The 56729-nt window shown below is 66.3% G+C and carries 58 protein-coding genes (2 of these 58 running past the window's edge); 42 read left to right on the plus strand and 16 right to left on the minus strand.

Annotated elements, in window-relative coordinates; translation table 11 throughout:
* The 3 genes from BVC93_RS25590 to BVC93_RS25600 form a co-directional block, all read left to right on the plus strand.
* On the plus strand, nt 1–900 hold the 3' portion of the coding sequence (locus tag BVC93_RS25590) for an AMP-binding protein (RefSeq protein ID WP_083739887.1). Its footprint begins 852 nt before the window's first position; 900 of the gene's 1752 nt are visible here — the last part of the coding sequence; the start codon falls outside the window, past its left edge; its stop codon occupies nt 898–900.
* Between the two features lie 285 nt (nt 901–1185).
* Complete coding sequence (locus tag BVC93_RS25595) at nt 1186–2553, plus strand: NtaA/DmoA family FMN-dependent monooxygenase (protein ID WP_192860104.1); 1368 nt, start codon at nt 1186–1188, stop codon at nt 2551–2553.
* Nucleotides 2550–3368 carry a GntR family transcriptional regulator gene (locus BVC93_RS25600; protein ID WP_083739889.1) on the plus strand — a complete coding sequence of 273 codons (819 nt, stop codon included), beginning with the start codon at nt 2550–2552 and terminating at the stop codon, nt 3366–3368. The genes BVC93_RS25595 and BVC93_RS25600 overlap by 4 nt, the downstream gene beginning before the upstream one ends.
* Here the strand turns inward: BVC93_RS25600 and BVC93_RS25605 are convergent.
* Nucleotides 3343–3972 carry an FKBP-type peptidyl-prolyl cis-trans isomerase gene (locus BVC93_RS25605; protein ID WP_442928976.1) on the minus strand — a complete coding sequence of 210 codons (630 nt, stop codon included), beginning with the start codon at nt 3970–3972 and terminating at the stop codon, nt 3343–3345. The genes BVC93_RS25600 and BVC93_RS25605 overlap by 26 nt on opposite strands.
* 106 nt (nt 3973–4078) lie before the next feature.
* On the opposite strand from BVC93_RS25605, the gene BVC93_RS25610 reads away from it, so the two are divergent.
* From BVC93_RS25610 to BVC93_RS25630, 5 genes are all read left to right on the plus strand, one after another.
* Entirely contained in the window at nt 4079–5044 is a 966-nt protein-coding gene (locus tag BVC93_RS25610) for a tripartite tricarboxylate transporter substrate-binding protein (RefSeq protein ID WP_083739890.1), read from the plus strand.
* Complete coding sequence (locus tag BVC93_RS25615; RefSeq protein WP_083739891.1) at nt 5041–6525, plus strand: aldehyde dehydrogenase family protein; 1485 nt, start codon at nt 5041–5043, stop codon at nt 6523–6525. Before BVC93_RS25610 ends, BVC93_RS25615 begins: the two co-directional genes overlap by 4 nt.
* 18 nt (nt 6526–6543) lie before the next feature.
* Nucleotides 6544–8073 (plus strand): APC family permease, encoded by a 1530-nt coding sequence (locus tag BVC93_RS25620; protein WP_083739892.1) that lies wholly within the window; start codon nt 6544–6546, stop codon nt 8071–8073.
* The gene (locus tag BVC93_RS25625) at nt 8073–9617 is read left to right on the plus strand and encodes a GMC family oxidoreductase (protein WP_083739893.1); all 1545 of its coding nucleotides are present in this window, start codon (nt 8073–8075) and stop codon (nt 9615–9617) included. The genes BVC93_RS25620 and BVC93_RS25625 overlap by 1 nt, the downstream gene beginning before the upstream one ends.
* A 109-nt stretch (nt 9618–9726) precedes the next feature.
* A complete protein-coding gene (locus BVC93_RS25630) occupies nt 9727–11196 on the plus strand; it encodes a flavin-containing monooxygenase (protein WP_083739894.1) in 1470 nt (489 codons plus the stop codon).
* Here BVC93_RS25630 and BVC93_RS25635 read toward each other — a convergent pair whose 3' ends face one another.
* From BVC93_RS25635 to BVC93_RS25640, 3 genes are all read right to left on the minus strand, one after another.
* A complete protein-coding gene (locus BVC93_RS25635) occupies nt 11197–12156 on the minus strand; it encodes a sulfite exporter TauE/SafE family protein (RefSeq protein ID WP_083739895.1) in 960 nt (319 codons plus the stop codon).
* 90 nt (nt 12157–12246) lie between these two features.
* Nucleotides 12247–12318 (minus strand): putative leader peptide, encoded by a 72-nt coding sequence (locus BVC93_RS34840; protein ID WP_442929104.1) that lies wholly within the window; start codon nt 12316–12318, stop codon nt 12247–12249.
* Between the two features lie 173 nt (nt 12319–12491).
* Complete coding sequence (locus BVC93_RS25640) at nt 12492–13289, minus strand: endo alpha-1,4 polygalactosaminidase (protein WP_236950119.1); 798 nt, start codon at nt 13287–13289, stop codon at nt 12492–12494.
* A 134-nt stretch (nt 13290–13423) separates the two neighbouring features.
* On the opposite strand from BVC93_RS25640, the gene BVC93_RS25645 reads away from it, so the two are divergent.
* The 4 genes from BVC93_RS25645 (at nt 13424) to BVC93_RS25660 (ending at nt 20388) form a co-directional block, all read left to right on the plus strand.
* Nucleotides 13424–15661, plus strand: a complete 2238-nt coding sequence (locus tag BVC93_RS25645) for an NADP-dependent isocitrate dehydrogenase (RefSeq protein ID WP_083739896.1) — start codon at nt 13424–13426, stop codon at nt 15659–15661.
* Between the two features lie 131 nt (nt 15662–15792).
* Nucleotides 15793–17562 carry a putative bifunctional diguanylate cyclase/phosphodiesterase gene (locus BVC93_RS25650; RefSeq protein ID WP_083739897.1) on the plus strand — a complete coding sequence of 590 codons (1770 nt, stop codon included), beginning with the start codon at nt 15793–15795 and terminating at the stop codon, nt 17560–17562.
* 55 nt (nt 17563–17617) lie between these two features.
* Entirely contained in the window at nt 17618–18892 is a 1275-nt protein-coding gene (locus BVC93_RS25655; RefSeq protein ID WP_083739898.1) for an acyltransferase family protein, read from the plus strand.
* Nucleotides 18893–18957: 65 nt separating this feature from the next.
* Entirely contained in the window at nt 18958–20388 is a 1431-nt protein-coding gene (locus tag BVC93_RS25660; RefSeq protein ID WP_083739899.1) for an SDR family oxidoreductase, read from the plus strand.
* Nucleotides 20389–20446: 58 nt separating this feature from the next.
* Here BVC93_RS25660 and BVC93_RS25665 read toward each other — a convergent pair whose 3' ends face one another.
* Nucleotides 20447–20740 (minus strand): DUF4193 domain-containing protein, encoded by a 294-nt coding sequence (locus tag BVC93_RS25665; protein WP_083739900.1) that lies wholly within the window; start codon nt 20738–20740, stop codon nt 20447–20449.
* Between the two features lie 112 nt (nt 20741–20852).
* On the opposite strand from BVC93_RS25665, the gene BVC93_RS25670 reads away from it, so the two are divergent.
* The 6 genes from BVC93_RS25670 to BVC93_RS25695 all read left to right on the plus strand — a co-directional run bounded on the left by BVC93_RS25670 (nt 20853) and on the right by BVC93_RS25695 (nt 26992).
* Complete coding sequence (locus BVC93_RS25670) at nt 20853–23228, plus strand: Tex family protein (RefSeq protein ID WP_083739901.1); 2376 nt, start codon at nt 20853–20855, stop codon at nt 23226–23228.
* 148 nt (nt 23229–23376) lie between these two features.
* A complete protein-coding gene (locus BVC93_RS25675) occupies nt 23377–24198 on the plus strand; it encodes a putative hydro-lyase (RefSeq protein WP_083739902.1) in 822 nt (273 codons plus the stop codon).
* Between the two features lie 41 nt (nt 24199–24239).
* Entirely contained in the window at nt 24240–24632 is a 393-nt protein-coding gene (locus tag BVC93_RS25680) for a DUF4267 domain-containing protein (protein ID WP_083739903.1), read from the plus strand.
* A gap of 42 nt (nt 24633–24674) precedes the next feature.
* Nucleotides 24675–25202: a hypothetical protein gene (locus tag BVC93_RS25685; RefSeq protein WP_157517083.1), complete on the plus strand. Its 528-nt coding sequence runs from the start codon at nt 24675–24677 to the stop codon at nt 25200–25202.
* Nucleotides 25203–25338: 136 nt separating this feature from the next.
* Entirely contained in the window at nt 25339–25803 is a 465-nt protein-coding gene (locus BVC93_RS25690) for a copper chaperone PCu(A)C (RefSeq protein WP_157517084.1), read from the plus strand.
* Nucleotides 25796–26992, plus strand: a complete 1197-nt coding sequence (locus BVC93_RS25695; protein WP_083739905.1) for a Dyp-type peroxidase — start codon at nt 25796–25798, stop codon at nt 26990–26992. Before BVC93_RS25690 ends, BVC93_RS25695 begins: the two co-directional genes overlap by 8 nt.
* Before the next feature lie 194 nt (nt 26993–27186).
* Here BVC93_RS25695 and BVC93_RS25700 read toward each other — a convergent pair whose 3' ends face one another.
* From BVC93_RS25700 to map, 4 genes are read right to left on the minus strand one after another with little or no spacing between them, the layout of a single operon-like run.
* Nucleotides 27187–27390 (minus strand): hypothetical protein, encoded by a 204-nt coding sequence (locus BVC93_RS25700; protein WP_083739906.1) that lies wholly within the window; start codon nt 27388–27390, stop codon nt 27187–27189.
* A 7-nt stretch (nt 27391–27397) separates the two neighbouring features.
* A complete protein-coding gene (locus BVC93_RS25705; protein ID WP_083739907.1) occupies nt 27398–27721 on the minus strand; it encodes a hypothetical protein in 324 nt (107 codons plus the stop codon).
* Nucleotides 27722–27730: 9 nt separating this feature from the next.
* Entirely contained in the window at nt 27731–28153 is a 423-nt protein-coding gene (locus BVC93_RS25710) for an FHA domain-containing protein (RefSeq protein ID WP_083739908.1), read from the minus strand.
* A complete protein-coding gene (gene map, locus BVC93_RS25715; protein ID WP_083739909.1) occupies nt 28150–28998 on the minus strand; it encodes a type I methionyl aminopeptidase in 849 nt (282 codons plus the stop codon). Before map ends, BVC93_RS25710 begins: the two co-directional genes overlap by 4 nt.
* A gap of 83 nt (nt 28999–29081) precedes the next feature.
* On the opposite strand from map, the gene BVC93_RS25720 reads away from it, so the two are divergent.
* Complete coding sequence (locus tag BVC93_RS25720; protein WP_083741336.1) at nt 29082–29363, plus strand: helix-turn-helix domain-containing protein; 282 nt, start codon at nt 29082–29084, stop codon at nt 29361–29363.
* Between the two features lie 64 nt (nt 29364–29427).
* Here BVC93_RS25720 and BVC93_RS25725 read toward each other — a convergent pair whose 3' ends face one another.
* Entirely contained in the window at nt 29428–29988 is a 561-nt protein-coding gene (locus BVC93_RS25725) for a TetR/AcrR family transcriptional regulator (RefSeq protein WP_442928977.1), read from the minus strand.
* A 326-nt stretch (nt 29989–30314) separates the two neighbouring features.
* On the opposite strand from BVC93_RS25725, the gene BVC93_RS25730 reads away from it, so the two are divergent.
* From BVC93_RS25730 to BVC93_RS25745, 4 genes are all read left to right on the plus strand, one after another.
* The gene (locus tag BVC93_RS25730; protein WP_083739910.1) at nt 30315–30698 is read left to right on the plus strand and encodes an STAS domain-containing protein; all 384 of its coding nucleotides are present in this window, start codon (nt 30315–30317) and stop codon (nt 30696–30698) included.
* A 32-nt stretch (nt 30699–30730) separates the two neighbouring features.
* The gene (locus BVC93_RS25735; RefSeq protein WP_083739911.1) at nt 30731–31207 is read left to right on the plus strand and encodes an ATP-binding protein; all 477 of its coding nucleotides are present in this window, start codon (nt 30731–30733) and stop codon (nt 31205–31207) included.
* A gap of 129 nt (nt 31208–31336) precedes the next feature.
* Complete coding sequence (locus tag BVC93_RS25740) at nt 31337–32044, plus strand: dienelactone hydrolase family protein (protein WP_083741338.1); 708 nt, start codon at nt 31337–31339, stop codon at nt 32042–32044.
* A 132-nt stretch (nt 32045–32176) separates the two neighbouring features.
* Complete coding sequence (locus BVC93_RS25745; protein ID WP_083739912.1) at nt 32177–33025, plus strand: aldo/keto reductase; 849 nt, start codon at nt 32177–32179, stop codon at nt 33023–33025.
* Nucleotides 33026–33130: 105 nt separating this feature from the next.
* Here the strand turns inward: BVC93_RS25745 and BVC93_RS25750 are convergent, their stop codons facing one another.
* The 4 genes from BVC93_RS25750 to rpe are packed head-to-tail and all read right to left on the minus strand — an operon-like array spanning nt 33131 to nt 37527.
* Entirely contained in the window at nt 33131–33847 is a 717-nt protein-coding gene (locus tag BVC93_RS25750) for an HAD-IA family hydrolase (protein ID WP_083741339.1), read from the minus strand.
* Nucleotides 33848–33852: 5 nt separating this feature from the next.
* Nucleotides 33853–34797: a phosphoribulokinase gene (locus BVC93_RS25755; protein ID WP_083739913.1), complete on the minus strand. Its 945-nt coding sequence runs from the start codon at nt 34795–34797 to the stop codon at nt 33853–33855.
* Nucleotides 34798–34816: 19 nt separating this feature from the next.
* On the minus strand, nt 34817–36844 hold the full coding sequence (gene tkt, locus BVC93_RS25760; RefSeq protein WP_083739914.1) for a transketolase: 2028 nt from the start codon (nt 36842–36844) through the stop codon (nt 34817–34819).
* Complete coding sequence (gene rpe / locus BVC93_RS25765; protein WP_083739915.1) at nt 36841–37527, minus strand: ribulose-phosphate 3-epimerase; 687 nt, start codon at nt 37525–37527, stop codon at nt 36841–36843. Before rpe ends, tkt begins: the two co-directional genes overlap by 4 nt.
* A 124-nt stretch (nt 37528–37651) precedes the next feature.
* Here rpe and BVC93_RS25770 point away from each other — a divergent pair, with 124 nt between their 5' ends.
* On the plus strand, nt 37652–38323 hold the full coding sequence (locus BVC93_RS25770; RefSeq protein WP_083739916.1) for a response regulator: 672 nt from the start codon (nt 37652–37654) through the stop codon (nt 38321–38323).
* Nucleotides 38320–39522: a GAF domain-containing sensor histidine kinase gene (locus tag BVC93_RS25775; RefSeq protein ID WP_236950120.1), complete on the plus strand. Its 1203-nt coding sequence runs from the start codon at nt 38320–38322 to the stop codon at nt 39520–39522. Before BVC93_RS25770 ends, BVC93_RS25775 begins: the two co-directional genes overlap by 4 nt.
* Before the next feature lie 49 nt (nt 39523–39571).
* Here BVC93_RS25775 and BVC93_RS25780 read toward each other — a convergent pair whose 3' ends face one another.
* On the minus strand, nt 39572–40582 hold the full coding sequence (locus BVC93_RS25780; protein ID WP_083739917.1) for a class I fructose-bisphosphate aldolase: 1011 nt from the start codon (nt 40580–40582) through the stop codon (nt 39572–39574).
* A gap of 149 nt (nt 40583–40731) precedes the next feature.
* Here BVC93_RS25780 and BVC93_RS25785 point away from each other — a divergent pair, with 149 nt between their 5' ends.
* The 4 genes from BVC93_RS25785 to BVC93_RS25800 are packed head-to-tail and all read left to right on the plus strand — an operon-like array spanning nt 40732 to nt 44430.
* A complete protein-coding gene (locus BVC93_RS25785) occupies nt 40732–42162 on the plus strand; it encodes a form I ribulose bisphosphate carboxylase large subunit (protein ID WP_083739918.1) in 1431 nt (476 codons plus the stop codon).
* Nucleotides 42163–42164: 2 nt separating this feature from the next.
* Nucleotides 42165–42590, plus strand: coding sequence for a ribulose bisphosphate carboxylase small subunit (locus BVC93_RS25790; RefSeq protein WP_083739919.1), 426 nt, complete (start codon nt 42165–42167; stop codon nt 42588–42590).
* Nucleotides 42587–43528 carry a CbbX protein gene (gene cbbX / locus BVC93_RS25795; RefSeq protein ID WP_236950121.1) on the plus strand — a complete coding sequence of 314 codons (942 nt, stop codon included), beginning with the start codon at nt 42587–42589 and terminating at the stop codon, nt 43526–43528. Before BVC93_RS25790 ends, cbbX begins: the two co-directional genes overlap by 4 nt.
* Nucleotides 43525–44430, plus strand: coding sequence for a LysR family transcriptional regulator (locus BVC93_RS25800; protein ID WP_083739920.1), 906 nt, complete (start codon nt 43525–43527; stop codon nt 44428–44430). Before cbbX ends, BVC93_RS25800 begins: the two co-directional genes overlap by 4 nt.
* A 2-nt stretch (nt 44431–44432) precedes the next feature.
* Here BVC93_RS25800 and BVC93_RS25805 read toward each other — a convergent pair whose 3' ends face one another.
* Nucleotides 44433–45494 carry an AraC family transcriptional regulator gene (locus BVC93_RS25805; protein WP_083739921.1) on the minus strand — a complete coding sequence of 354 codons (1062 nt, stop codon included), beginning with the start codon at nt 45492–45494 and terminating at the stop codon, nt 44433–44435.
* 267 nt (nt 45495–45761) lie between these two features.
* Here BVC93_RS25805 and BVC93_RS25810 point away from each other — a divergent pair, with 267 nt between their 5' ends.
* The 13 genes from BVC93_RS25810 to nuoD all read left to right on the plus strand — a co-directional run.
* Nucleotides 45762–46325, plus strand: coding sequence for a DUF1641 domain-containing protein (locus BVC93_RS25810; protein ID WP_083739922.1), 564 nt, complete (start codon nt 45762–45764; stop codon nt 46323–46325).
* Nucleotides 46326–46409: 84 nt separating this feature from the next.
* Nucleotides 46410–47381, plus strand: a complete 972-nt coding sequence (locus BVC93_RS25815; RefSeq protein WP_083739923.1) for a hydrogenase — start codon at nt 46410–46412, stop codon at nt 47379–47381.
* Nucleotides 47382–47427: 46 nt separating this feature from the next.
* On the plus strand, nt 47428–49035 hold the full coding sequence (locus BVC93_RS25820) for a nickel-dependent hydrogenase large subunit (RefSeq protein ID WP_083739924.1): 1608 nt from the start codon (nt 47428–47430) through the stop codon (nt 49033–49035).
* A 62-nt stretch (nt 49036–49097) separates the two neighbouring features.
* Nucleotides 49098–49871, plus strand: a complete 774-nt coding sequence (locus tag BVC93_RS25825; RefSeq protein ID WP_083741342.1) for a hydrogenase maturation protease — start codon at nt 49098–49100, stop codon at nt 49869–49871.
* 5 nt (nt 49872–49876) lie between these two features.
* Nucleotides 49877–50122 (plus strand): hypothetical protein, encoded by a 246-nt coding sequence (locus tag BVC93_RS25830; RefSeq protein WP_083741343.1) that lies wholly within the window; start codon nt 49877–49879, stop codon nt 50120–50122.
* 5 nt (nt 50123–50127) lie between these two features.
* A complete protein-coding gene (locus BVC93_RS25835; protein ID WP_442929105.1) occupies nt 50128–51384 on the plus strand; it encodes a hypothetical protein in 1257 nt (418 codons plus the stop codon).
* The gene (locus tag BVC93_RS25840; protein WP_083739926.1) at nt 51381–52250 is read left to right on the plus strand and encodes a NifU family protein; all 870 of its coding nucleotides are present in this window, start codon (nt 51381–51383) and stop codon (nt 52248–52250) included. The genes BVC93_RS25835 and BVC93_RS25840 overlap by 4 nt, the downstream gene beginning before the upstream one ends.
* A complete protein-coding gene (locus BVC93_RS25845) occupies nt 52247–53434 on the plus strand; it encodes an NHL repeat-containing protein (protein ID WP_083739927.1) in 1188 nt (395 codons plus the stop codon). The genes BVC93_RS25840 and BVC93_RS25845 overlap by 4 nt, the downstream gene beginning before the upstream one ends.
* Nucleotides 53431–54270 carry a hypothetical protein gene (locus tag BVC93_RS25850; protein ID WP_083741344.1) on the plus strand — a complete coding sequence of 280 codons (840 nt, stop codon included), beginning with the start codon at nt 53431–53433 and terminating at the stop codon, nt 54268–54270. Before BVC93_RS25845 ends, BVC93_RS25850 begins: the two co-directional genes overlap by 4 nt.
* A 136-nt stretch (nt 54271–54406) precedes the next feature.
* Nucleotides 54407–54766 (plus strand): NADH-quinone oxidoreductase subunit A, encoded by a 360-nt coding sequence (locus tag BVC93_RS25855; protein ID WP_083739928.1) that lies wholly within the window; start codon nt 54407–54409, stop codon nt 54764–54766.
* Nucleotides 54757–55311: a NuoB/complex I 20 kDa subunit family protein gene (locus BVC93_RS25860; RefSeq protein WP_068916040.1), complete on the plus strand. Its 555-nt coding sequence runs from the start codon at nt 54757–54759 to the stop codon at nt 55309–55311. The genes BVC93_RS25855 and BVC93_RS25860 overlap by 10 nt, the downstream gene beginning before the upstream one ends.
* Entirely contained in the window at nt 55308–55934 is a 627-nt protein-coding gene (locus tag BVC93_RS25865; RefSeq protein ID WP_236950122.1) for an NADH-quinone oxidoreductase subunit C, read from the plus strand. Before BVC93_RS25860 ends, BVC93_RS25865 begins: the two co-directional genes overlap by 4 nt.
* Nucleotides 55931–56729, plus strand: the 5' portion of a protein-coding gene (nuoD, locus tag BVC93_RS25870) for an NADH dehydrogenase (quinone) subunit D (protein WP_083739929.1). Its footprint extends 572 nt past the window's final position; the window shows 799 of its 1371 coding nt (coding positions 1–799); the start codon lies at nt 55931–55933; the stop codon falls past the right edge of the window. The genes BVC93_RS25865 and nuoD overlap by 4 nt, the downstream gene beginning before the upstream one ends.

A 56729-nucleotide genomic window follows, 5' to 3' on the forward strand; every position in this document is an offset into this window, starting at 1 on the left:
GACATGGCGGGTCTGGACCTACGAGACGTGTTGCTGATCCAGAGCGGCGGCGAGCGGGTGCACCCCGCCACCATCACCCGTTTCACCGAGCGCTTCTCGCGGTTCAACCTCCGCGACAACGTGATTCAGCCCTCCTATGGTCTGGCAGAAGCCACGCTGTACCTGGCTGCACGGACGCCCAGCGAGCCGCCGAGAACCGTCTACTTCGACCCCGAGAGTCTGACCACCGGAGCGCCGACGCCGGCTGCGGGCGGTACGCCGCTGATCAGTTACGGCGCACAGCTGTCGCCGATCTCGCCGCTGCTGCGGATTGTCGACCCCGAGACCCGTCGTGAGTGCGCCCATGGCAGCACCGGTGAGATCTGGGCACACGGCGACAACGTCAGCACCGGCTACTGGCAGAAACCCGACGAGACCGCACGAACCTTCGGCGCCACCATCGTCGATCCGTCGGTGGGTACTCCAGAAGGGCCGTGGCTGCGCACCGGTGATCTCGGGTTCATCTGCGATGGTGAGCTTTTCATCGTCGGCCGTATCAAGGACCTGCTGATTGTGCGTGGCCGTAACCACGCTCCGGACGACATCGAGGCGACCGTGACGGAGCTGACCCGCGGTCGGGTTGCCGCCGTCGCTGTCGCGCAGGACGGCGAGGAGCAATTGGTGGTGATCATGGAGGTCAAAGAGCGCGGCGACACCCCCGAAGAGGTCGCCGAGCAGCTGGCGGTCCTCAAGCGCAATGTCACCTCGGCCATCTCCAACGCGCACGGACTGGTGGCAGCTGATCTGGTTCTGGTGGGCCCGGGTTCGATTCCGATCACCACCAGCGGCAAGGTCCGCAGGCAGTCCTGTGTGACCGAGTACCAGGCGGGCCGCTTCGCTCGCCTGGACGTTCGGAGTTGATCGGTGACATCATTCTGGGCCGCGGTCCGGTGTGTGGAAAGCAAGCCGGCATCCCACACCGGACAGGTCGAGCAGCGGTAGGCCGAGGCCGCAGAGACTGCTGAGGTAGCCCAGGCGGCGCATTCCTCGTCGGCCGGCGGCAAAACTCCTGCGTTCGGGCGCTGTGCGGATGGGATCGACGGCGCTGGAGACGGCGCAAATCAGATTTTTCCCGAGCGTTGCGGCGTTGACACCACCGGTTGGTGAACTCTGGCGGTCACTCGCCCGTCGTCGAAGGATCGGTTCTTGGCTCCCACGCTCAAACTCGCGCTCGACCTGTCGTTCACGCACACCGAAGGTGCCTGGCGTAACCCAGGGTCGTGGGTGAACTATCCCTATTACACCCAGCCGGACATCTGGGAGGACGTCGCCCGGGTCGCAGAGCGTGGCTGCATCGACATGGTGTTCTTCGGTGACGGCGTCGGGATTCCCGACACCTGGGAGGACAGCATCGATGCCGCGGTGAAATGGGGGCTGCAATGGCCGCGCCACGACATGAGCCCGACGATTGCGCTGATGTCGCGGGTCACCAAGCACCTGGGGTTCGGGCTCACCTTCTCGCCCACGTACATGCACCCGTATTACGTTGCCCGCCATGTCGCGTCACTGGACCACGTGACAGGCGGCCGGATGGCGCTGAATTTGGTGACCTCGGCACGTAGGTCCGACGCGGCCAACTTCGGGTTCGACGAACTGATGGAGCACGACAAGCGTTACGAGCGCGCCGACGAGTTCATCGACGTGCTCAAGGGGCTTTGGAGCAGCATCGAGCCGGACGCGATCATGCTGGACCGCGAGACCGGGGAGTTTGCCGACCCTGCGAAGGTGCACTACCTGAACCACGAAGGCGACTTCTTCAACGTCAAGGGTCCGCTGAACATGCTGCCGTCGCCGCAGTACTACCCGCCGTTGATTCAGGCGGGCGCGTCGCCGCGGGGGTTGAAGTCGTTCGCCCGCAACGCCGACATCGTGTTCGTCTCTCGCCCCTCGGCCTCGGGCATGGTGAAGTTCCGCGCCCAGCTCGACGAGCATCTGGCCGAGGTGGGCCGCACCCCCGAGGAAATCCAGGTGTTGTGGCCGGTGCACCCCATGATGGGCGAATCTACCCAACATGCAAAGGAATTGGAGGCCCAGCTGATCGAGTCGGTGCCGCTGGAAGCCGGCGGTGTGTTCATGGCGCACAAGAGCGGATTCGACTTCTCGACGCTGCCGCAGACCTTCACCATCGAAGAGGCCACCGCGGCCATCCAGGCGGCCAACGGGTCGACGGCCTATCTGCCGAAGATGGCGGAGATGGTGGGACCGGGTGAGTTGTTGACCAAGAAGATGTTCCAACAGCTGGGCCGCGAGACGATGATCGCCGGCGGGCCGACGCTCTACGGCACCGCCACCGACATCGCCGATCAGATCTGCGATCTGCACGCCCAGACCGGAGCAGGCGTCGGGTTCATGATCTCCATCATCAACTTCATGCCCCGCAACGCCGTGGACTTCGTGGAGAAGGTGGTGCCGATTCTGCAGAAGCGCGGGGTGTTCAAGACCGGCTACGGCGCCGGCACGACTCTGCGCGACAACCTCGGCATTCCGCTGAAGCGCTGGAAATCACCGGCATGAGTGCCGCCCTGCAGTCCTGGGCCTGCCGTGACAGGCTGCCTGGTGTGAACGCCATGCCGGGATTGCACCGGGCACCATCGCCTCTGCAGACCTCGTCGCGGCGGGTCTACGAATTGCTGCGTTCGGCCATCCGGACGGGCTACCTGCCCGCAGGCACCCAGCTGGTCGAGTTCGAGCTGGTCAAAACTCTGTCCACCAGCCGCAACGCACTGCGAGTGGCGCTGCAACTGCTGGCTGACGAGGGTGTGGTGGAGCGCAATCCCCGCAGCGGCACCTTCATCACCTCGGCCATGGTGCAGATCACCCTCAATGAGCTGGATCCCGATGCCCGGGTGCGGACGTCGGGTCGGATCGCCGATCTTCCGCCGACCGAGCTGTTCGACGAACAGCTGCTCGACGAACGGGTGATCCCCGCGTCGCCCTACATCCGACGACGGATGTGCACCGACGACGAGTTCGTGCTGATGCACGAACGACTGATCAGCGTGCGGGGCGAGCCGCACCACGTGTGGCTGGGATATGTCAGTGCCGACGTCGACTACGCGACGGTGCGGCCCAACGGTGATCGCGAGTCCATTTTCCTGGAACGGTTCGGGGTCGAGTACAGCCATGCCGAAGAGAGCGTGGAAGCAGTGCCGTGCGACCCACGCACCAGCAGCCTGCTCAGGGTTGCGCCGGGGTCACCGATCCTGTTGTGCGAGACCCTGATGTACGACGTGGACGGACGTATCCGCGAGTTGCGCTTCCGCTACAACCGCGGTGACCGCACCTCGTACAAGGTCGACCGCGCTAGCCCGTCGCGTCGAGGATCTTGATGGCGAACACCAGTGAGTCGCCGGGCTGGATGCCGGCGGCGGGCTGACCTTCGGGGTAGCCGTCGGCCGGAGTCATCGCCACAGCCACGGTGGAGCCGACGGTCTGCCCGGCGATGGCCTTCTGGAATCCGGTCACCACGCCGGTCAACGGGAAGTCCACCGGGGCGCCGCGCTGGTAGCTGCTGTCGAACACTGTGCCGTCACGGCCGTTGACACCCATGTAGCAGACCAGCACGGTGGCGGTGTCGGAGACCACCGGGCCCGCACCGGCCTGCAGCGTGTGGACCTGCGTCTCGGCCACGCTGAACGGTCCCTGCACGGAAACCAGGGGAGCCGCCGTGTCCGTGGATCCGGTGACCGCGACGCTGCCGGTGGTTCCCGGCAGCGTCCATTCCGGTGCCGTGCCTTCGGCGGGTGCGCCGGTGGGGCAACCGCTGGCCTGGGGCGCCGGTGCCGCCTCGGTGGTGTTCATGTCGACCACGGACGACGCAGCAGGTGAGGCCGGTGCCTCGTTTCCTGTGTCGGAGCCGCAGGCGGAGAGGGTCACGGCCAGCGCCGCCACGGCGGCGGAAGTGCACACGCGGGAGAAGTTCACCCAGGCCACGCTACTAGCCGTGGCGGGCTCACCGGATTCCGGGACAGCAGCACCGGTACCGGTGTAGAGCTTCTGGGGAACTCAGTTCACCGGGTGACAGAGGAGCCGTGCTTCGATGACGATCAAGGCCGTGGTGGGAGCTTTGCTTGCCGGCGTACTGATGCTGGTGAGCCAGTCAGCCCCGGCGGTCGCGGCAGAATATCCGGCCGGCCCGGTGACCATGACGGCAGGAGCCAACCCCGGCAGCGGGTTCGACCTCACCATCCAAGCCGTGGTCGACACACTGACGCAGGAGCATCTTGTCGATGTGCCGCTGCCGGTGGAGTACCGTCCCGGCAACGTCGGAGCGGACTTCCTGGCCACCATGGTGCAGCAGTACGCGGGCCGCGACGACCAGGTGTCAGTGACCTCACTGTCGATGATGATGAACCAGCTCCGAGGGATTTCCCAGTACGGCTACAACGACGTCACCATGATCGCGAACCTCATGACGGAGTACTACGTCGTGTTCGTCGAACCCGGTTCTGAGTTCACCGATCTGGCCGGGCTGCTCACTGCGGTGTCGACCGACCCGGGCCGAGTAGTGGTGGGTGCCGCCACCGACGACGAGGCCCCGTTCGACCTCCTGGTGCGCGCGGCCGGAGGCGATCCGTCGGCGACGAGGTACCTCAGTCTGCAAGGTGGCGGCGATCAGAGTGCTGCACTGCGCAGCGGTGAGATCGGCGTTGCGGTCGCCGGGGTCAGCGAGGTCGTCGACCTGCTGAGCACCCGACAGCTGATCCCGTTGGCGGTGTTGGCCGAACAGCGGTTACCGGGCCTGGACGCACCCACCGCCCGCGAACTCGGATTCGACGTCACCCTGTCGAACTGGCGTGGGCTGTACGGGCCGCCGGGCATGCCGCAGTTCGCCGTCGACTACTGGCGCCAGGTACTGGCGAGGATGGTGGCAACGCCCACCTGGTCTCACATCGCCGAACAACGGCAGTTCACGACCAGGTTCATGACCGGTGACGAGTACGAAACGTTCCTGGCGGAGACTCAAGCCGATGTCACGACTGCCCTGGGGGAGGCGGGCCGATGAAAGACCGGGTATCGACCGACGTACAGCCTGCGCTGTTCATCGACGGTACCTGGCGCCTGGCGGCCGAGGGGGCAGCACGTGAGGTGATCAACCCCGCCGACGGTAGCGTCGTCGCTGTGGTGGCCGAGGCCGGCGCCGCCGACGCCCGCTCCGCCGTGGCGGCAGCTCGGGCCGCCTTCCCCGCGTGGTCGGCCACTGCGGTGTCCGAGCGGGTGCTGATCCTGGAGCGCATCGCCGAGCTGCTGCTGCGCGACCGTGACGAGATCGCCAGAATCGAGACTCTGGATACCGGAAAAACGTTGCGCGAAAGCCACATCGATATCGACGACGTGGTATCTGTGTTTCGGTACTACGCCCGGCTGGCCGCGGTCCAGTCCGATCGGGTGGTCGACGTGGGCAACCCGGCGATTGTGAGCCGGGTGGTGCGCGAGCCGGTCGGTGTGTGCGTCCTGATCGCCCCGTGGAACTACCCGCTGCTGCAGATCGTGTGGAAGATCGCCCCGGCTCTGGCGGCCGGGTGCACCATGGTGGCCAAACCCAGTGAGGTGACGCCATTGAGCACCATCGCGCTGGTGCGCCTGGCCGACGAAGCCGGGGTGCCTGCCGGCGTGCTCAACCTCATCCAGGCCAGCGGTGCCGCCGTGGGCGGCGCCCTGATCGACAACGCCGACGTCGACATGGTCTCCTTCACCGGCGGCGCCGCCACCGGAGCGCTGATCGCCGCCACTGCCGCACCACATGTCAGCCGGGTGGCACTCGAACTGGGCGGCAAGAACCCGCATCTGGTGTTTGCGGATGCGGAGTGGGACAGTGCGGTCGACGCCGTGGTCACCGGAGTGTTCCTGCATTCGGGACAGGTGTGCTCCTCGGGCACCAGGCTGATCGTCGAGGAGTCGATCGCCGACGACCTGGTGGCGGCCGTGGTGGCGCGGGCGGAGAAGATCCGCTACGGCGACGGTCTGGACCCCGCCAGTCAGACCGGTCCATTGGTGTCGATGGCACATCGTGACAAGGTGGAAGCCTATGTGGCGCTGGGAATCTCCGAAGGGGCTGTACTGAGGACCGGCGGTCGAAGGCCGGCCGATCCTGCGCTGGCTGCAGGCAGCTTCTACCCGCCGACCGTCTTCGACCGCTGTGATCGCAGTATGCGCATCGTCACCGAAGAGACCTTTGGGCCCATCCTGACCGTCGAACGTTTCACCACCGAGGAGCAGGCCATCGAACTGGGCAACGACACAACCTACGGACTGGCAGCAGCAGTACGCACCGGCGACACCGCCCGCGCCGAACGAGTGGCGCGGGCGCTGCGGCACGGCACGGTGTGGGTCAACGACTTCGGGGTCTACACAGCGGGCGCCGAATGGGGTGGCTTTGGACGGTCGGGCAACGGCCGCGAGTTGGGCCCGACCGGCCTGGCCGAATACCAGGAACTGAAACACATCTGGACCAACACTGCTCCCAGTGAGGTGGGCTGGTTCTAGCGAAGGGGAACGCGTGACATGACCACATCGGCGGAGAAGTCGTCTGACGACCACGGAATGGCGGACTTCGGCTATCGGGAGTCGCTGGACCGCAGCATCGGGAAGTTCGCCAGCTTCGCGGCCGGCGTCAGCTACATCTCGATACTCACCGGCACATTCCAGCTCTTCTACTTCGGCTACGGAACAGCCGGCCCCGCTTACCTGTGGTCATGGCCGCTGGTGTTTGTCGGGCAGATGGCCGTGGCGTTGTGTTTCATGGAACTGGCCGCCAAGTACCCGATCGCCGGATCGGTGTACAACTGGTCGAAGAAGTTGGCCAGCAAGCTGATCGGATGGTCGGCGGGGTGGTTGATGCTCACCGCGTCCATTGTCACCATCTCAGCGGTTGCTCTTGCCTATCAGCTGAACCTGCCCCGGATCTGGAGCGGATTCCAGATCATCGGTGACGGCACCGGCCAATATGACTATGCGGCGAACGCGGTGCTTCTTGGCACCGTTCTGATCGCTTTCACCACCATCGTCAATGCCGTGGGCGTGAAACTGATGGCCAGGATCAACAGCACGGGGGTTTTCATCGAACTGATCGCCGCCGTGCTCATCGCGTTCCTCTTGGGGATCAACATCAAACGTGGACCCGATATCTTCTTCTCGGCCGACGGTTATGGCACCGAGGAGAGTATGGGTTTCCTGGGGGCATTCCTGATCGCGTCGTTGGCCTCCGGTTACGTGATGTACGGCTTCGACACCGCCGCCTCGCTGGGGGAGGAGACGGTGGAACCGCGGCGCACTGCACCCAAGGCCATCGCCAGAGCCATTCTCGCCTCCTTTGTGATCGGCGGCGCCATTCTGGTTTTCGCGGTGATGGCTGCGCCGAACCTGCAAGATCCCGCACTCGGTGAGAGCAGCGGCGGCCTGCAGTACATCGTGGAGCAGGTGATGTGGGGCCCGCTGGGCACCATCTTCTTGATCTGCATCGTGATCGCGGTGACGGTCTGCACCTTGGCCGTGCACACCGCCGCGATCCGACTGTCGTTCGCAATGGCACGGGACAACGCGCTGCCGTTCGGTGAACGGTTGGCGACGGTGAACCCCAAGTCGCAGACACCGATCGTGCCTGCGGTCGTCATCGGCGTTGTCGCGGTGATCATCCTGGTGATCAACATCGGTCAGCCCAAGATCTTCACGGTGCTGACCTCCATCGCCATCATCATGATCTATCTGGCTTACCTGATGGTGACCGGGCCGATGCTCAAGAAGCGGCTGCAAGGTCAGTGGCCGCCACAGGATCTCAAAGAGGGTGGCTACTTCACGATGGGTCGATGGGGTCTGCCGGTCAACATCGTGGCCGTGGCGTGGGGCGTCGGGATGGCGCTGAACCTGGCGTGGCCGCGGTCAGCGGTGTACGGCGAGCCCTGGTACAACACCTGGGGCGCATTCGTCTACATCGGGGTGATCTTTGGAGCCGGACTGGTGTGGTACGCGGTCAAGGGGCGCCACCACATCGGCTGCCTGCAATCGCACCGCAGCGAACAGATCGATCACAGTTGATGTCGGACAACACCTTTGACTACGTGATCGCCGGTGGTGGAACCGCAGGATGTGTGCTTGCCGCCCGATTGTCGGAGGATCCGTCGGTGAGGGTCTGTCTGGTGGAGGCCGGCCCCAGCGATGTAGGTGACCCGAACATCCTGGTGCTCGAAGACTGGATGCACTTGCTGGACTCGGGCTACGACTGGGACTACCCGGTGGAGCCGCAGGAGAAGGGCAACAGTTTTCTGCGCCACGCCCGCGCGAAGGTGCTCGGTGGGTGCTCGTCGCACAACTCGTGTATCGCCTTCTGGCCGCCTGCGGAGGGCTTGGCCGAGTGGGAGGCCATGGGAGCGGCCGGCTGGACGGACCTGCACCACTACGTGAAGCGCGTGGAGCGCAACGACGCCGACGGTGATCACGGCAGGGACGGCCCTGTCCGGCTGCGTGACGTCCCCCCAGAGGATCCCTGTGGTGTCGCGGTGCTGGAGGCCGCCGCGAAGGTCGGTCTGCCCACGGTGCAGTTCAACAGGGGCTCGACGGTGCTCAACGGCGCCGGCTGGTTCCAGATCAACGCCGCCGAGGACGGCACCAGGATGTCGACGTCCCACGCCTACCTGCACCCCATTCTCGACACCAGGGCCAATCTCGAGGTGCGTACCGGTTCGTGGGTCAGCGAAGTGCTGTTCGACAGCGACAACGCTGCCACAGGTGTGCGGTACCAGCGACCTGATCTGACTGGGCACGACGTGGTGCAGGCCCGCCGCGAGGTGGTGCTCACCGCCGGCGCGATCGACACCCCCAAACTTCTGATGCTGTCGGGAATCGGCCCGGCGCAACATCTTCGCGACTTCGGTATTTCCGTGCGTGTCGATTCGCCCGGTGTCGGATCCAACCTCGACGATCACGTCGAGGGTCTGGTGTTCTGGGAGGCGTCTCGGCCCATGGTGACGACATCGACGCAGTGGTGGGAGATCGGGCTGTTCGCCACCACGGTGGACGGGTTGGGTCAACCTGATCTGATGATGCACTATGGCAGTGTGCCTTTCGACATGAACACCTTGCGTTGGGGCTATCCGACGACGGACAACGGCTTCTGTCTGACTCCCAACGTCACTCAAGGCAAGTCCCGGGGCACGGTGCGGTTGCGCTCGCGGGACTTTCGCGATCGAGCCAGAGTGGATCCCCGGTATTTCACCGACCCAGAAGGGCACGACGAAACGGTGATGCTGGCAGGAATCAAACTGGCCCGCCGGATCGCCGCGCAGGATCCGCTGCGCCCGTGGATCAGCCGCGAGCTGGCGCCGGGCCCGGATGCGGTGACCGACGACGAGTTGATCGACTACATGCACAAGACCCACAACACCGTCTACCACCCGGCGGCCACCGCGCGGATGGGGGCGACCAACGATCCGATGGCGGTGCTGGACTCGCAGCTGCGCGTCAAAGGGGTGCAGCGGCTGCGGGTGGTCGACGCCTCGGCGATGCCGAAACTGCCCGCCGTCAACCCGAACATCACCGTGATGGCGATGGCCGAGAAATGCGCCGACCTGATGCGTGGTTGACTGGGCTGCCACGTCCGCGTGCCGAGCCTCCAGCGTTGGGCTCGCCGGGTGCCCCGGGCCACGAGTCCATTCGGGCCGATCAGCGCGGCGGCGCTGTCACACTACGGGGATGAGTGCGCGGGTGGCCGTGATCGGAGCGGGACCGGGAGGCCTCGTCACGGCACGCTGGCTGCTGTCGCAGGGTTTCGAACCGGTGATCTTCGAGCAGGGCACGACGCTGGGCGGGCAGTGGACCGGGGAGGCCGGCCGCAGCGGGGTGTGGCCGCAGATGCATACCAACACCAGCCGCATCCTGACCTCGTTCAGTGACCTCGCCCCGGGCGACGGCGCGGTGTTCCCGCGAAATCAGGATGTTCTGGACTACCTGCGGCGCTACGCCCGCGCGTGGGATCTGCAGCGTCGCATCCGGTTCGGCACTTCGGTGGTGAGCCTGCGTCGCGACGCAGGCTCATGGTTGGTGGCCTACGCCGGGGGAGTCGAACCGTTTGAACGAGTTGTGGTGGCAACCGGTCGCTTTCGCGCCCCGGTGATTCCCGCGATCAACGGACTCGGCACCTTCGCGGGCCAGGTGTCCTCGGCCTTCGAGTTCCGCGGGGCGGATGCCCATGAGGATCGACGAGTACTGGTGGCGGGCTGCGCGGTGAGTGCGTTGGAGATCGCTGCCGAGCTGGCCCAGCGCGGAGCGGCCCAGGTGGTCCTGACCCAGCGTCGCCAGCGCTACGTCCTGCCCAAATTCGCCGCGGGCGTACCGTCGGACCATCGGATCTTCACCCGCTACGGCGCGCTGGCCGCAGAGCTGTTGGAGCCGGCGGAAGTGGACCGGCAACTCAGGGAGATCGTCGTCGAGGCGAACGGCAGCCCCGAACAGTACGGTGCGCCGGCACCGGACCCTTCGCTGTTCGCCGCCGGGGTGACATTGAGCCAGCACTATCTGCCGCTGGTGGCCGAAGGCCGAATCAATGTACGGCCGTGGATTGATCACATCTCCGGAAACGCGGTGACATTCACCGACGGAGCCACGGAGCAGTTCGACACCATGGTCTTCGGGACCGGCTTCCGGCTGGACCTGCCGTTCCTGAGCGACGAGGTGCGACGCATCCTCGGACTCGACGACGTCCACCTCGACGCCGACAGGTACACCTTCCATCCTGATCTGCCTGGTCTGGCGTTCTGCGGGTTCTGGGACCAATCCGGCGGTTACTTCGTGCCGCTCGAGTTGCAGGCGCGTTGGATCGCCTACACCTGGGGCGGCACTGTGGCAGCCGTCACTGAGGCTGAACAGCGGGCGGCGATCGCCACGTACCGGGCTCGTCGCGGTTTGTCTCAGAAGACCCGGATGAACGTGGCGGCCGTGACCTTCGCCCGAGCCGCTGGTGTGGAACCCACACTGGCGAACTGGCCCCAGCTGCGTCGGGCCCTGCTGTTCGGGCCGCTGGCTCCGAGCGCCTTCCGCTTGGAGGGCCCCGATGCTCTGCCGGACGCCGTGACTCGATTCAAGGCCGACGCCGCCGCATTCGGTGCCATCGTGTCCGCCGAGCTCACCGCGCGCGAGCTGACATACAGCGCGCTGCTGGGCTGATCAGGCCGAGGTGGTCGCCTTGTCGTCATCGACATCGACGTCGGGAGCTTTCGATCTCTCGGCGATGGACGACACGTAATCGGCGGACTCGTGCTCGCGATCCTTGAGGTACTGCCGCAGCGAGTACACAAACGCGGCGATCCAGACCACGACGATCACCACATAGAAACCCCAACGCACGCCATCGCCGGCGTCGATGAAGTCACTGCGCAGCAGGCTGCGGGTGTTGGTCAGCACGATCAGACCACCCACGGAGGCGCCGAGCAGGCGCGGCGGAATGTGCCGGACGAGCCAGGCCGCCACGGGCGCCGCGATGACGCCACCGGCCAGGATGGCCAGTACCCATCCGACGTTGATGCCCTGAGTGCCCAGGCTCAAGATGAAGCCCAGGCTGGCGGCGATCGCGATGACGAACTCGCTGGTGTCGATGGAGCCGATGACCTTGCGCGGCTCGATACGTCCACTGGCCAGGATCGCCGGCGTACCGACCGGGCCCCATCCGCCGCCGCCTGTGGCGTCGACGAAACCGGCGAAGAAACCCAACGGGGTCAGGAAACGCTTGCGCAGCGGCTTGCCGAGGTTGTGACGCGAAATGCCTTGGAACGTGAACCGCACCAGGATGTAGACGCCGAGTACCAGCAGGATGATGGCCATGACCGGCGCAGCTGCCTGGGTGGACAGGCTGGACAGCACTGTCGCCCCGAGGAATGCGCCGACGGCGCCGGGCAGCGCGATACGCCGGACCACCTGCCAGTCGACGTTGCCGAACTTCCAGTGCGACACCCCGGAGATCAAGGTGGTCCCGATCTCGGCGAGGTGGACCGTGGCCGAGGCGGCAGCCGGGTTGGTGCCGATGGCCAACAGCAACGTGGTGGTGGTGACGCCGTAAGCCATGCCGAGGCTGCCGTCGACGAGTTGGGCGGCCAGGCCCACCAGGCCGATCAGGACGAGGGTCTTCACTGAGTAACTCCGTTGGTCTATCTGGAACTACGGAACGCGGGCAGCAGGACAATCAAGCAGCGTTCGGGCGGCGCCGGCCGGCCCAGGAGTTCAGCGACAACAGAGACAAGACGCCACACGCAGCAGATCGACAGCACGACGGCTGATCAGGTGCGCGGACATTCCATAATTCCTACCAGGAAACGCTTGGCTTCGCCAAAGCGACCCCACAGGCCGCCGCGGCAAACCGGCGTCACTGCTCGTGTATCCGCCGAAACCCTGTTGGGCAGCCAGGGTTTCGACGCCGACGGGAACAGCCTTGCGCAGATATGCGTCGAATGGCGCGAACGCGGCACTCAGCGGCAGAGTTCGAAGTGATATCCGGGTGCCGACGCCGCCACCAGATCACGGTCGCGCAGCACCACCGACGCCGGAGTATCGGGGTCGTCGCACATCTGCGCGAACGACCGCGGCAGGTTGTCGGTGTACTCGATGTCGATCACATGCGCGCCGTACACCGAGGTGAAGCTGTCGCATTCGAGGTAGGCGGCGCATTCCTCGGTGACGGCGAAGTCGAAGCCCGCCGCGCGGAACGTTGCTGCGTCCTCGGCGGCGTTCTTCTGCGCTGCCGCCAACCCGGCGCTGTGGGCGGCGGCCACCAGTTCGGCGGCCAGGGCCACCGCATCCTCGCGGCGCAGGGCTCCCCCTGAGCGGGTGTAGGTGTCCAGATTGTCGAATTCGACTGCTTGATAGCCCTTTTCGGCGCAGCCGGTGATCCACCGGCTCACCACTGCGGCGATGAGGGACCGCTGCTGCGCTGTCCTGGTGTCCAGCAGCACCTCGTCCGGCCAGTCCGGATCGTGGACCGGCTTGCCGTCGGACCCCCGCAGCAGCGCTTGGTCCGGCCAGGTGTCGAGTTCCCCCGGCTGGGTCTGAAAGCCGTTGACGTAGCAGATCGAGTAAGCCCCGGCGGGGGAGGCGCTGCGGTCACGGGCCACGATCGTCACCGGGGCAGGAGGTGGATAGGGCGCGCCCAGCTGGTAGTCGGGTGCCGCGGCGGGCGGGGGCAACATCACGTCGGCCGCGGCAGCGGGATGTGCGCCCAGGCTGGTCGCCGCGATGACGACCGCCGCGGTGACAGCCTGCAGTTTCACCCGGCACAGAGTAGTCGCGGTCAGGGACCTCCTGCTCCTCCACGAACAAACCCGCTGCGATAGGTTGTAAACATCCGTCACAAGCGGGAGCTTCGCCGAAATCTGACCAAGACTGACGCCGGGAGAACAACAACATGAGCGCCGAGCAGCCGACCATCATCTACACGCTGACCGACGAGGCGCCGTTGCTTGCGACCTATTCGTTCCTGCCGATCATCCAGGCTTTCTCGGATCCCGCCGGCATCAAAGTCACCACCAGCGACATCTCCCTGGCGGCGCGCGTCCTCGCCGAGTTCCCGGACTACCTGACCGACGAGCAGAAGGTGCCCGACAACCTCGCTGAACTGGGTCGGCTGACCGCGCTGCCCGAGACCAACATCATCAAACTGCCCAACATCAGCGCCTCGGTGCCTCAGCTTCTGGCCACCATCAAGGAACTGAGGGACAAGGGCTACGAGCTGCCCGACTACCCGTCGGAGCCCAAGAACGACGAGGAGAAGGAGCTCAAGCTCCGTTACGCCAAGTGCCTCGGCAGTTCGGTGAATCCTGTTCTGCGTGAAGGTAACTCGGACCGTCGCGCGCCCAAGGCGGTCAAAGAGTACGCCAGGAAGCACCCGCACAGCATGGGCGAGTGGTCGCAGGCGTCGCGCACCCACGTGGCCACCATGAAGGACGGCGACTTCTACCACGGTGAGAAGTCGATGACGCTGGACCGCGACCGTGACGTCCGGATGGAACTGGTCACCAAGAGCGGCGAGACCATCGTGCTCAAGGCTGAGACCAAGCTGGGCGACGGCGACGTCATCGAGAGCATGTACATGAGCAAGAACGCCCTGTGCGAGTTCTACGAGGCGCAGATCGAGGACGCCTACAAGACCGGCGTCATGTTCTCCCTGCACGTCAAGGCGACCATGATGAAGGTCAGCCATCCCATCGTGTTCGGCCACGCGGTGAAGATCTTCTACAAGGATGCCTTTGCCAAGCACCAGAAGGTGCTCGATGACCTCGGCGTCAACGTCAACAACGGCATGGTGGACCTCTACACCAAGATCGAGGCCCTGCCCGCCTCGCAGCGTGAAGAGATCATCAACGACATCCACGCCGTCCACGATCACCGGCCGGAGCTGGCCATGGTGGACTCGGCCCGCGGCATCACCAACTTCCATTCGCCCAGTGATGTCATCGTCGATGCGTCCATGCCCGCGATGATCCGCCTCGGCGGCAAGATGTACGGCGCTGACGGCCGCACCAAGGACACCAAGGCCGTCAACCCCGAGTCCACGTTCTCGCGGATCTACCAGGAAGTCATCAACTTCTGTAAGACCAACGGCCAGTTCGACCCGTCGACCATGGGCACCGTGCCCAACGTCGGTCTGATGGCGCAGAAGGCCGAGGAATACGGCAGCCACGACAAGACCTTCGAGATCTCCGAGCCCGGCACCGCCCAGATCGTCGACATCGCCACCGGCGAGGTGCTGATGAGCCAGGACGTCGAGACCGGCGACATCTACCGGATGTGCGTCACCAAGGATGCTCCTATCCAGGACTGGGTGAAGCTGGCCGTCACGCGTGCCCGCAACTCAGGGATGCCGGTGGTGTTCTGGTTGGACGTCGAGCGTCCGCACGAAAACGAACTGCGCAAGAAGGTCCGCAAGTACCTGGCCGATCACGACACCGAGGGACTCGACATCGAGATCATGTCGCAGGTGCGCGCCATGCGGCACACCCTCGAGCGGCTGATTCGTGGCCAAGACACCATCGCCGCCACCGGCAACATCCTGCGTGACTACCTCACCGACCTGTTCCCGATCCTGGAACTGGGTACCAGCGCCAAGATGCTGTCGATCGTGCCGCTGATGGCGGGCGGTGGCATGTATGAGACAGGTGCCGGCGGCTCCGCACCCAAGCACGTCAAGCAGTTGGTCGAAGAGAACCACCTGCGCTGGGATTCGCTCGGTGAGTTCCTGGCTCTCGGCGCCAGCTTCGACGATCTGGGCACCAAGACCGGAAACAAGCGCGCGACCTTGCTCGCCAAGACACTCGACGCCGCCACCGGCAAACTGCTGGACAACGACAAGAACCCGTCACGCAAGACCGGCGAGCTGGACAACCGGGGCAGCCAGTTCTACCTCGCGCTGTACTGGGCGCAGGAACTGGCCGCGCAGACCGAGGACGAGGCACTGGCCAAGCACTTCGGACAGCTTGCCGACACGCTGGCCGAGAACCAGGAAGCGATTCTCTCCGAGCTGGCCGACGTGCAGGGCAAGCCGGCCGAGATCGGTGGGTACTACCTCCCGGATCCGGAGAAGCTGCGTGAGGTGATGCGTCCGAGCAAGACGTTCAACGCCGCGCTGGAGGCGGCGCAAGCGTAGTTTCTTGCGCCGACGGGTGGCGCGTGTGGTTGGGGCGCTGGAGGCCGGACCGCGGACAACGGCTTTCAGCGCCTCCCTGAATTCACTGGTAGTGCCGCCGTCCGGCATGTTTGCCGAGCTAGGATCGCTGCGTGGGCCGGGTGGAGGCGTTGTGGCGCCAGGTCAAGGGTGCTCGGCGGTGGCCGGGCATCGCCATTCCCACGCTGATGGCTCGGGTCTCGGGTTGCTGTCTGGTCTTCGGTGGCGCCCTGATGGCATCACTGGCCACGTACACACCTTCTGAGTTCCGCCACGTCGGCGCGGTGTATGCCATCGCGGGTACGGCGCTGGTAGCCGGCATTGCGGCGCTGGTGACGGGGCGTCGGATCCGGTCGTGGCAGTTCCAGATCTTGGTGGCACTGGCCATCGTCTCGATCACCGCGACGATCAAGCTGGCCGATTCAGCGGTGATGGCCGTTGGTATCGCCACGTTGTACGCGGTGGTGGCCTTCGCCGCTTTCTTCCTGTCGTGGCCGCAGACCGTTGCCTACCTCGGTTTCTCGGTGCTGTGTTGTGCACTTGTTCTGCGCAGCACCGCGGGCGTGTCCCTGGCTGCGGCACTGATCGCGGCGAGCACCACCGCCATGATGGGCGCGGTCATCGCCAGCCTGGGTCAGCTGATGTCCAATTCCGAACGCGATCTGCTGACCGAATTGCCCAACCGGCACGGATTCGACCGGATCTTCGCCCACGCCGTAGACAGGGCACTGCTGGGCGGGCCCCGACCTGTGGTGGTGCTGCTGGCACTGGAAGGTCTCGACGACATCGGCGACAAGTACGGCCTGCATGCCGGTGACCAGTTGATCCGCAGCACCGTCGAGGGCTGGCGCTCGCTGTTGCGCCCCGAACACGTTCTGGCGCGCCTCGGAGACAGCGAATTCGCTGTCCTGCTGCCCAGTGGCACCGAACACGAGGGAGTGGCCATGAGCCACCGGATCCGCATGCAGACGGCCACCGGTTGTGGGGCCGGGGTCACCGCGTGGCAACCTGGCGAAGGGGCATCGGTGGTGCTCAGCCGTGCCGATGTCGCGCTGCGCCGAGCCAAGCGCGGCGGCCGCAACCGCACCGTGCTGGAGTCCGCGGGGACGCCAACGCTGGCGGCGGAGCTGGCAGAGGCCATCGAGTCGGAGCAGGTGGGCGTGCTGTACCAGCCGATCGTCAGTCTCGCCGAGGGCAATCCTGTCGTCGGCGTCGAGGCTCTGGCCCGTTGGAAGTCGCCGACACGGCCGGACCTGCAGATCTCGGAAGTCATCACCGTCGCCGAGAACAGCAACTTGATCTCCACGCTGGATCGCTACGTGCTGCGCCGCGCCTGCACCGATGTGCAACTGTTGCAACGCCAGCGAATCGACCAACCGCTCACCCTCACGGTCAACGTGTCCGGTCTTGAACTCATCGAAAAAGGTTATCCCGCAACGGTTTCCCAGATTCTGGCCGAGACCAACTGGCCGGCAGTGCAATTGGTGCTCGAGGTCACCGAGAGCGTTGTGGACGTCGACGCCCCGGCCTCGGTGGCGGCGCTGCGTGAGCTGCGCGGATACGGAGTCCGGGTCGCGATGGATGATTTCGGCACCGGCTACTCGACGCTGAGCCGCCTGCAGAACCTGCCCATCGACATCCTCAAACTCGACGCCTCGTTCACCGCGCGCACCGAGTTGGACCCCGAGTGCCCACCGCCGCCGCTACTGCAGGCCATCGCGGCGTTGGCGCGAGCTCTCGACCTGCCCGTTGTGGTCGAAGGGGTGGAGACCGAGCGGCAGGCACTGGCGTTGCGGCAGACTGGTTTCGCGATGGCACAGGGCTACTTCTTCGGCAAGCCCCAGGCGATCGAGAGCCTGGCGGATCTCCTCGCGGTGTCCTGAGATGTCAGGTAGTCCTACTCAATCGCACGGGCCAACGGATCGGCATGCTGATTCCATGCCGACCACCGAACTGACTCCCACCGCCGGACCTGTTGCCCGCACGCGCGACCGTGCCGTCGATGTTGCCCGGATCGCCGCGCTGCTGGTGGTGATGTTCGGCCACTGTGCGCTGCTGCTGGCCACCATCGATGACACCGGCGTGCGGATCGGGAACCTGCTGGGCGCATTGCCCGGTATCACCCCGATCACCTGGGTGGTGCAGGTGATGCCGTTGTTCTTCCTGGCCGGTGGTGCGGCAGGTGCCTACGGATGGCGTCCGGGTACGGCGTGGGGCACCTGGTTGCTCACCCGCACCCAGCGACTGTGCCGACCGGTGTTCTGGTACCTCGGGTTCTGGGCGCTCGCGTTGCTGGTGGCCCGGGTGGTGCTGGGTGCGGACTCCGCCGACGCACTGGGCCGAGAGGCCGTTGCCCTGTTGTGGTTCCTCGGCGTCTACCTGGTGGTGCTCGCCTTTGTTCCCGTCCTGACGCACATGCGGACCTGGCGTCCCATGGCCGCGATACTGGCCGGCCTGCTGGCGGCGGTGGCAGTGGTCGACATGATCCGCTTCAGCGTCGGTACACCGGAAGCCGGCTTGGCCAACTTCCTGACGGTGTGGCTGATCCCGGTGGTGATCGGTGTGGGCTATGCGCGGGCGTTGATCGGTGCGCGTTCGGCACTGGCGCTTGCCATAGCCGCCTTCACCGCACAGGTGCTGCTCGCCGTGTTCGGGCCCTACGAGGTGGCATTGGTGGTCACCGGCGTGGAGCACACCTCGAACGTCACTCCGCCGACGCTGCTGCTGGCGATGCAGTGCACCTGGATGTCGTTCCTGTTCGTTGCCGCCGCGGGTGCTGTCAACCGGTGGGCGGCGCGGCCCCGGGTATGGCGGGCGGTGGCAGTCGGCAACGGCGGTGCGATGACCCTGTATCTGTGGCACATCCCGGCCATCGCAGTCGCGGCGTTCTCCCTGAACGCTCTGGGACTGGACGCCTACGACGTGCACGCCCCGGGGTTCTGGGGGCTGCTGGCTCTTCGTGCGCTGGTGTTCGCCGTCGTGATGGGCGTGTTGTTCCGGGCACTCTCGCCGCTGGAACATCACCCACTGCCGTGGTGGGACTCCCCGGCGGCGGCGACCGGCGCCCGCTCCGTGACCGCGGGTGTGCTGGTGTGCGTGGCGGGAATCGCGGTGCTGCTGCTGGCCAAGCACGGTCTGGCCGGGGTGGTGGGCTGGACGTCGCTGGGAGCCTTCGTGGCCGCTTGCGCCGCGGCGCGGCTGGCCGGCTCGTAAACGCCCCGGCCCAGCCGGATCGCCCGGATTGGAACATCGGTGCCGATGCTCCGTACCCTTCGAGCGTGACCGCGGTCGATCCGGAGAAACTTCGCACCTGTCTCCAGGTGCTGTCTGATATCGAATCGCTGCCCCCGGAGCACCCTGACGCGGTGCAGGTACGGCGCGCCACTGCCAGGATCTGGAAGTCGGTGCGCAAAGCCCGCAGACATGCCAAACGCGACGAGATCGCTCTCGCCGACCGATCCGTCGTCGCCGCCACCGCCACAGGTGCGCCGGGACGCATCGATGACGAGACCCAGGGGTTGCCCCTGGTCTCCACCGCCGTCGGGGCCAGCGCAGGCACACTTCGGAGATCGCGTCCCTGTTATGTCTGCAAGGCGCACTACACCCTGGTCGACGCGTTCTACCACCAGCTGTGCCCGGAGTGCGCGGCGCTCAACCGTGCCAAGCGTGAGGCGCGCACCGATCTGACCGGGCGTACCGCTCTGCTGACAGGTGGTCGCGCCAAGATCGGCATGTACATCGCGCTGCGGCTGTTGCGTGACGGTGCCCACACCACCATCACCACCCGCTTCCCCAACGACGCGGTGCGTCGGTTCGCCGCGATGCCCGACAGTGCCGACTGGCTGCACCGGTTGTCCGTCGTGGGTATCGACCTGCGAGACCCGGCCCAGGTCATCGCCCTGGCCGACACCGTGGCGGCGCGCGGCCCACTCGACATCCTGATCAACAACGCGGCGCAGACCGTTCGGCGCGCGCCGGGCTCGTACGCTGCGCTGGTCGAGGGTGAGCGGACGCCTGCCCCGGAGCTCGTCTCGAAAGTGGCCGGAGTCATCACCTTCGACCATGTCAGCGACGCCCATCCCGCCGCGCTGGCGGGCAGCCTGGCTGAGCATCAGCAGCCTCACGCGGTCGCTGAACTCGCACTGCAGGCGCGCAGCGCCTCGCCGGAGCGCATCGCGGCTGGGACAGCGATCGACGCCGGTGGTCTGCTGCCGGACACCGCTGCGGTGAACAGTTGGACCCAGCGGGTGGACGAGGTGGATGCGCTGGAGCTGCTCGAGGTGCAGCTGTGTAATCAGACGGCGCCGTTCATCCTGGTGAGCAGGTTACGGCCGGCGATGGCGGCCTCGCCTGCGCGCCGCAAGTACGTGGTGAACGTCTCGGCGATGGAGGGCCAGTTCGGCCGTGCCTACAAAGGCCCCGGGCACCCGCACACCAACATGGCCAAGGCCGCACTGAACATGCTGACCCGGACCAGTTCGGGGGAGATGCTGTCCAGTGACGGCATCTTGATGACGGCAGTCGACACCGGGTGGATCACCGACGAGCGGCCTCATCCCACCAAGCTCCGGTTGGCCGAAGAAGGTTTTCACGCCCCGCTCGACCTGGTGGACGGCGCGGCGCGAGTGTATGACCCCATCGTTCGAGGTGAGGCTGGCGAGGACCTGCACGGGTGCTTCTTGAAGGATTACTCGCGCAGCGCCTGGTAGCGGTTTGCGCCGGTGTGCGGTTCGCCACTGGACCGTCGCGAACCGCACACCGTGTGGCTCAGGCGCAGTCTTCGCAGATCATCCGTTCTCCCACCTGGCGAGCCAGGCGGTGCCGGTGCTGCACCATGAAGCAGCTGGAACAGGTGAACTCGTCGGCCTGTTTCGGGATCACCCGGACGGTGAGTTCCTCACCGGACAGGTCCGCGTCGGGAAGCTCGAAGTCCTCGAGGTCTTCGTCGACGTCGATAACTGCGGTGGCGGCGTCGTTGCGCCGTCCCGCCAGCGCTTCCAGCGATTCGACTTCGGTGTCGTCGGAATCGGACTTGCGAGGTGCGTCGTAGTCGGTAGCCATCGAAATCCTCTCCAGGTTGGGGATGGTGGCAGTCGGACAACGCTGACATTCGCCCAAGTGTTCCCGGCTGGGGCGTCCGGTGTTGTCAGCCGGGTTCGGTAGGGTCTGCGCCGTGACATCAGAGCTGACCGTCAAGTCTGTAAACGCCCGTCTTGCTGAGGAACTGGCTGTGCGTGAGGGCCAGGTGGCTGCTGCTGTGCAGTTGCTCGACGAGGGGGCCACGGTTCCGTTCATCGCCCGCTACCGCAAGGAAGCCACCGACAGCCTCGACGACGGTCAGCTGCGCACCCTGGAGGAACGTCTCGGTTACCTGCGTGAGCTCGACGCGCGTCGCGCGGCGGTGATGTCGTCCATCGAAGAGCAGGGCAAACTCACCGACGAGCTGCGTGCGGCGCTGCTGGCCGCCGATTCGAAGGCCCGTGTCGAGGACATCTACCTGCCGTACAAACCGAAGCGGCGAACAAAGGCACAGATCGCCCGCGAAGCCGGGCTCGAGCCGCTGGCCGACCGTCTGCTCGCCGACCCGACGCTGGTTCCCGAGGACATCGCAGGCGAGTTCGTCACCGCAGAGGTCGAGGACGCGGCCAAAGCGCTCGAAGGAGCCCGACACATACTGGTGGAACGCGCCGCCGAAGATGCTGAACTGGTCGGCACCATCCGGGAGAAGTTCTGGACCGGCGGCACGCTGCGCACGGTGCCGTGGTCGGAAGAGGCGGCGAAAAGCCCTGCTGCGCAGAAGTTCCGGGACTATTTCGAGTATTCCGAGCCGCTCGAGAGCATGCCCTCCCACCGTGTTCTGGCGGTCATGCGCGGCGAGAAGGAAGAAGCCCTGTCCCTGCGATTCGACGGCGGCGACGAGGAGGGTTATCACCACCTGATCGCCCGGAGCCTGGGCATTGATCTGGGCGCCGGGGCGGCGGCCACCCCGTGGCTGGCCGCCTCGGTGGGGTGGGCCTGGCGCACCAAACTCGTGGTCGGCGCGTCCGTCGACGCGCGCCTGAAACTACGTCAGCGCGCTGAACTGGATGCCGTGGCGGTCTTCGCCAAGAACCTCAAGGACCTGCTGCTGGCGGCTCCGGCTGGAAACCGCACCACACTGGGGCTGGACCCGGGCTTTCGCACCGGGGTGAAGGTGGCCGTGGTAGACGCCACCGGCAAGGTGCTCGACAGCTGTGCCATCTTCCCGCATCAGCCGCAGAAACAGTGGGACCAGGCCAAGGCCGTCCTCGCGGCACTGGTCGCCCGCCATGGAGTGGAACTGATCGCGATCGGCAACGGCACCGCCTCCCGCGAGACCGACGCCCTGGCCACCGAGCTGATCGCCGACATCCGTGGCACGGGCGCCCAGGCGCCGGCCAAGGCCATGGTCAGCGAAGCCGGCGCCTCCGTCTATTCGGCGTCGGCGTATGCAGCCCGTGAACTGCCGGACTACGACGTCACCATCCGTGGCGCGGTGTCCATCGCCCGCCGGCTTCAGGATCCGCTGGCTGAACTCGTCAAGATCGAACCCAAGTCCATCGGCGTGGGCCAGTACCAGCATGACGTCACTCCGGGCACGCTGGCCCGCAGCCTCGATGCCGTCGTCGAAGACGCCGTGAACGCGGTGGGTGTGGACTTGAACACGGCGTCCGTACCGCTTCTGTCGCGAGTGTCCGGAGTGTCCGAAACGCTGGCCGAGGCCATCGTGGCCCATCGTGACAAGGCCGGCGCGTTCCGCAATCGCAAGGCGCTGCTGGAGGTTCCGCGGTTGGGACCCAAGGCATTTGAGCAATGCGCCGGGTTCCTGCGGATACGCGGGGGCGACGACCCGTTGGACGCCTCCGGTGTGCACCCCGAGTCGTATCCGGTGGTGCGCCGCATCCTGGACCGCTCCGGTGTCACCCTTGCCGAGCTGATCGGCAACGAGCGGGCACTGCGCTCGTTGCGTCCCGCGGAGTTCGCCGACGACCGGTTCGGCGTGCCCACTGTGACCGATATTCTCAGCGAGTTGGAGAAACCCGGCCGCGACCCGCGCCCGGCCTTCACCACCGCGACATTCGCCGCGGGTGTGGAGAAGGTGGCCGACCTCAAAGTCGGGATGGTGCTCGAAGGCGTCGTGACCAATGTTGCGGCCTTCGGCGCCTTCGTCGACGTCGGTGTCCACCAGGACGGGTTGGTCCATGTCTCGGCGATGGCTGATCGGTTTGTCTCCGATCCCCATGAGGTGGTCAAGTCCGGTCAGGTGGTCCGCGTGAAGGTGCTCGAGGTCGACGTCGAGCGCCAGCGGATCGGGCTGAGTTTGCGGCTGGGCGACGAACCGGCATCCGGCAGGGGCAAGCGTGCTGACCGGCCCGGGGGACAGGGCCGCAACGACGCGCCCAAAGAAGGCAAGCCGAATCGCAACGCGCCCCGGAACTCCAACCGCACCAACAACTCCGGCCGCAAGGGCGCCAGCCAACCCTCCGGGTCCATGGCGCAGGCATTGCGGGAAGCCGGGTTCGGGCGTTAGCCGCAGCGACGAAGGCGCCCCGGAGGGAAGGCTTGGCAACAAAGGTCCGAAGTCTTGGCCGCTCGCGTGTGTTAACCGCCGTTAGGAATGTGTTTCGTGGCTCGGCAGGGCGTTTACCGAGTCGCGCGCCAGGGGTAGCCCTGGAGGCATGAGCACCGGATTGGTGGAACTCCACGCCGCTGCGGACTCGCCTTCGGCCGCGCGCACAGTGATACGCCGAGGTGATTTCACCGGGCACACCAGCGGCCTGGCCAGGGGCTATGCGCAAGCCAACCTGGTGGTGCTGCCGGCCGACGCCGCTGCGAACTTCCTGCGTTTCTGTGTGGTCAACCAGCAGTCGTGCCCATTGATCGACATCACTTCGGCGGGCTCGCCGGAGCCCACCTACGCGGCGCCGGGTGCGGACCTTCGTACGGACCTGCCCCGTTACCGGGTATTCCGACACGGACGCCTGGTCGACGAGCCCACCGACGTCACGGCCCACTGGCGCCCGGACCTGGTCGCGTTTCTGCTCGGCTGCTCCTTCACCTTCGAGTGGGCACTCGCCGACGCGGGGCTTCCTGTCGCACATCAACTCCAGCACGTCAACGTGCCGATGTACGTGAGTGACCGGCGCTGTGAACCCGTCGCCCCGTTCGACGGGCCCACTGTGGTGTCCATGCGTCCGTTCCCGTCGCATCAGATCCCCGAGGTCACCGCCGTGACCGCACGCTTTCCCGCCATGCACGGCGCACCCCTGCACGTCGGGGACCCGGCCGCGCTGGGGATCGCGCGACTGGACCAACCGGACTTCGGCGACGCCGTCGAGTTGGCCCCCGGCGACGTACCGGTGTTCTGGGCCTGCGGCGTCACACCCCAGGTGGCGGTGCAGCGGGCCTGCCCGGAGTTGGCGATCTTCCACGACCCTGGCCACATGTTCATCACCGACCTGCCGCACAGTGCGTTCGATCTCCACGCCCATGTCCGCTAATCCAGGGTCCCGGGTGGCACTGGCGCTCTACGCTGCGACCCATGACGATCGATCGGGCCGCGGCGGCGGTCGGAACCATCCGCCTGGCGTCGGGAGTTTCGTTTCTCGTTGATCCGTTGCGCGCCAACCGCATCTGGGGTGAACCAGACGATCCGGGCCCGTCGGCGAGGTTGCTGCTTCGGTCGATGGGGTACCGCGATGCGCTGGTGGGCGGGCTACTCCTTGCGGCGGCGGTACGCGGCCGTGACACCCGCGGGTGGTTCCTCGCGTCCGGCGGTGCCGATGCCGCTGATCTGCTGGGTGGTATGAGCGTGCATGACGACCTCAAGCGGGGCCAGCAGATCATCGGCCTCGGCGGTGCGGTGGTGGGTATCGGAGTGGGGCTGTGGGGCGCGTTGCGGCGCCGGGTGCCAAGCGTGCCAACCACGCGGTAGGTCTACTAGGCGTTGTAGTAGCGCCGGAGTAGTGTGCCGGCTGTGAGCATGTCGGCGGGTGCCCTGCGCGGTGTGCTCGTCGGTGTGTGCTCGGCTTTGGTGACCGGTGCTGCCCATGCCGCCGGCGGTGGCAGCGTCTCCGGGGCGACGCTGGTGGTGCTTGCCCTGTTGTGCGGCACCGTCGGCGCAGGGACCAGCGCCGTCCGTGCTGAAGGTCCGATGGTCGGGATTCTGATTCCGGCCATAGCGCTGGGTGCGGCCCAGGTCATGGGGCACGTGGTATTGACTCTGGCCGCACATCACACCGGACACGCCGGCGCCACCACCGCGGCCATGCTGGTGGCGCACCTGGTCGGCACGGTGGCGCTGGCGGCATTGATCGGCATCGTCGAGTTCCTCTATCGCAGCGCCGGTTCGGTGTTGTGTTGGTTGCGCCCGGTTGCCATTCACCGGGGACGACCCCGTGCCGCGGCTTTCAGGGCCCGCGCGGTGATTGTGGCGCGGCCGGTGTTGCTGCGTTCGGGGACCGGGATGCGCGCCCCACCGCTGCGCCACGCCGTTTCTCACTGACTCCGCACCACATTCGGTGCGGCACACCATGTCCGGACCGTGCTGAGGTCCGTCCCTTCCGCATGCCGGCGTGCTGACCAGTGCGCCGATCTCACGAAAGTTCCTGAAAATGTTGAAAACAACCAGAATTGCGGTCATGATGGCCGCCGTCCCGCTCTTGGCCGCATGTTCTGCGGCGACCGAACAGCAGGAGCCGGCAGCGCATGCCGTCGCCGTGGGTGACGCCTGGGTCAAAGCTGCCGACCACGGCATGACTGCGGCATTTGGCGTGCTGTCCAATGGCAGTGGGCACGACGTCCGCATCGTGTCGGCGTCCACCCCGGTAGCGGCGATGGTCGAATTGCATGAAGTTGTCGGCGACGGCGGCGCGATGACCATGCGACAGAAGGCAGGCGGTTTCGTGATACCGGCCGGAGCCGACGTCGAGCTGGAGCCCGGCGGTGACCACTTCATGCTGATGGATCTCACCGAAACGCTTGTTCCGGGCACGGATGTGCAGATCGTCGCGACGTTCGACGACGGCTCGACACTGCCGATCACGGCTCAGGTCCGGGATTTCCCGGGTGCCGACGAACACTACGTTCCGGGCGCACATGGCTGAGCGACACACTGGTTTCAGCAGACGCAGTGTGCTGGGCGCCGGGGCGGTGGCCGCTGGTGTGGCGGGTGTCGGTCTGGTGGCCACGGCGGGTGCACGCTCTGACCGCGAGAGCACGTCACCGGCCAGGGAAGCGTTCTTCGGCGCCCATCAGGCCGGGGTCGGCACCCCGCCGCAGGCCTACGCGGCGTTGATCGCGCTGGATCTGCGGCCGGAGTACGCCACCCGCGCGGGTCTGACGTCGGTGATGAAGCTGTGGAGTACGGATGCCGCCCGCTTGACCCAGGGACTGCCCGCGTTGGCTGACACCGAACCCGAACTGGCGTCACCACCGGCCCGGCTGACCGTCACCGTGGGCTACGGGCCCGAACTGTTCACCGTCGCCGGGCTGGCATCACACCGCCCGCCGACCCTGATGCCGCTGCCGCGGTTCAGTGTCGACCGCCTCGAAGCACGTTGGAGTGGAGGCCAACTGCTGCTGCAGATCTGTGCCGATAGCCTGATGGCGGTCAGCCATGCCAGCCGCGTGCTGACCAAGAACGTGCGGTCTATGACCACGCTGCGGTGGATCCAGCGCGGATTCCGTAACCCACCCAACTCGTCAGCGCCGGGGGCGTCGATGCGCAATCTGATGGGCCAGGTGGACGGCACGGTCAACCTGAACACCCCCGCGCAACTCGACTCACTGGTGTGGGATACAGGAGAGGATCAGCCGTGGTTCGCCGGCGGCACCATCTTGGTGGCTCGCCGGATCCGGGCCGAGATGGACAGCTGGGACGAGTTGGATCGCACCTCCAAGGAGCTGACCGTGGGCCGCCGCCTTGACACCGGAGCCCCACTGACCGGTGCATTCGAAGCCGACGAACCGGACTTCGAGGCACAGGTTAACGGCATCTCGGTGATTCCGGAGAACGCCCACATCGCGCTGGCGCACCACCGCACCGAGGCCGAGCAGTTCCTGCGTCGCCCGTACAACTACGACGACGTCCCCGCGGCCGGCCAGACCAGTGACAGTGGTCTGTTGTTCCTTGCCTACCAACGGGATCCAGCTACCCAGTTCGTCCCGGTCCAGCAGCGACTGTCGGACTTCGACGCACTGAACCCGTGGATCACCCCCGTCGGTTCGGCGGTGTTCGCGATCCTGCCCGGTATCAGCGACGGCGGTTTCCTCGGCGAACAGCTGCTCGGATGATCAGTAGGCGCAGGCGTCGAATGTCGCCCGGTCTGGTGGCATTGGTGGTCTGAAGTGACTGAGTGTCACTCTGTGGCGGGATCGATGCTGCATTTGCGCCACAGAGTGACACTCGGTCACCGCGGGGGCGGTGCGGGTCGGCGGGTACTGGCAGACGCATGTGTTTACCCTGATGGCGATTCACCTCTGCGCGCTCAGGTATCGAGTTGGGTGACCAGTTCCTCGATGCCGGCGATGACGTGGGCGGCAACGGGCTGATCTTCCTCGAGTGACTCGACGACGCCCACCGGCAGGGCGGCGGCCAGAGCGGCGTCCTCAACGGTCAGATTGGCGCGTCGGCGCACGGTATAGAGGCGTCTGCCGAGCGGGGTGTCCGGCGCCTCGGCAGCACGTGCCATCACCGCGTCATATCGGCGCCGCGCCGAGTGCAACGACAAGGGCCGGTGAACCCGGGGCGTTGCGCGCGGCGTCGGCGGCGACCCGCTCGAGATTGCGTAGGCCGACCAGGATGGCCGCGACCTTGTCGCCGAAGTCCGGTGATGATTCGTCGGGCAGGTCGGCGATACCGGCGTCGACCCCGCCGAGGGCCAGTTGGATGGTCTGGGCCAGCAGAGCCGGAGGCACCGACGTCGAGACGCTGGTGGTGGTGCTGTCGGTGCCATTGCCCGTCGGCGGCGACCCGTCGCCTTCGCGGATGCCGGCGATAGCACCCTGCGGCCACTGCAGCACTTGCTCGAGTCAGGTCCTCGTACTCTCGTGCGGCCAGCCACGTCCCTTCTCGAATGAGATGAGGGCGCCGGCATTGATGATCCTGTCGCGAGCCAACCCGCGTTGGGTGAGCTCGAGTTCGCGGCGCCGGGCCGCCACCGCTGCTCCGGCTCCGGCGATATCCGGATCGGCGGGGTCATCGGTGATCTCGTCGGGCTGGTCTGCGTGGGCGTAGGTGAACCGCACGGTCAGCCCGTCTGGACGACCCAGTTGAACCGCCAAACCGTCTGTCACCACCACGGATTCGTGTCGCTCAGTGTCGATGTACATTCCGTTGGCGCTGCAGTCCACCATGATCCAGCGATTGTCCTCGGCGCGTAGCCGGACGTGGGTGCGTGACAGCCATGAGTGGTCGAGCCGGATGGCCGAGGCTGGGCCGCGGCCGATGGTCACCTCGCCACCGCACTCATTTTAACGAGGGAATTCGAAGCGCCGGTACGCATTTTTGGAGTCGTCGCGTCGTAGTCACTCGGGGTGGTTGTGGTGAGGATGCGTGGTCCGCTCTCGGTGATGGCGATGGTGTGTTCGGTATGTGCGGTCATGGACCCGTCTGCCGAACGCAGTGTCCAGCCGTCGGGGTCGACAGTCAGCTGCCTGGAACCGCGCGACCACCACGGCTCCAGCGCCAGGGTCATGCCTGCCTTCAGTTTCATCCCGCGGCCACGCTTGCCCAGGTTCGGGATGTGGGGATCCTCGTGCATGGTCCGGCCGAGGCCGTGGCCGCCGAAGTCGGTGTTCACCTTGTAGCCGTCGCGAATGGCGACCGCGCCGATGGCTGCCGAGATGTCACCGAGGTGGCCGCCTGGCACGGCGGCGGCAATGCCCGCGGCCAGCGCCTGGCGGGTGGACTCGATGAGCGCGTGGTCGGCATCGGCGACGTCACCGACGGCCACGGTGATCGCGGCGTCAGCCACCCAGCCGTCTATCGAGACGGCGAAGTCCAACGTCAGAACGTCGCCGTCGCGCAGAACGTAATCCCACGGAAGCCCGTGCAGGACAGCATCATTGACCGACAGGCAGATGACGTTGCGGAACGGGCCGCTGCCGAAGGACGGCGCGTAGTCCCAGTAGCAGGAGACTGCGCCGCGGTCGGCGACCAGTTTGCGGGCGTGGTGCTCCAGGTCGAGGAGATTCACGCCGGGTTCGGCTCGGTCGGCAAGGGTGTTGAGGGTCTGCGCGACGAACGCGCCGGTGACGGCCATCTTGTCGATTTCTGCGGCCGTCTTGAGTTCGATCATGCTCGGTTGCTCCGTCGATTGGTATTTTTATACCGTGCCGACGGTACCAGGTGCGGTATTTCAATACCGGTATGCTGTGCCGCATGGTCCGCGTCCCGCTCAGTGCCGAACAGATCCGTGCCGGGCAACGTCTCGGTGCCCTGATCAGGACGGCGCGCGCCGGACGAGCCCCCGAAGCCATCGCCCGCACTGCCGGGATCTCACCGGAAACGCTGCGCAAGATCGAAGTCGGCCGGCTGCCCAGCCCGAGTTTCGGGACCGTGGTGGGTCTCTGCGAGGCGCTGGGCTTACCGCTCGACAAGGCCGTTGAGGTCTGGCGCGACGACGATCTGTCTCGTGAGGACGAACGCCAGATCGCGATCTGAGCCCTCGAAGACTGCCCGGACGGCCGGGGCCGGGTGGCCAACCCGCAATGCAGTGTCGGAGGAGCTAGCCGTCGTTGGAAGGTTTCAGACCCACGGCGTGGCGCAGCTGTGCCAGGAACTCGGCGTCGTCGTCGCTGCGCACGATGTAATGGCACACCGCCACCCGCGTGGCGGTGGCCGCCGCCACCGCGGCGCGCGAGGCCGGGAGCAGCAACTCCAGCCGCGCCCGCATGATCGGGATGACGTAGGCCATGCGTTTGATGACGTGGCCGGGTTCGATGTCGATCATCCGGACACCTGAGTACGACTGTTGGTACTCGACGATGAACCGCAGCGCCGCGTCCAGCCGTTCGCTGCCCCGCAACCCGGCGGTGGCCTTGGCCATCCCGCGGTCGAACAGGTCGCGCTCCCAGAGGCCGAACGCATCGAGAAGTTCTTCTTTGGACGCGAACCACCGGTAGAGCGTGGGCCGCGACACCCCGGCCTGAAGGGCGACCTCCGACAGGCTCAACTTGGACATGCCGTTGCGGGCGAGCACCTCCGCGGTGGCCGCGAGGATGCGATCACTGGTGGTGAGGTCCGCGTCGGGGTCCGAGGACGAGAGCTCCTGCTGTCGTGGTGCCACACAGAAATCCTAGTCTTGCTCGGCGTCGGCGCCCGGATTCACCGGGCGGACTACGCCCGTCCGACGGTGATGCCGATCATGAGTCGAGCTTTACGAATGTGCTCGAAGTTGTCAGGCGACTACTGTGGTTGGCCCGGCCGGCGACCGTGCGGCGATTCGCTGAAGCCGCCGACACAGGTCTCTACTGCCGGTGGGAGGGGCGCGCCCGCTACCTTCTGGGATAACCTAGCTGCAGTGCAACAGAGGTCCTTGCCGGGTTCAGAATGAAGCCTTGCGAGCCATACGCGCTCCGGCAGACCGGTGCAGTGCGAACAGTGAGGTGAATCTTGTCCGATCAGCCAAAGCTCGTCAACGAGTCCACCGGCCCGGTGACATGCGTCATCGGTGAGGAGTGGGTCGGCCGGGTTGCCGTGCTGTCCGTCTCCGGTGTTGTTGACATGCTGACAGCTCCTCAGCTCGAGGAAGCCATCAACGTTTCACTGAGCAAGACTCCCGCCGCTCTGGTCGTTGATCTCACCGATGTGGAGTTCCTGGCGTCGGCCGGCATGGGTGTTCTGGTAGGTGCCCATGACCAGTTGCCCGCGGACGTGAAGTTCGGCGTGGTGGCCGACGGTCCAGTGACCAGCAGGCCGCTGAAACTCGTCGGAATCGCCGACATCGTGGACCTGTTTCAGACACGTGACGAAGCCCTCGCCAAATTGGATGCGTGAGGACCGCCGTAAGTGGGTAGCCCGAACCTGCCATGACGAAGACCCACGACTCCGCAGCATCTGAATCGGACGTTTTCGAGCGTGCAGATGTGGTGGCCGATGCGGTCAATGTGGTCACGCTGCGCGAAGAGTTGGAGCATTGGCTCAGACACCGTTTTGAGCTCGACAGCCTGCGCCTCAACGATGTGGTTCTAGCTGTCAACGAGGCACTGGCAAACGTAGCGGAGTTCGCTTACCGGCATTGCGATCAGACGGGTACCGTCGACATCCGCGCCGAGTACGAACGGGCCACGTCCATTCTGACCATCACGGTCACCGACTACGGCAGTTGGCGCGATTCCAGCGAACGTGAACCCAGGCGGACGAGGGGTCGCGGCATTCCCCTGATGGAAGCGCTGTCCGACGAAGTGGGTATCGACGCGGGCGCGCAGGGCACCACCGTGTGCATGCGGTTCGGGAACATCTCGCTGAGCGCATCGCGCAACGGCGACGAAGTGGCCACTGCCTGAAAGTTTGGGTGACGGTGCCGGCGTGCGCCTCTCGGCAAGCGGTCGCTCGTGGCGACGAAGGGGTGGTACCCGGGGCATGCCCGGCACCGTCAGCACTCACAACGGCCTCACGCGGTGCAGAATTCCCCCATGACGGACATCACATATCCGACGCCTGCCGGCCCGCTGCGTGCCTACCAGTCCCGCCCGGAGGGCGAGGGGCCGTGGCCGGGGGTGGTCGTCATCCACGACGTCTTCGGGCTGACCGCCGACGTCAAACGCAGTTGTGAGCGGTTGTCGGCCGCCGGCTATCTGACGCTGGCGCCCGCGCTCTACGGACGGGGCAATCGGGTGGGCTGCGTGGTGCGCACCATGCGCGCGCTGAGCAGTGGCGCCGGTGATGCCATCGGCGACTTGGTGGCAGCACGTGATGTGCTGGCGGGAGATCCGTCCTGCACCGGCAAGGTGGGTGTCGTCGGTTTCTGCATGGGCGGTGGGTTCAGCCTGCAGCTGGCCCCGCGCCGAGTGTTCGACGTCGCCGCTCCCAATTACGGACAGTGGCCCAAAGATACTGCAGCGCTGGCTAATTCGTGTCCGACAGTAGCCAGCTATGGCGCCAAGGATCCGACGCTGAGGGGTGCGGCTGCCAAACTGGAACGCATCCTGACCGACGCCGAGGTGCCACACGACGTCAAGGAGTACCCCCACGTCGGGCACTCGTTCATGAACGACTGGGGGACACCGCCCGCCCTGCAGTTCGTCACGAGGATGGCGGGGTTCTTCTACTCCGAACCGGAAGCTGAAGACGCCTGGACTCGGATCCTGACGTTCTTCGACCAGCACCTGTCGCAGTCGTAGTACAGGTCGGTGAGACGCCGGGAACACCACACCGGTGATGGTGAAGCATGCAGGCGTAGCGTTAGACCCGCGTCGAGGGGGTATCGCTCCCGGGGTCTGAGACAGGCAGTCGTAGAGGAAGAGGTCACGAGTATGAGTACTGTTCCGGCTATCACGCTGAACGACGGCACCACGATCCCGCAGCTGGGTTTCGGTGTCTTTCAGGTGCCCCCGGAGGACACCGCGGCGGTGGTGCAGTCCGCGCTGGGAGTCGGCTACCGCCACTTCGACACCGCCGAGATGTACGGCAACGAAAAGGGCGTCGGTGAGGGTATCCGCGCAGCCGGACTGGACCGCGGGGACGTCTACATCACCAGCAAGCTCAACAACGGATTCCACCGGCCCGATGACGCCCGCCGCGCGTTCGACGACACTCTGGCCGCGCTGGGTTATGAGTATGTGGATCTGTTCCTGATCCACTGGCCCTTGCCCACCCAGTACGACGGCGACTTCGTCTCGACCTGGAATGTGTTGGAGGAGTTCGCCCGCGACGGCCGTGCCCGCAGCATCGGTGTCTCGAACTTCCAGCCCGCGCACCTGGACAAGCTGGCGGCAGGTTCGTCAACCGTGCCTGCGGTCAATCAGATCGAAGTCCACCCGTACCTGACCAACGACGAGGTGCGCGCCTACGGCCAGCAGCACGGCATCGTCACCGAGGCGTGGTCGCCGATCGCGCAGGGCAAGGTGCTCGACGACGCCGTGATCACCGCGATCGCCGACGCCACGGGCAAGACCCCGGCGCAGGTGGTGCTGCGCTGGCACATCCAGCGTGGTGACGTGGTGTTCCCCAAGTCGGTGACGCCGAAGCGGATGCAGGAGAACTTCGACATCTTCGACTTCGAACTCGACGGCGACCAGATGGCCGCGATCTCGGGGCTGGACCAGGGCGAGGCCGGGCGGACCGGGCCCAACCCGGACACTTTCGACTACATCCCCGCCTGAGATTTGTGGTGCATCAGCACTATTCGTGAATCGTCAGCGGTCCGGCGGTGCCCCGCAGCGCCCGGCCGCTGACGACGCACCTTCCGCACGTTTTGCCCGCAACGGCTACTTCTGATCGGCGCGCTTCCAGAATTCGGAGTGAATACGGCGGCACCCGTCGGCTCGCAACGATTCGGAACCGTCGAACTCGTCGCGGACCTGCGCCGCGCCGGTGAAGTCCTGGCGGGCGGTGTAGTCGTTACGCACCACCACGGTGGCCACACCGGCACTCCTGGCGGCCCGCAGACCCACAGCGGAATCCTCGATCGCCAGTGCGCTGCGCGGTGTCAGCGCCATCTCCTGCAGTGCTCGTAGGTACGCTTCGCCGTCGGGTTTGAGCCGCTGCACGTCATCGCCGGTGATCGTCACCTGTATCGGCACCCCGGGCAGCAGGTGCTCGAGTAGCGGTTGCACCCAGGCCCGGCGGCCGGTGGTCACCACCCCGATCCTGATGCCCCCGTGCGTCAGGTCGTCGACGAGCTGACGCACGCCTGGACGGGGGGTGATCGTCCCGTCGAGAATGGCGTCGCGGAACAGGGCGGTCTTGGTCAGATGGATGTCGGCGGCCAGGCGCTCAGCGGTACGGTAGCCGCGCCGGGACAGGTCGTGGGCGATGCGTCTGCGCCCACCGGTGATCGCCAGCAGGCGGCCGTAATGTTGAGGTGTCCACACGACGTCGAGACCGTGTTCGGCAAACGCGGCGTTGAAGGCGGGCCGGTGCCCGTCGCGTTCGGTGTCGGCGAGAGTGCCGTCGACGTCGAAGAGGACTGCTTCGAGCGTCACGTCTTTCACCGCCGGCACTGGAGCAGGTGGAACCACAGCAGCATCTGCGTGACCGCCAACGGAGTGCTGTGGGCGCCGGAACCCAAGCGGCCCAGACTATCCGGCATGTCACTGCCTTCTCCGGTGAGCTCGTGCCACAGCACTTTCTCCAATCGACGACGCTCTTCTGCGGCGGCATAGCCATGCACATGCACGCTGTCGACGGGACGGCCGTTGCCATCATGGGCCAGTCGCATGTGCATGGCCCTGGCAGCCCCCGGAGGCAGCAGTTCGACCAGGTCGGGCTGCGTGATGGTGGGCCGCAGCAGCAACGCGGCGGACAGGGGCGTGCCAGGCGGGTCATGTCGGCCGGCTATCGGGGCGAACCGCACCACCACGTCGGCCAGCGGTTGCTGAGGGTGGACATGGGCCACCGCATCCTCGGTGCGCTCAGCCAGTTCAGCCAGCACCTGATCGGTGGTATAGCCGCGAGTTGTGGTGTCGCGCTGTATCTTCCACTGCCGGCGCACCTCCTCATCGGGATCGAGGTACACCGCGATGTCGAAACAGGCCCGGGCCAGACTGTTGTGCAGGGACAGTAGTCCCTCGACGATGACGAACTCGCGCGGTTCGATCAGCTGTGGCCGCAGCAGCAATCCGCTGCGGTGGTCGTAGACAGGTTTGAGGATCGGCTGCCCGGTCGCCAGCAGTTGCAGGTGCTGGGCCAAGATCTCCAGATAGTTGGAGTCGGGGTGCAGTGGCGTCTGGTGTCTGCTCACCCGTTCCGAGCGGTCGAACCGGTGGTAGTCATCGGTCGAGATCGACACACACCGTTGCGGTCCCAACGCGGCGACCAACCCGCCCGCCACCGTGCTCTTGCCGGAGGCGCTGTCTCCGGCGATGGCCAGCAGCACGGGCCGCCGTTTTGCGGACCGTCCGATGTTGCGGATGCGAATCAGTCTGTCGGCCATGGCGAACCGCCCGGCTCGGTCAGGCCCGGCCGAGGCTGCGCAGGGCGGCGTCCACCACCGCCGCAGTGGTCAGGCCCAGCGCGGCGGCGACGTCGGGGCCGGGTCCGCTCTCGCCGAACCGGCAGATCCCGATGCTGGTGCCACGGGAGCCCGCCAGCGCCCGCCACCCGACGGTGACTCCCGCCTCGACACAGACCATCGGCACGCTCGGCAGTTCGTGGTCGCCGTCGCGCAGTGCCCGATCGAGGCGTTCGCGCCACATCACCGACATCACGGCTGCGGGCACACCGAGTGTTTCGAGTTCGTCGGCGGCCGCCAACGCCAGTGCCACTTCGGATCCGCTGGCCGCCAACACCACCTCCGGGGGGTGGGACGGCTCATGCACCGTGCGCCCACCGATTCTGCGGATGTCGTCCAACCCGACGGTGGCGAGGGCGGGCAGGTCCTGGCGGGACAGCACCAGTGCGGTGGGACCGTCGAGGTTGTCGACCGCGAGCTGCCAGGCGGTGGCCGTCTCGGCGGCATCAGCGGGACGAAGCACCGTCAGGCCGGGGATCAACCGCAATGATTCCAGCTGTTCGATCGGCTGGTGGGTGGGACCGTCCTCGCCGACGTGCACCGAGTCGTGGGTGAACACATAGATCACCGGCAGTCTCATCAATGCCGACAGCCGCAGGGCCGGTCGTAGGTAGTCGGCGAACACCAGGAAGGTGCTACCGAACGGTCGCAGGCCGCCGTGCAGGGCCAGCCCGTTCATCACCGCGGCCATGGCATGTTCTCGAATGCCGAAATGTATTGTCCTACCATCGAAGTCGCCGGGTCCGATATCGCCTCCGGGGATGGCGGTGTTGGTCGAGGCCGCCAGGTCAGCCGAACCGCCGACAAGGCCCGGGTAATCGGGTGCCAACGCGGCCAACACCGCACCGGAGGCCTTGCGGGTGGCCATCTGCGGAGTGCGGGCCAGTTCCGTGGCCAAAGCGGAGAGGGAATCCGGATGCTCGAAGGCCGGCACACCATCGAGTGGGAAGTCGGCGGACAGGGCAGTGTGGTCGGCCTGCCAACGGGCATGCGCCTGCGACCACCGGCGGTGTGCCTCGGCTCCGCGGGTGGCCACCAGGGCGGCAGCGGCACCGACGGCGACCGGCACGTGGAAATCCAGATTCGGCCAGTCCAGCCGGCGGCGCATCTGATCGAGCACCTGTTCACCCAGGGGACTGCCGTGTGCTTTGGGGGTGCCCTCGACGCCGGGGGCGCCGAACCCGATGGTGGTCTGTACGCGCACGAAGGTGGGGCGTCCGTCTGGGGCGGCGGCGGCGCTGAAGGCGGCATCGAGTGCGGCGACGTCGTTGCCGTCACCAACGGTGAGAACTCGCCAGCCGTACGCGGCGAACCGGGCTTCGGCGTCGTCGTTGCAGCTGCGGCTGGCGGGCCCGTCGATGGTGATGTTGTTGTCATCGAAGATCACGATCAGCCGGTCCAGGCCGAGACGCCCGGCCAGCGAAGCGGCCTCGTGGCTGATGCCTTCCATCAGGTCACCGTCACCGGCCAGCACCCAGGTGCGGTGGTCCACCACGGTGTGCCCGTCGACATTGCACCGTGCCGCCAACATCCGTTCCCCCAGCGCAATTCCCACGGCATTGGCGATGCCCTGGCCCAGGGGCCCGGTGGTGGTCTCCACACCCGGGGTGTGGCCGTACTCAGGATGGCCCGGTGTCTGCGAGCCCAGCTGGCGGAAGCGGCGCAGCTCGTGCAGCGGCAGGTTGTAGCCGAAGACGTGCAGCAGCGCGTAGAGCAACATCGAGCCGTGGCCGGCCGACAGGATGAACCGGTCACGGTCGGGCCACTGCGGGTCGGCCGGGTCGTGACGTAGGTGCCGTGACCACAACGTCCACGCAATGGCGCTGGTGCCCAGCGGCAGGCCGGGATGTCCACTGTTGGCCGCCTGCACGGCATCGGCTGCCAGGAACCGCAGGGTGTTGATGGCCAGCTGATCCAGTTCGTCGGTACGCGAAGCGATCTCGCTGCGCGCCTCGGGTGCGGTGGTCACTGCAGAACCAGCCTTTCACTCGCGGCGGTGCGCAACGCGGTGGTGCGCTCGGCCATGGTGTTGTCGCCGGTGAACAACGCCGAGCCGGCGCAGAACACCGTGGCCCCGGCATCCGCGGCGCCGGCAATGGTGCCCAGTGTTATGCCGCCATCGACCTCCACTTCGATATCCAGTCCACGGCAGTCGATTTCAGCTCGGGCGGCGGCGATCTTGGACTCCATGGTCGGCAGATACCGTTGCCCACCGAAGCCGGGATTGACGGTCATCACCAGCAGTAGGTCGGTGAGGTCGAGCACCGACTCGACGGCACTGAGCGGGGTGGCCGGGTTGAGTGCGACTCCGGTGCGGGCACCGAGATCCCGGATACGTCCCAGCGTGCGGTGCAGGTGTCGACACGCTTCGGCGTGCACGATCACGATCGCGCAGCCCGCTTCCACCCAGCGGCCCAGCATCGGATCGGGGTCCTCGACCATCAGGTGGGCTTCGAAACCGATGTCCACCAGACCCCGGGTCGCGGCAATGACGTCTGGACCGAACGTCATGTTCGGGACGAACCTGCCGTCCATCACATCCCACTGGATTCTGTCGATGCCTGCCGCTTGGATCGCGCGCACGTCGCGGCCCAGGTCGGCGAAGTTGGCCGGCAGCACCGAGGCCACCAGCTTCGGAGTCGAAGGCGTCATGGGCGAAGAGTAGGAAGCGTGCACCCGGGCACCAATCCCCTTGCCGGGGGATTAAAAGGGTGGTCGACAAATACCGGCACAGAAATTGCGTGACGTCCTTTCCCGGCGCCATTATCGTGATCGCATGACGGCGGCTGTCTCGACAATTCCAGTGCGGGTGGTTCTAGTCGATGACCACGAAATGGTGATCGAGGGACTCAAAGCGATGCTCGCGGCCTTCAAAAATCGCGTGCGCGTCGTGGGAGAGACTGTCGGTGCCGAAGATGCGCTGCGCGTCATCGACAGTCTGAAACCCGACATCGTGCTGTGCGACGTCCGGATGCAGGGCGCCAGCGGGCTGGATTTGTGCCGGGCCATCCGGGAACGCGACCCGCAACGCAAGGTCATCCTGTTGTCGGTCTACGACGATGAGCAATATCTCTTCCAGGCACTGCGGGTTGGTGCGTCGGGATATCTGCTCAAGGGCATCAGCAGCGACGAGCTGGTGCGGCAGCTGGAGTACGTGCACGCCGGATCCACCGCCATCGACGCGGGTCTGGCTGCGCGGGCCGTGGACACCGCGGCCCGCCTGCAGCGCGACGAGTTCTGGCCGGGCGCCCGCCACGGCCTGACCCAGCGAGAGAGCGAGATCCTGTCGTTCGTCGTCACCGGGCTGTCCAACCGCGGCATTGCCGGTCGCTTGGTGATCGGGGACGAGACGGTCAAGAGCCATCTGCGGTCCATCTACCGCAAGCTCGGGGTCAGCGACCGCACCGCGGCTGTCGCCACCGCGCTGCGCGAGGGGATCTACCAGTGACGGTCTCCGGGGACCTGGGGGCAGATGCCGTCCACGGTCTCGTCGACGCCGACCGGGAGGTGGCGCTGCTTGTCGACATCGTGGCAGCCACCTCCAGTGGTCCTGGTGTCGAACCGCTGGCGGCCGCCGCGGCCAGGTTGATCACCACAGCCACCGCTTCGGACGTGTGTTTTGTGCACGTTCTCGACGACACCGACCGGTCGTTGACGCTGGCCGGCGCCACCCCGCCGTTCGACCGTGAGGTCGGCAAGGTCCGACTGCCGCTGGGGTCGGGTATCTCCGGATGGGTGGCCAGCCACCGTGAGCCGGTGACCATCACCGACCACAAAGAGGACGACCCGCGGTATGTGTCCATCGAGGCGCTGCGCGGTGCGGACTACACGTCCATGGCGTCGGTGCCGATCGAGACGGGGCCGGGCGGACTCGTGGGTGTGCTCAATGTGCACACTCTTGCACGTCGTGAATTCAGTGACCGCGACATCGACCTGCTGCGGGTGATCGGCAGGCTGATCGCCGGTGCGCTGCACCAGGCGCGGCTGCACCGCCAGCTCTCCGCCCGCGAACGCGCCCACGAGAACTTCGCCGAGCAGGTGATCGCAGCTCAGGAGGCCGAGCGGCGACGGCTGGCGGGCGACATCCACGACGGGATCTCACAGCGGCTGGTCAGCCTCACCTATCGGCTGGACGCGGCGGCCCGCGCGGTGGACGACCGGGCCACGGCAGAAGCTTGCGAGCAGTTGGAGAAAGCCCGTGACCTGGTAGATCTGACCCTGGCCGAAGCCCGGTCGGCGATCGGTGGGCTGCGCCCGCCGGTGCTCGACGATCTGGGGCTGGCCGGTGGGCTGGCCAGTCTGGCGTCGTCCATCCCGGAGATCGATCTGGACCTGGAGCTGGCTGATGAGCGGCTGCCCGAACACATCGAGGTGGCGCTCTACCGGATTGCGCAGGAGGGCTTGCAGAACGTGGTGAAGCACTCGCGGGCGTTGCGAGCTGCGGTGCGGTTCACGGTTGCCGACGGGACGGTGCGGCTGGAGGTGGCCGACGACGGCACCGGGTTCGACATGACCTCCGAGCGCGCCACCGCCGGGTACGGCATGTTGTCGATGACCGAACGTGCCGAGCTGGTGGGTGGCCGGCTGACGGTGCGATCACGGCCGGGTTCGGGCACCTCGGTCATGGTTTCGGTGCCGTTGAACTAGCTCGTCCCGCGAGCGCACGGGGCGCTCGCGGGACGGCGGGGGCGGAGAATCAGGCGGGTTGGAGTTCGCCTCGCAGGCGTACCGCGGCGGCGTTGGCGGCGACGTGACCGGCCAAGGCGTCCTGGCCTGCGGTCACCAGTGTCTCGTCGCCGTGCCAGGCTGCCAGCGCGGGAGACACCAGCGCGCGTCCGAACGAGAAGGTCAACGGCCATGGGGTCTGGTGTTGTTGCAGCGCGGCCAGATTGGCGGTGGCGCGGTCCGGGTCCTGGCCGCCGGACAGGAAGGCGACCCCGGCCAGGTCGGCAGGCCAGGCTCGCAGCACACCCACAGTGGCGGCGGCCACCTGTTCCGGTGTGGCAGGCGTCGGATGGTCCTCACCTTCGATCACCATGTTGGGCTTGAGCACGATGCCGGCCAGGTCGACGTTCAGGGCGCCGAGTTGCTGGCGCACTGCGGCGTGCACGGTGGCGGTGACCTCGGCGCAGCGGTCGATGCTGTGATCGCCGGTCATCAACACCTCGGGTTCGACGATCGGCACCAGGCCTGCCTCCTGGCAGGCCGCCGCGTACCGGGCCAGCGCGTTGGCGTTGCTGATGCAGGCGCCCCAGCTGGGCAGGGTGTCGGTGATGGTGAACACGGCCCGCCACTTGGCGAAGGCCGCGCCGGTGTCCGCGTAGTACGACAGGCGCGCAGGTAGGCCGTCAAGGCCTTCGGTGGCTGTTTCACCCGGTAGTCCGGCTGCGGGTTTGGCTCCGGTGTCCACCTTGATGCCGGGCAGGATGCCGAGTTCACGGACGGCCTGGGCGAACGGTCGACCGTCTTCGAAGACCTGGTTGAGGGTCTCGTCGCAGAAGATGATGCCCGACACCGAGTCGGACAGTCCGGGTGTGGTGCACAGCAGTTGGCGGTAGAAGCGGCGGCTGTCTGCCGTGGCCAGCACGCCCGCGCTCTGCAGGCGGGACGACATGGTGGCGATGCTTTCGTCGGCCGCCAGGATGCCCTTGCCCGGTGCGGTCATCGCGGCGGCGGTGGCTCGGCAGATGCTCTTGGTATCGGTCATGCGGCACACGCTAGGAGTGGCCCGCAGGCGGGTACCTCACCCAGAAGGTGGATCTGGTCGGGGAGCCGGTCAATACTTGAGTGATTACTTCAGATTCAGCGTCAAACTCTAGATAGACTGCTTCAGTGTCTGCTGGCAGTGTTCGCCGCATGGCAGATAGATGGAACGCGGGAGTCATCCCGTATGCGGAAATGGGTTATTGGCAGCCGGATTACGAGCCGAAGGACACCGATGTGCTGTGTGCCTTCCGGATCACTCCTCAGGACGGCGTGCCGCCGGAAGAGGCCGGCGCGGCGGTGGCGGGTGAATCCTCCACCGCGACATGGACGGTGGTGTGGACCGACCGCCTCACCACCTTCGAGCACTACCAGGCCAAGTGTTACCGCGTGGACGCGGTGCCGAACGCGCCAGGGCAGTGGATCGCGTGGATTGCCTACGACCTCGACCTGTTCGAGGAAGGCTCGATCGCGAACCTGACGAGCTCGATCATCGGCAACGTCTTCGGCTTCAAGCCGCTCAAGGCGCTGCGGCTGGAGGACATGCGGATTCCGACGCACTACGTCAAGACCTTCCAGGGCCCGGCGCACGGCATCGTGATGGAACGCGAGCACCTGGGCAAGTTCGGCAGGCCGCTGCTGGGTGCCACCACCAAACCCAAGCTCGGTCTCTCGGCACGCAACTACGGTCGCGTCGTCTACGAGGCGCTGCGCGGTGGCCTGGACTTCACCAAGGACGACGAGAACATCAACAGCCAGCCCTTCATGCGCTGGCGTGATCGCTTCCTGTTCTGCATGGAGGCGGTCAACCGGGCCCAGGCCGCCACCGGCGAGATCAAGGGGCACTATCTCAACGTCACCGCCGGAACCATGGAGGAGATGTACGAGCGTGCCGAGTTCGCGTCCGAACTCGGTTCGGTGATCGTGATGGTGGACCTCACCATCGGTTACACCGCGATCCAGTCGATGGCCGCGTGGGCCCGCAAGAACGGCGTCATCCTGCACCTGCACCGGGCCGGGCACGGCACCTACACCCGGCAGAAGACCCACGGAGTCAGCTTCCGCGTCATCTCCAAGTGGATGCGCCTGGCCGGCGTCGATCACATCCACGCGGGCACCGTCGTCGGCAAGCTCGAGGGGGACCCGAACACCACCGCGGGCTTCTACGACACCCTGCGCTGCAACAGCATCAAGGCCGATCCGGTGAAAGGCCTGTTCTTCGACCAGGAATGGGCCTCGATGCCCGGCGTCATGCCGGTGGCCTCCGGAGGCATCCATGCCGGGCAGATGCACCAGCTGATCCACTATCTCGGCGAGGACGTGGTGCTGCAGTTCGGCGGCGGCACCATCGGCCATCCGATGGGTATCGCCGCGGGCGCCGAGGCCAACCGTGTTGCGCTGGAGGCGATGATCAAGGCCCGCAACGAGGGCCGCGACTACTACAACGAGGGCCCCGACATCCTCAAGAAGGCCGCCTCGAGCAATCGCGCGCTGGACACCGCCCTGGCCACCTGGGGTGACATCACGTTCAACTACGAATCCACCGACACCCCGGACGTCGTTGCGACGCCCACCAGGAGCTGACCATGCGCATCACCCAGGGCACGTTCTCCTACCTGCCCGACTTCACCGACGACGAGATCACCAAGCAGATCGACTATGCGCTGTCCAACGGCTGGCCGCTGTCGGTCGAGTTCACCGACGACCCCCACCCGCGCAACATCTACTGGGAGATGTGGGGCCTGCCGATGTTCGACCTGCTGGATCCGGCGGGCGTGCTGCTGGAGGTGAACGCCTGTCGGGCCGCACATCCGGATCACTACATCCGGCTCAACGCCTACGACGCCAGCCTCGGTAGGCAGACCACCGCGCTGTCGTTCATCGTCAACCGACCAGCCACCGAGCCGGGCTTCCGGTTGGACCGGGCCGAGCGGGCCAACCGGCAGATCGGCTACACCACCCACGCGTATGCGACCGATCTGCCTTCGGGGCAGCGTTACGTGACCCCGTGACCCGCGCGGCCTTCGGGGTGCGGCCCCCCGAGCCCGAGGCCCGGCCCGAGCTCCTCCCGCCCGACGCCAGAGTGGATCTGGTGTTGATGCGGGAGGAGTCCGGCGTCGACGAGGTGCTCGAGACACTGGACCGGGAACTGATCGGGTTGGTGCCGGTCAAAACCCGGATCGCCGAGATCGCCGCGCTGCTGCTGGTGGACCGGATGCGGGCCCGGTTCGGCCTGACCGCGCCGCAACCGACTCTGCACATGTGCTTCACCGGCAACCCCGGCACGGGTAAGACCACGGTCGCCACCCGGATGGCCGATCTGCTGCACCGGCTCGGCTATCTGCGGCGCGGGCACCTGGTCAGTGTCACCCGGGACGACTTGGTGGGAGAGTACGTCGGGCACACCGCGCCCAAGACCAAGGATGTGATCAAGCGGGCGATGGGCGGAGTGCTGTTCATCGACGAGGCCTACTACCTCTACAAGGTCGAGAACGAACGTGACTACGGCGGTGAGGCCATCGAGATCCTGCTGCAGGTGATGGAGAACAATCGCGACGACCTGGTGGTGATCCTCGCCGGATACGCCGACAAGATGGACCAGTTCTTCTCCGCCAACCCGGGCATGCAGAGCCGCGTGGCCCACCACATCACGTTCCCCGACTACACCGCAGCCGAGCTGGAGGACATCGCCGCGTTGATGGTCGACGGATTGGGCTACCAGTTCTCCGACGACGCCCGTGTGGTCTTCGGTGAGTACCTGCGCCGACGCCGTGAACAGCCGTTTTTCGCCAACGCGCGCAGCGTCCGAAACGCAGTGGAACGGGCCCGGCTGCGTCATGCTCGGCGGCTGCTCGACGGCTCGGTGACGTCTGTCGGGGTGTCGGAATTGACGACCATCGAGGCCGAAGATCTACTGGCCAGCCGGGTGTTCGACAAGGAGGCGCAATGACGACGAACGCACGGCTGCGCGCCCTGGTGGAACTGGCCGACACAGGGTCGGTGCGAGGCGCCGCCGAACGGCTGGTGGTGACGGAGTCCTCGATCTCTTCGGCGCTGCGCGCGCTGAGCACCGAGATCGGTATCGCGCTGGTGGACCGGCACGGCCGCGGGGTCAAGCTGACCCCGGCCGGTGAACGGTACGTGGAATACGCCCGCTCGATCCTGGGCCTGCATGACGAGGCGATCCTGGCCGCCCGCGGGGAGGCCGACCCGGAGAACGGCTCGGTGCGGCTGGCGGCGGTGACGTCGGCGGGGGAGCTGCTGATCCCGGCCGCCCTGGCGACCTTCCGCGCCCAGCATCCCGGCGTGGTCCTGCATCTGGAGGTCGCGTCGCGGAATGCGGTGTGGCCCATGCTCGCCCGCCACGAGGTGGACCTGGTGGTGGCCGGTCGCCCGCCGGAGGAACTTCGCCGCAAGGTGCGGGTGCGTGCCACGCGGCCCAACGACTTGATCGTGGTCGGCACCCCCGATGTCGCGGCGCGGTTCGCGGTGGCGACCGCCACCTGGCTGCTGCGCGAACCGGGATCCGGCACCCGCTCGACGTTGTCCGCGCTGCTGGAGGAACTCGACGTGACGCCGCCACAGCTGGTGCTGGGCTCACATGGCGCGGTGGTCTCGGCGGCCATCGCCGGTCTGGGGGTGACGCTGGTGTCACGCCAGGCAGTCAGTCGGGAGCTGGAGTCCGGTGTCCTGCTCGAACTGCCGGTGCCGGGGACACCGCTGAACCGGCCCTGGCACGTGGTGAGCCAGCCGAGGCCCACGATGTCCACGGAACTGTTGATCGAGCACCTGCTCTCGCAGAAGTCCCTGGGTTGGCGCCAGGTGACACAGGTGCGTACCCGCGCTTCGTGACGTCAGCGGCGCAGTGTCTCCGACGGCGCCTCACCCCAGCGCTTGCGGTACTCGACAGCGAAGCTACCCAGATGGTGGAAACCCCAGCGCTCGGCCACGGCCGTCACCGTTACTCCGTCCGAGGGGATGGCGTCGGTCAGCTCTTCGTGCACCCGCTCGAGCCGGCGCTCCCGCACGTAGGTCATCGGCGTGATGCCCAGCTCCTCGCGAAACCCCTGCTGGATGGACCGCACACTCATGTGCACCGCTTTGGCGATGGCGGTCATGGTGATGCGTTCGGCGAGCCTGCTGTCGATGTAGTTCATGGCGTTCTGCACCACGGCGCGACGCTGATCGGGCTGCGGCGGCTGTAGGAACTCGTCGTGATAGTTCGACGGTTGCAGCTGCAGGAGGCTGCTCATCACCAGCTCCTCGACCGCCCCGATGCCCTGACCACGCTGGATCAGCGAGCCGGGATGAAACACCTCGGTGTGGATCAGCTGCACGGCGGTATGCCAGCGCATTGCCGCCTCGGTGGCCAGGTCGAATTCCGGGTCGAACTCCAGCGGCCGGTTCAAGCTGCGCCCCAGCAGGCGGGTCAGGTGCGCCGCCATGGCGCGTTCCTCGATTCGGATCAGCAGTTGTGGTGAGTCGTGGTCGAACTTGATCCGCAGCGGTACCCCGGGCGTGGTGACCAGCGCGCGCAGGGTGTTGGCTTCGAAGGTGCGGCCGCGGTGTTGGACCACGGCGCGGCCGTTCATCGGCATGTGCACCGCGAAGTACTGACCGAGGGCGGGAACGTCCATCGTGGCAGCTACGTGGAGATCCAAATACAGCATGCTGACGTTGCGCAGCCGGATGCCGTGCATGGTCGCAGCAAACCCTTCGGAGGCCTCGGGGGCGACGCTGAGGGTCAACGGGGCCAGTGCTTTGGCGATCAGTCGCGACGCTTCGCCGGGGTTCTCCGTGTAGAAGATCTCGTTGTTGGCCAACGCAGGCGGAACGCCACGTGAACGAACCTTGCGTCGTACCGGCTTGGTGGTACGACGGACGTCGATGTAGCCGAGACGGGTCAGTCTCGACATCGCGCCAGGGCGTCGACAGGGCCCGCAAACAGCGCGAACAACAATGAAGCATCCCCTAAGTAATCCGTGGCGAACACGCAAGTGTCCTGAGGTCGGGGCGCGCACCAGCGCGCTCAGGTCTTCGCAATTCTGACAGCTACTGCGCGAAAGCGATAGGCATGCCGCAAACTGATCGCTAGTTTGTGATTGCGGCCACAACCTCTCGCAGCCCCAACCGAGAGTTGCCGGCCCGGGCACAGCCCCGCCCGACACATCGCAGGAGGACGCATGGTGGCAAACGGTCATGTGGTCGAGATCTCGCCGGCGGACCGACTTCGCGAGCGACTCGACGACCCCGCGATCGCCGCATCGCTGAACTCCCTGCTGGACCATGCCGACCTGTTGGCCATCCTGGTCGCCGGTCTCGACGGCATGATCCGCCGCGGCGACGAGATCAGTGAATCGCTGTCCTCGGCGGTGGACGAGCTACGCGGTCCCGCGGCGTCGTTCACCGCGAACCTCCCCGGATTCGACGAAGCCAGGAACGAGCTGCGCACCATCGACGTGCGGTCGCTGGCAGTCAACCTGGCGTCGCTGTCGAAATCGCTGATGGACGTGACGCCGGTGATGAACAAGCTGTTGCACTCACCACTGGTGGACCCGCAGGCAGCAGATGTGCTGGCCGAACTGGGCCAGGCGCTGGTGGACGGCAAGGCCGCCGCCGACGCCGATCCGGGAGGCCCCAAAGGACTTTTCGGATTGTGGCGGGTGAGCAAGGACAAAGACATCAACCGAGGTCTCGGATTCCTCATTCAGGTGGCGCGGGCATTCGGCCGCCAATTACCCGAATAAATCATTTCGCCAGTTCCTCGATTCAGCCCACATAAATTGCGGTTCGAGCCCTGATTCGAATCCGCGTTTCCGAGAGGAGTCCCGATGGCTTCCGTTTTATGGTTCCAAGGAGGGGCATGCAGTGGTAACACGATGTCGTTCCTGAATGCCGAGGAACCCAACGTCGTCGACCTGGTGGTCGATTTCGGGCTCGATCTCCTCTGGCATCCATCGCTGGGTCTCGAACTCGGCCAGAACGCCCAGAAGGTCTTCTGGGACTGCGTGAGCGGTGAGCGGCCGCTGGACATCTTCGTCTTCGAGGGCACCGTCATCGAGGCGCCCAACGGCACCGGTCGCATGGACATCTTCGCCGACCGGCCGATGAAGGACTGGGTCGACGATCTGGCTGCCGCGGCACAGATCGTGGTAGCCATCGGTGACTGCGCCTGCTTCGGGGGCATCCCCGCCATGGAGCCCAACCCGTCGGGATCCACCGGTCTGCAGTTCCACCGCCGCGACCGCGGCGGCTACCTGGGGCCGGATTTTCGCTCCAAGATGGGGCTGCCGGTGATCAACATTCCCGGCTGCCCCGCACATCCGGACTGGATCACCCAGATCCTGGTGGCCCTGGCCACCGGCCGCGCCGGCGACATCACCCTCGACGACCTGCACCGGCCCGAGACGTTCTTCAAGACGTTCACCCAAACCGGTTGCACCCGAGTGCAATTCTTCGAATACAAGCAGTCCACCATGTCGTTCGGGGAAGGCACCCGCACCGGTTGCTTGTTCTATGAGTTCGGCTGCCGCGGTCCGATGACCCACTCGCCGTGCAACCGCATCCTGTGGAACCGGCAGTCTTCGAAGACTCGGGCCGGGATGCCCTGCCTGGGCTGCACAGAACCTGAGTTCCCGCACTTCGACTTGGCGCCGGGCACGGTGTTCAAGACCCAGAAGGTCAGCGGCATGATCCCCAAGGAAGTCCCGGAGGGTTCAGACCATCTGACGTACATGGCGCATGCGGCGGCTGCCCGCATCGCCGCACCGCAGTGGTCGAAAGAAGACATGTTCGTGGTGTAGCGGTCAGCCCCCCGCCACCGACTCCCGACATCCGAGAGGATTTTTCATGACCTCGTTAGACCTCTACGTCAGCCCGCTGGGGCGCGTCGAGGGTGACCTCGACGTCCGCGTCACGATCGACGACGGCGTTGTCACCTCGGCCTGGACCGAAGCGGCGATGTTCCGCGGATTCGAGATCATCTTGCGGGGCAAGGACCCCCAGGCCGGTCTCATCGTCTGTCCGCGCATCTGCGGCATCTGCGGCGGCAGCCACCTCTACAAATCGGCGTACGCGCTGGACACCGCCTGGCGCACCCACATGCCGCACAATGCCACGCTGATCCGCAACATCTGCCAGGCTGCCGAGACCCTGCAGTCGATCCCGCGTTACTTCTACGCACTGTTCGCCATCGACTTGACCAACAAGAACTACGCCAAATCCAAGCTGTACGACGAGGCGGTGCGCAGGTTCGCGCCCTATGTCGGCACCAGTTACCAACCGGGCGTGGTCCTTTCGGCCAAGCCGGTCGAGGTGTACGCCATCTTCGGCGGGCAGTGGCCGCATTCGAGTTTCATGGTGCCCGGCGGCGTGATGAGCGCGCCCACACTCTCCGATGTCACCCGTTCCATCGCCATCCTCGAGCACTGGAAGGACAACTGGCTCGAGAAGCAGTGGCTGGGCTGCAGTGTCGAGCGCTGGCTGGAGAACAAGACCTGGGAAGACATCCTGGAGTGGGTCGACGAGAACGAGTCGCAGTACAACAGCGACTGCGGCTTTTTCATCCGCTACTGCCTGGACGTCGGTCTCGACAGGTACGGCCAGGGTGTGGGCAACTACATCGCCACCGGCACCTACTTCGATCCGACGCTGTACGAAAACCCCACCATCGACGGACGCAATGCCGCGCTGATCGGCCGCTCCGGCGTCTACGCGCAGGGCCAGTGGTACGAGTTCGACCAGGCCAACGTCCGCGAGGACACCACTCATTCGTTCTACGAGGGGTCGCGCCCACTACACCCGTTCGAGGGTGAGACCATCCCGATCGACCCTGAGGTGGGTAAGAAGCAGGGCAAGTACAGCTGGGCCAAGTCCCCGCGGTACGCCGTCGGCGATCTGGGCCATATCCCCTTGGAAGCAGGCCCGCTGGCGCGTCGGATGACCGCAGGTGGCCCGGGCGCAGCTGCGCACCAGGACAACGACCCGTTGTTCGTCGACATCATGGCCAAGATCGGCCCGAGCGTGCTGGTGCGCCAGTTGGCCCGCATGCACGAAGCTCCCAAGTACTACCAGTGGGTGCGCGGCTGGCTCGATCAACTGAACCTCAAGGAGAGCTTCTACACCAAGCCCACCGAGTACGCCGAAGGCAAGGGCTTCGGGGCCACCGAGGCAGCCCGCGGGTCACTGGCCGACTGGATTGTCATCGAGGACAACAAGATCAAGAACTACCAGGTGATCACCCCGACGGCCTGGAACATCGGACCGCGTGACGGTGACCAGGTGCTGGGCCCCATCGAGCAGGCGCTGGTGGGTTCACCGATCGTCGACCCCGAGGACCCGGTGGAACTCGGCCACGTGGCCCGCAGTTTCGACTCCTGCCTGGTGTGCACGGTGCACGCCTACGACGGCAAGACCGGAAAACAACTGTCGCAGTTCGTGATCAACGGAATGGTATGAGCCTGGACAGCAGCCCTGCGCAACCGCCGGTGGATCTCGAGCCGCCCGGCTGCGCGGTGCTGGTGGTCGGATGCGGCAATCTGCTCCGCGGCGATGACGGTGTCGGCCCGGTGCTGGTGCGTCACCTGTGGGAGCGTGGTGTCCCCGATGGAGCTCGCCTGGTGGACGGTGGCACAGCCGGTATGGACGTGGCATTCCAGATGCGTGGCGCCCGTCAGGTGGTGATCGTCGACGCCTACCTGCCCAGAGATGCCGACCGGCGGCAGCCGGGCACCATCTTCAAGGTGCCCGGCGCGGAGCTCGCCGAACTGCCGCCGCTGCAGGGACTGCACAGCCACTCCTTCCGGTGGGACCATGCCATCGCGTTCGCCCGATGGGCATTGGGGGACGACTGCCCAACCGACATCACCGTGTACTTGATCGAGGCTGCCGGGGTGGAACTGGGCGCCGAACTGTCCGAACCCGTGCGGGCCGCCATGGAGGACGTGATCGGGCACATCGAAACCGATTACCTTGCGCCGCTGCGGCCCCGGGCCCAGCGAGAAGCTGAGGTCGAATTCACCACCGATGGCTACCTGCGCCTGGACGCAGACCTAGCCGCCGCGCGATTCCCGTCCGACGCCCTGGTGGCGATGGTGCGCGACGGTCAACTGTGGTTGATTCCGTTGCGTGGGCCCCGCAGTGGCGGGTTGCTGCTCAAACAACGCACGCCGGCAGGCGATCGGTGCCTGCTGATCTGGGAGGTTCTGGCAGACCACCACCCGACCGGCAGATGTGCGGCATTCTGGGACGATGAGCAGGGCGCTTTGCGGGTTCCGCTGGAGCCGAACCGGTGATGTTGATGACTGAGGAGGCCCGGCCCAAGACACGCGTCAACAAACACACCTCTGCTGACGAAGCCCTCGACGTGCAGACGGTGGTGGTTCCCGAACGCGGCAGGTGGGCTGTCGAGATCGTGGTCGTCTTCGCCGACGGTGTGGTGCGCAAACGGATCGACACCCATGCCACCCAGGCGAGGGCCGAGCTGTCGGCCCGGCTGATCAAGCGGGCCGCCGAGCGCGACCTGCGTGGACCCCTGAACGGATGACGAAGATGACCGCCCTGCATGCCGATTCCGATCTGAAACTGGCTGTGCGACCTCAACCTCTGGGCGCCTTTCCGCTGCCGCTGGGATATCTGCTGATTCCCGCCGACGCCGAGACCGAAGAAGCCCGGACTGCGCTGCTGGCCGGCCGGGAACCGTCGACGTGGCCGAGCGTGCTGGCGGGGCACGCGCACGCGCTGGCCGGTGATCGCGACGCAGCGCTGGCCGTCATGACCGGCACCGACCCGGTGAGCCGGTACAACCGGTTCGTTCTCGACCCCGACGGCGACAATCCCGACGAACTGCGGTGTCTGCTCGGCGAATTCGGTGTCCTGGTGGACGTGGTGCTGTTCGCGCTGGGGCGGGTGGACACACCACCGGAGCTGGGTTCGGCAGACGGTGAGCTGGAGGCGGTGGTGCTGTCGGCCCAGGCGAGCCACACATTGGATTGCGGGGATCCAGGTGCGACGCTGGCTCTGTTGGATCGGGCAGCGGCGGTGGCCGGCCGTGACTCCACCGCGTTGCAGGGTGTGCTGCTCGGAGCGGCAGCCTCCATCTGCCGCGACGTCGGCGACTCCTCCGCCGAACAGCGCTTCGAGCAGGCGTTGCGTGTGCTGAGTCCTGCCGACGGGCTCAGGATCAGCCGTGCCGAGCTGCACCTGAGCCTCGCCGGATTGCTACACGAGCACGCGGGTGCCCGCCCCGAGCTGTTGAACAAGGCCGTTCCCCATTACCATTCGGCGCTACAGCTGGTGCTCCGCGAAGAGGCGCCGCTGCTGTGGGCATCCGCACACGCCAACCTGGCCACCGCCTATCTGACGATGCCGATGGTCGAGGCCTCTGGTCAGCTCCGACTCGGGGTGGCGGCGCAGTCGCTGCGCTCGGCGTTGAAGGTCTACACCCGCGAGCAGTACCCGCAGCAGTGGGCCAGCGTGCAGCTCAATCTGGCGAACTCGCTGGTCTACACTCCGTCCAACCACCAGGCCGACAACCTGGTGGAGGCCGTGGAACTGTACGAAGCGGTGCTAGAGGCCCGCCACCGGGACACCGACCCGATGGGCCGCGCCCGGGTGCTGGCCAACCAGGGCAACGCGCTGGCCCATCTGGGGGTGTTCGATCAGGCCAAGGCCAAACTCTACGACGCCCGGTATCTGTTCGAAGAGCAGGGCGACCACGATTCGGTGCGTGCCGTGCGCGGTGTCCTGGACGAGATCGCCCGCCAGCAGGCCATGCTGCGTACTGGCGAGGACGGGGCACCGGCGTGACCGCCACCGCCGAATCACGGCCTGCAGTTGACGATTTCGAGGGACTGGCGCAGCGGGTCGACGACGCGGTGACCGCACTGGCCGGGCTGGATCCGGCGTCGCGGGCGGTGGCCGATGAGGTCAAGGCTGCGGTTGAGGCGGTGCATCGCGCTGGGCTGGTCACCATCGTGCGTCGGCTGCGCGAGGACCCGGCCACCCGCGCTGTGCTCTTCGACTTGGTTGACGACCCCGTCGTCCACCTGCTGTTGTCGCTGCACGAGATCATCCGGCCCGATCCCGTGACACACGCCAACCAGGTACTCACGGCGGTACGGCCGCAACTGCAGAGCCACGGAGGGGACGTGACCCTGGTCCGTGTCCAGGACGGCACTGCCTCCGTCCGGCTGGAAGGAGCCTGCAACGGCTGCTCCATGTCGTCGGTGACCCTGCGCAACCTGGTGGAGAGCGCACTGATCGAGGGGGTGCCCGCGATCACCGCCGTCGAGGTGTTGCCGAATGAACCCTCGCCCACGTTGATACCGCTGGAATCCTTGAGGATCGGCCGCCCCGACGACGGCTGGGCCAGGCTGGGTTCGGCTGCCGAGATCGCCGATGGCGCTCTCACCGTGTCGCACGCCCAGGGCGCCGAGGTGATCATCGTCAGCATCGAGAACCGCCTGTCGGCCTACCGTAACGAATGTGCCCATGAGGCACTGCCTTTGGACAATGCCATCCTCGACGTCGAGAATGGAACGCTGACCTGTCCGTGGCACGGCTTCTGCTTCGATGCCGGGTCGGGGGAGTGCCTCAGCGCGCCAGGAGCGCAGTTGGAGCAGTTGCCGCTGCGGATCGACGGCGGCGAGGTCTGGGTTCGCGTGCAGGCATGAGCCGGTACACCGTCCGGCACAGCATCGGTGGGGCTGTCCTGTCTGCGCCCACGGCGGGTCCTGGCCTCGTGGACGTCAGTGGTGGCTGGGCTCCGGAGGTCTGGCTGGGTGCCCCGGCACCGGGGGGCCTGGCGCTCCCGCCGGCTTCGCCGACGATGGCGTGGATGTACTCACCACGCGGGGTCTTTCTCGACGACCATCACGTGGTGGTGGCCGACTCGGGAAATCACCGGGTGTTGGTGTGGCACGGCATTCCCTCTGATGATGAGCAGCCCGCCGATGTGGTGCTGGGGCAGCCCGACGGCAGCACTGAAGGGCGGGCCGCCGGTGGCCGTGGCCCCGAGCGAGGGATGAACCTGCCCACCGGGGTGTTGATCCACGAGGGCCGGTTGGTGGTCGCCGACGCCTGGCACCACCGGATCCTGATCTGGGACAGCGTGCCTACCGCCAGCGATCGCGCGCCAGACGTGATTCTCGGACAGCCCGATGCATCTGCAGTCGAGCCCAACCGGGGCATGGACTGTTCGACATCGACTTTGTACTGGCCTTTCGGTATCGCCATGGTGGGCGGCACGTTCTGGGTGGCGGATACCGGCAACCGACGGGTTCTCGGTTGGCGCAACGGTATTCCGTGCCCCGGGCAGCCTGCCGACATTCTGCTGGGACAGGTGGACGCTGCTTCGCGGGACGAGAATCGGGGCGGCACGGCAGGCCCGGCGAGCTTCCGGTGGCCGCACGGCATCGCCGGCCGCGATGATCTTCTGCTGATCGCCGACGCCGGCGATCACCGGATGTTGGGATGGTCACCACAACCCGACCAGGACAGCCCCGCCGACATTCTGCTGGGACAGCCGGATTTCCAGACCGTGCAGGAATGGCCCTACGGCCCGCACACCGGGGACCGGTTCCGGTTCCCGTACGCCATCGGCTTCGACGCGGATCGCCTGGCCATCGCGGACACCGCCAACAACCGGATCTTGCTGTGGGATGAACTGCCCGTCGACGGTCGTGCCGCTGACCACGTGTTGGCGCAACCGTCGTTCGCCGCCAACGGCGAGAACCGATGGACCTCCGTACAACGCGACACCCTGTGCTGGCCCTACGGACTCTCGCTGTGTGGGGAGCGGCTGGCAGTGGCCGACTCGGGGAACAACCGGGTGATGATTTGGCGGCGGTCGGGTTGAGGCCACGAATTGTGCAGACCGACGGGCAGATCGGCTTCTACTGGACCACGGTGTCGGGATCGCCGACGTCGTTGTCTGCGCTGGTGGATGACGACGACGAGCCGGACCGCCTGGTGGCCACCCATCTCGAGGCACTCGACGACGCGCTGATCATCGCCGCTGCACGGTTCGGTGAGATTCTGGGTGGGGGACGAGGCCCCAGCGGGGCAGAGGAGCGCGACGACCTGCTGGATCTGCACCGCACACTGGACAGGTTGTGCTTCGAGTATGCCTCGGCGCTGGGACGTACCGGAGTTCGCGCAGACCTGCGGGCCGGCAAGATCATCGGCACCGCGGCGCTGTTTTCTATCTGCGCTCGCCGGCCACTGGGACTGCTGGGCCCCGCGCCGCTCGACGGAATGCTGGACCAGCCGACGCTGGGGGTGGTGGGAGGCTTCGGTGAGATGTGCCAGGTGGATTCCGAGCGGCCCTGGCTCGGAGGTCGGTGGGTGGTGCGCACCGAAGCAGGACAACGCCTTCCGCTCACCCTGTCGATGATGATGTTCGACAGCTCCGGAGTGAACAAAGAAGCCGCACGGGCCGAGCACATCGCGGAGCTGCAGCGGGTGACCGACGCGGCAGGCGCCGCCGGTGCTGATCCGATGGCCGTTACGTGCGCCCTCGATTGGCTGCTCTACGACTGGCTGATGGCTCATCGGGATGGCCCTGACAGCGCCGAGATCGTCTTCCCCAAAGGTTACGAACACCATGCCGCGGTGGTGGTTGCCGCCGTGGCAGCATCGGTATCCGCCAGGGCCACCTTCGATCCGGGCCTGGTCGGGCTGTTTCCGCGCTGACATCGAAGATCCCCCGTCTCCTCACCTGCTTTCTCCCCCATAACGGGGTCCAACCGCAGCGCTGCCGAGCGTAGACATAGGGCACGAGCTGAGAAGCTCTGCGCCACAGTCATCTACGCCATCGATGGGAGCCAGGATGGGTGTCTATCTACCGATCCTGGTTCTCGGTGCCATTGCCGCGGCGTTCGCTTCTGTGTCGGTGGGGATCGCGCTGGTGGTTGGGCCGCGCCGGTTCAACCGGGCCAAGTTGGAGGCCTACGAGTGCGGGATCGAACCGGCTCGCCAGCCCATGGGTGCGGCGCGGTTTCCGGTGAAGTTCTATCTGACGGCGATGCTGTTCATCGTTTTCGACATCGAGATTGTCTTTTTGTATCCGTGGGCGGTGTCCTTCGATCAGCTGGGGATGTTCGCCCTGGTGGAGATGCTGCTCTTTATGGCGACGGTGTTTGTGGCCTATGCCTACGTATGGCGGCGAGGTGGTCTGGAATGGGATTAGAAGAACAGTTGCCTGGCGGGATCCTGCTCTCGACGGTGGAGAAGGTGGCCGGTTTTGTGCGTAAGGGGTCGCTGTGGCCGGCGACGTTCGGGCTCGCGTGCTGTGCCATCGAGATGATGGCGACCGCGGGGCCGCGTTTCGACATTGCCCGGTTCGGCATGGAGCGGTTTTCGGCGACGCCGCGGCAGGCGGATCTGATGATCGTGGCCGGGCGGGTGTCGCAGAAGATGGCCCCGGTGTTGCGGCAGGTCTACGACCAGATGGCCGAGCCCAAATGGGTTCTGGCCATGGGCGTTTGCGCATCGTCCGGCGGGATGTTCAACAACTACGCGATCGTCCAGGGCGTCGATCACGTGGTGCCCGTCGACATCTACCTCCCCGGGTGCCCACCACGGCCGGAGATGCTGTTGCACGCGATCCTCACGCTGCACGCCAAGATCGCCGAGATGCCGTTGGGGGTGCATCGCGATGAGGTGGTGGCCGCAGCCGAGAAAGCGGCCCTGAACGCCAGACCCACCATCGAACTGACCGGGTTGCTGCGATGACGGGCATGTTCGGGGTGCGGGGGTCCGGCGATACGTCCGGTTACGGGCGACTGTTACCGCGAAAGAGGACGCCTGTCAGCAGTTCTCGCCCCTTTGGTGGCTACTTCGATACGGTGGTTGATTCGCTGGAGTTGTGCCTGGGGGAGTTGCCGGCGGTCGAGAGGGTGACGGTACACGCCGGCCAGTTGACCCTGCATGTGGTACGGGAACACCTGGTGTCCGTGGCCCGGGTGCTGCGTGATGATCCGGCGTTGCGTTTCGAGTTGTGTGCCGGGGTGTCGGGGGTGCATTACCCGCAGGATGCTGGGCGGGAGTTGCGGGCGTTCTATCCGTTGATGTCGATTACTCACAATCGGCGTCTGCAGCTCGAGGTCGCGTGTCCGGATGCTGATCCGCATGTGCCGTCGCTGTTTTCGGTGTATCCCACGGTGGACTGGCATGAACGTGAGACCTACGACTTCTTCGGCATCATCTTCGACGGCCATCCCGCGTTGACCCGCATCGAGATGCCCGATGACTGGATCGGGCATCCGCAGCGCAAGGACTACCCCCTGGGTGGGGTGCCGGTGCAGTACCACGGCGCCACCATCGCACCACCGGATCAGCGGAGGTCCTACACATGACCGACACCGCCGGTTCCGTCGACGCCGGGTCTCGTGCTCGCGGAACAACGCCGCTCACCGAACCCGCCGAACGCGTCATCACCCTGGGCGGGCAGGACTGGGAGGAGATCGTCACCGCCGCCCGCGCCGGCGGCGACGCCGGGGAACGACTCGTGGTCAACATGGGCCCCCAACACCCGTCCACCCACGGGGTGCTGCGCCTGATCCTGGAGATCGAAGGCGAAACCGTCACCCAGGCCCGCTGCGGTATCGGCTACCTACACACCGGCATCGAGAAGAACCTGGAGTACCGCACCTGGACCCAGGGCGTCACCTTCGTCACCCGCATGGACTATCTATCGCCGTTCTTCAACGAAACCGCCTACTGCCTGGGCGTCGAACACCTGCTGGGGGTCACCGACGACATCCCCGAACGCGCCTCGGTGATCCGGGTGATGCTGATGGAACTCAACCGCATCTCCTCGCATCTGGTGGCCCTGGCCACCGGCGGCATGGAACTGGGCGCCATGTCAGCGATGTTCTACGGCTTCCGCGAACGCGAAGAAATCCTCACCGTCTTCGAAGCCATCACCGGCCTGCGGATGAACCACGCCTACATCCGCCCCGGCGGCGTGGCCGCCGATCTCCCCGACGACGGCCTCGACCGCGTCAAACACCTCCTGGACATCCTGCCGGGCCGGTTGGCGCAGCTGTCGGCCCTGCTGCGGGACAACCCCATCTGGAAGGCCCGCACCGTCGACATCGGCTACCTCGACCTGACCGGATGCATGGCCCTGGGGATCACCGGCCCGGTAC

It is taken from the genome of Mycobacterium sp. MS1601 (assembly GCF_001984215.1).
Classification (GTDB): domain Bacteria; phylum Actinomycetota; class Actinomycetes; order Mycobacteriales; family Mycobacteriaceae; genus Mycobacterium.

What these genes read in the sequence shown, in the direction of transcription:
- BVC93_RS25600 (WP_083739889.1), top strand. Translation starts at nt 2,550, where the DNA reads ATGAGTGCCGCCCTGCAGTCCTGGGCCTGCCGTGACAGGCTGCCTGGT.
- BVC93_RS25610 (WP_083739890.1), top strand. Translation starts at nt 4,079, where the DNA reads ATGACGATCAAGGCCGTGGTGGGAGCTTTGCTTGCCGGCGTACTGATG.
- BVC93_RS25615 (WP_083739891.1), top strand. Translation starts at nt 5,041, where the DNA reads ATGAAAGACCGGGTATCGACCGACGTACAGCCTGCGCTGTTCATCGAC.
- BVC93_RS25620 (WP_083739892.1), top strand. Translation starts at nt 6,544, where the DNA reads ATGACCACATCGGCGGAGAAGTCGTCTGACGACCACGGAATGGCGGAC.
- BVC93_RS25625 (WP_083739893.1), top strand. Translation starts at nt 8,073, where the DNA reads ATGTCGGACAACACCTTTGACTACGTGATCGCCGGTGGTGGAACCGCA.
- BVC93_RS25630 (WP_083739894.1), top strand. Translation starts at nt 9,727, where the DNA reads ATGAGTGCGCGGGTGGCCGTGATCGGAGCGGGACCGGGAGGCCTCGTC.
- BVC93_RS25645 (WP_083739896.1), top strand. Translation starts at nt 13,424, where the DNA reads ATGAGCGCCGAGCAGCCGACCATCATCTACACGCTGACCGACGAGGCG.
- BVC93_RS25655 (WP_083739898.1), top strand. Translation starts at nt 17,618, where the DNA reads ATGCCGACCACCGAACTGACTCCCACCGCCGGACCTGTTGCCCGCACG.
- BVC93_RS25665 (WP_083739900.1), bottom strand. Translation starts at nt 20,740, where the DNA reads ATGGCTACCGACTACGACGCACCTCGCAAGTCCGATTCCGACGACACC.
- BVC93_RS25675 (WP_083739902.1), top strand. Translation starts at nt 23,377, where the DNA reads ATGAGCACCGGATTGGTGGAACTCCACGCCGCTGCGGACTCGCCTTCG.
- BVC93_RS25680 (WP_083739903.1), top strand. Translation starts at nt 24,240, where the DNA reads ATGACGATCGATCGGGCCGCGGCGGCGGTCGGAACCATCCGCCTGGCG.
- BVC93_RS25690 (WP_157517084.1), top strand. Translation starts at nt 25,339, where the DNA reads ATGATGGCCGCCGTCCCGCTCTTGGCCGCATGTTCTGCGGCGACCGAA.
- BVC93_RS25695 (WP_083739905.1), top strand. Translation starts at nt 25,796, where the DNA reads ATGGCTGAGCGACACACTGGTTTCAGCAGACGCAGTGTGCTGGGCGCC.
- BVC93_RS25700 (WP_083739906.1), bottom strand. Translation starts at nt 27,390, where the DNA reads ATGGCACGTGCTGCCGAGGCGCCGGACACCCCGCTCGGCAGACGCCTC.
- map (WP_083739909.1), bottom strand. Translation starts at nt 28,998, where the DNA reads ATGATCGAACTCAAGACGGCCGCAGAAATCGACAAGATGGCCGTCACC.
- BVC93_RS25720 (WP_083741336.1), top strand. Translation starts at nt 29,082, where the DNA reads ATGGTCCGCGTCCCGCTCAGTGCCGAACAGATCCGTGCCGGGCAACGT.
- BVC93_RS25735 (WP_083739911.1), top strand. Translation starts at nt 30,731, where the DNA reads ATGACGAAGACCCACGACTCCGCAGCATCTGAATCGGACGTTTTCGAG.
- BVC93_RS25740 (WP_083741338.1), top strand. Translation starts at nt 31,337, where the DNA reads ATGACGGACATCACATATCCGACGCCTGCCGGCCCGCTGCGTGCCTAC.
- BVC93_RS25745 (WP_083739912.1), top strand. Translation starts at nt 32,177, where the DNA reads ATGAGTACTGTTCCGGCTATCACGCTGAACGACGGCACCACGATCCCG.
- BVC93_RS25755 (WP_083739913.1), bottom strand. Translation starts at nt 34,797, where the DNA reads ATGGCCGACAGACTGATTCGCATCCGCAACATCGGACGGTCCGCAAAA.
- rpe (WP_083739915.1), bottom strand. Translation starts at nt 37,527, where the DNA reads ATGACGCCTTCGACTCCGAAGCTGGTGGCCTCGGTGCTGCCGGCCAAC.
- BVC93_RS25770 (WP_083739916.1), top strand. Translation starts at nt 37,652, where the DNA reads ATGACGGCGGCTGTCTCGACAATTCCAGTGCGGGTGGTTCTAGTCGAT.
- BVC93_RS25780 (WP_083739917.1), bottom strand. Translation starts at nt 40,582, where the DNA reads ATGACCGATACCAAGAGCATCTGCCGAGCCACCGCCGCCGCGATGACC.
- BVC93_RS25785 (WP_083739918.1), top strand. Translation starts at nt 40,732, where the DNA reads ATGGCAGATAGATGGAACGCGGGAGTCATCCCGTATGCGGAAATGGGT.
- BVC93_RS25790 (WP_083739919.1), top strand. Translation starts at nt 42,165, where the DNA reads ATGCGCATCACCCAGGGCACGTTCTCCTACCTGCCCGACTTCACCGAC.
- BVC93_RS25800 (WP_083739920.1), top strand. Translation starts at nt 43,525, where the DNA reads ATGACGACGAACGCACGGCTGCGCGCCCTGGTGGAACTGGCCGACACA.
- BVC93_RS25805 (WP_083739921.1), bottom strand. Translation starts at nt 45,494, where the DNA reads ATGTCGAGACTGACCCGTCTCGGCTACATCGACGTCCGTCGTACCACC.
- BVC93_RS25810 (WP_083739922.1), top strand. Translation starts at nt 45,762, where the DNA reads ATGGTGGCAAACGGTCATGTGGTCGAGATCTCGCCGGCGGACCGACTT.
- BVC93_RS25815 (WP_083739923.1), top strand. Translation starts at nt 46,410, where the DNA reads ATGGCTTCCGTTTTATGGTTCCAAGGAGGGGCATGCAGTGGTAACACG.
- BVC93_RS25820 (WP_083739924.1), top strand. Translation starts at nt 47,428, where the DNA reads ATGACCTCGTTAGACCTCTACGTCAGCCCGCTGGGGCGCGTCGAGGGT.
- BVC93_RS25830 (WP_083741343.1), top strand. Translation starts at nt 49,877, where the DNA reads ATGACTGAGGAGGCCCGGCCCAAGACACGCGTCAACAAACACACCTCT.
- BVC93_RS25835 (WP_442929105.1), top strand. Translation starts at nt 50,128, where the DNA reads ATGACCGCCCTGCATGCCGATTCCGATCTGAAACTGGCTGTGCGACCT.
- BVC93_RS25845 (WP_083739927.1), top strand. Translation starts at nt 52,247, where the DNA reads ATGAGCCGGTACACCGTCCGGCACAGCATCGGTGGGGCTGTCCTGTCT.
- BVC93_RS25855 (WP_083739928.1), top strand. Translation starts at nt 54,407, where the DNA reads ATGGGTGTCTATCTACCGATCCTGGTTCTCGGTGCCATTGCCGCGGCG.
- BVC93_RS25860 (WP_068916040.1), top strand. Translation starts at nt 54,757, where the DNA reads ATGGGATTAGAAGAACAGTTGCCTGGCGGGATCCTGCTCTCGACGGTG.
- BVC93_RS25865 (WP_236950122.1), top strand. Translation starts at nt 55,308, where the DNA reads ATGACGGGCATGTTCGGGGTGCGGGGGTCCGGCGATACGTCCGGTTAC.